Consider the following 57,671-nt stretch of genomic DNA (forward strand, 5'->3'; position numbering starts at 1 on the left):
CGCCGGGAAAGCCGCCTCGATCACGCGCAGCAGGGAGTCTCCGGAGCCGAGGACCGTCACCATCGGGTGCTTCGCCGGGACGGTGAAGAAGGCCCGTGCCTCGCCGGGTTCCGTACGCCGCTTCGGCCCGGAACGCTGTGCCTGCTTCGAGGTCTGTGCTGTGGGTGTCTGAGTCATGGGCCGGCTCTGTGGCCTGCGCCTACCTCCTGATGCAGGGTTCTCGCCGCTCGACAACCTCTGGGACACCAGCGTACGACGCGGGACCGTCAACGGCCGAGGGCATTTCCGGGGCCGGGTGCCCGCGGGCTCCGGCCCCGGGCGGCCCGGGGTGCGGCGCCGCAGGTCAGGCGGGGCTGCGGAAGCCGATCGTGGGGACGGCCCGCCGCAGCGGCAGCGGCCGGGCCGGGGCGGGCAGCAGATCGTCGAGGAACGTGTAGCGGCGCAGTGCCGCCGGATCCTGGCCGGGGGACTCCCGGACGTACCGCCACCAGGCGGCGATCTCCCACCAGCCGGGCGCGGAGAGCGAACCGCCGAACTCCTGCACGGAGAGCGCGGCCGTGAGCCCGGCGAACGCCAGCCGGTCGGCGAGGGGCCAGCCGGCCAGGGTGCCGGTGACGAATCCGGCGACGAACACGTCGCCCGCGCCCGTGGGGTCGAGCGCTTCGACGGCGATCGCGGGGACCTCGGCGCATTCGCCGGTGGCCCCGTCGACCGCGTATGCCCCCTCGGCACCGAGGGTGACGACCGCGGTCGGTACGTAGGCGGTGAGCGCGTGGGCGGCCCGGCGCGGGCAGTCGGTGCGGGTGTAGCGCATCGCCTCCTCCGCGTTGGGCAGGAAGGCCTCGCAGTGCGCCAGGCCGGTCAGCCGGGCCGGGTCCCAGCGGCCGGTCTCGTCCCAGCCGACGTCGGCGAAGATCCGGGTGCCGCCGGCGGCGGCCGCGGCGATCCAGGGGGCCGGTTCGGGGTCCAGGGAGGCCACCGCGGCCCTGGCGGGCGGGCAGTCGGACCGTACGTCCGGCGGGGGTGCCTCGTGGCCGTGGGAGACCATGGTGCGCTCGCCCTCGTAGGCCATGGAGACGGTCACCGGGGAGTGCCAGTTGGGTACGGTCCGCGACGGGCCGAGGTCGATGCCTTCGCCCTGTTCGAGGGCGTCCCAGCAGTAGTCGCCGTAGTGGTCGTCGCCGAAGGCCGCGGCCAGGGAGGTCCGCAGGCCGAGCCGGGCCAGGGCGGTGGCCATGTTCGCGACGCCGCCGGGGCTGGAGCCCATGCCCCGGGCCCAGGACTCGGTACCGCGCACCGGCGCGGAGTCGAGGCCGGTGAGGATGATGTCGAGGAAGACCGTGCCGGTCAGATAGACGTCGCACGGCGGGTCCCCGTCGGCCCGCAGCGCGGCGAGCGGATCGAGCAGGCCCGGGTGCCGCGCGGGCCGTCCGCCGTCGCCCTGCGCGGGCGGGTGCGGGTGCGGGTGGTCGGTGTGCTGCTGCGCGCCGTATCGGGTGGTCACCGTGCCGCTCCTGTGCGTGGTGCAGATCCGGCCAGTGTGCCAAATCCCTGCCGGGTCCGGTGTGATCACGGTATGCCGGTCCGGCCGCGGACGGTACGTGCCCGACCGCGCACGGCCCCGGCGGCGCTACGGCCGCGGTGAGGCCGGGCGGGACGGGGCCGGGGCGGCCGGGCGGGGGCGGTACGGCCCCGGGGCGGGCGGCCCCGGAGCCGGGGCCGTCAGCCCGTCTCCGCGCCCCCCGGCGGGAACTCGTACGCCTCCACCGCCGCGATCAGCTCCGCCCGGCGCTCCTCGTCGTCCTCCAGGAACGACGCCTCGAAGGAGTTGCGGGCCAGTTCGCGGAGTTGTTCCTGCTCCAGGCCCAGGGCCTCGCGGACGGCGTGGAAGGTGTCGCCGACGTATCCGCCGAAGTACGCCGGGTCGTCGGAGTTCAGCGTGCAGAGCAGCCCGGCGGCCATCATCCGCGGCAGCGGGTGCTCCTCCAGCGTGTCGACGGCCCGCAGCCGGACGTTCGACAGGGGGCAGAGCGTGAGCGGCATCCGCTCCCGGACCAGGCGGTCCACCAGCTCGCCGTCCTCCAGGCAGCGCAGCCCGTGGTCGATCCGCTCGACGCCCAGCACGTCCAGTGCCTCCCGGATGTACGAGGCCGGCCCCTCCTCGCCCGCGTGCGCGACGCGCCGCAGCCCCAGCTCCGCCGCGGCCGCGTAGACCTCCCTGAACTTGGCGGGCGGATGCCCCACCTCCGCCGAGTCGAGTCCGACACCGGTGATCCGGTCCAGATACGGGCGGGCGGCGAGCAGCGTCTGCATCGCGGACTCGGCCGACTGGTCGCGCAGGAAGCACATGATCAGCCTGGTGGAGATGCCGTACCGCCCGGGCGCCGCGTCCAGCGCCCGGCCCAGTCCTTCGACGACCGTGCCCAGCGGCACACCGCGGGCGGTGTGCGCCTGCGGGTCGAAGAAGATCTCGGCGTGGCGTACTCCCTGGGCGGCGGCGCGGGCCAGATAGGCGTCGGCGAGTTCGAAGAAGTCGTCCTCGGTGCGGAGTACCGCCATCAGGCCGTAGTAGAGGTCCAGGAAGGACTGGAGGTCCTCGAAGAGATAGGCGCGGCGCAGCTCTTCGGTGGAGCGGTAGGGCAGTGTGACGCCGTTGCGGTCGGCGAGGGCGAAGGCGAGTTCGGGTTCGAGGGTGCCTTCGATGTGGAGGTGGAGTTCGGCCTTGGGGAGCGGGGGCTGGTGCGGCACGGGGGGTCTTTTCTGAACCGGAGTGAGTGGTACGGGTGGTGCGGGTGGTACGGGTGCGGTGCTCAGGGGGCGGCGCGCCTGGGCACGGGGATCCTCATCAGGTCCTTGGCGACGGTCAGTTCGCCCTGGTATCCGGCGGCCCGCGCCTGCCGTTCGAACTCGGAGGCGTCGGCGTACCGCTGGGAGAAGTGGGTGAGGACCAGGTGCCGTACGCCGGCGTCCCGGGCCACCCGGGCGGCCTGGCCCGCGGTGAGATGGCCGTGGTCGACGGCGAGCCGTTCGTCCTCGTCGAGGAAGGTGGACTCGATGACCAGGAGATCGCAGCCCTCGGCGAGGGCGTGGACGCCGTCGCAGAGCCGGGTGTCCATGATGAACGCGAACCGCTGTCCGCGGCGCTCCTCGCTGACCTCGTCGAGGGTGACTCCGCGGATGCTGCCCTCCCGCTGGAGGCGCCCGACGTCCGGGCCGCGGATACCGCGTTCGGCCAGCAGTCCGGGCAGCATCCGGCGGCCGTCGGGTTCGGTCAGCCGGTAGCCGAAGGACTCGACGGGGTGCGAGAGCGCCGCCGCCTCCAGGGTGTACGCGGGGGTGCGGGCCAGCACTCCGCCGGTGGTGACGGGCCCCTCGGTGAGGGAGACCGTCTCGCGGTAGGCGGTGGCGTACCGCAGCCGTTCGAAGAAGCGCTGCCCGCTCGCCGGATAGTGCGCGGTGATCTCGTGCGGGACGCGGTCGAGGTTGATCCGCTGGATCACCCCGGCGAGGCCCAGGGAGTGGTCGCCGTGGAAGTGGGTGATGCAGATCCGGTTGATGTCGTGGGCGGCGACCCCGGCGCGCAGCATCTGGCGCTGGGTGCCCTCGCCGGGGTCGAACAGCAGGCCCTCGGAGTCCCAGCGGAGCAGATACCCGTTGTGGTTGCGGTGACGGGTGGGCACCTGGCTCGCCGTGCCGAGGACGACGAGTTCGCGTAGGGACACGTTCGTGCTGCCTGTTCTGTCGCTGCCGGTCGGGTGGGGACCGGGACCTATCCGGGGGGCCAGTTGAGGCCGCGCCCGGCGAGCAGGTGGGCATGGGCGTGGAAGACGGTCTGTCCGGCGCCGGCGCCGGTGTTGAAGACGATCCGGTAGGCGTCGGCCTGTTCGTCGGCGGCGACCCGTCCGGCCTCGGCGAGCACCGCGGCGGCGAGGCCCGGCTCGGCGGCGGCGAGGGAGGCGGCGTCCGGGTAGTGGGCCTTGGGGATCACCAGGACATGCGTCGGCGCCTGCGGGTTGATGTCGCGGAACGCGACGACGTCCGCGGTCTCCCGGACGACGGTCGCGGGCACCTCCCCCGCCACGATCTTGCAGAACAAGCAGTCCGCCTGCGGTTCTCCCGCCATGCCCGGCTCCTCCTCGACTCGTGGACTCCTGAACCCGCCGGCTCCCGGACCGTACCGGTCACCGGCGTCTGCATCGTATCGACCGGGTGCGGGCCGCGGGCCGCCGGGCGGTGCGGGGGCGGGCGTACGGAGCGGGTGTCCGAGGCGGGTGCAACGGAGCGGGCCGGGTGCGGGGCTCAGCCGTCGCGGGTCACGGTGCGGGTGGCGGTGACGGTGACCGTCGTGGTCACCTCGACGGTCCTGGTGACGGTCGGCCGGGGGCGTTCGCCGGGGGTCCTGGTGGCCGGGGCCCGGGACCGGCCCTGGTCGCAGTCGCCGAGGTATCGGGCCTCGAAGACGAGCTTTCCGTCGACCCGGGCGTCGAGGTCGCCGCGGACGCAGGTGCCCGAGGTCTCGTCGGTGACCTTCCCCTTGAGGGCGATGGCCTGTCCGCTGCGGGTCAGGCCCTCGCAGGCGACGGTCGCCGTGCCGGGGGCGGTGGTGCCGGGGGCCCTGGACTCCGTACGGCCGCGTTCGCCCGCCACCGTGGCCGTACAGCTGAAGCTGCGGACGTCGAAGCCGATCCGCTCCAGCGTGGCGCGCGCGGTGTATTTCGTGGTCATGGCCACGGACGACGAGGAGAGCGAGCGGTCGTCGCGGGGTTCGCAGGCCGTGGTGCCCGCCGCGACCGCGGCCACCGCGAGGGCGGCGCCGAGGGCCCGCAGCCGTACCGCCGCCCTGCCACGGCCCGCGCCCGGGCGGAAGCCGCGCGGGGCCCGCCCACCCCGGAGACCCTTCATGGAGCCGTTCATGGAGGAAGGGTGGCACCGCGCGGCCGGGAGGAAAAGACCGGTTGCGGCCGACCTCACCCGTACGGGTCGGCGGCGCGCCGGACCCGCCGGGCGTCGGACGGTTCCGGCGCGGGTCCGCGGGCGACCGCCGGAACCCGCGCGAGGCCGGGAACCCGCCGGGCGTCAGGACGCGTGGAGAGGCGCCGCGGCATGCGGGACCGGGCGCGCGGACCCGCCGGGCGTCAGGACCAGCGGCCGGTGCGGGTCAGCAGCAGCGCGGTCGCCGCCGTACCCGCGGTGGAGGTGCGGAGCACACTGCGGCCGAGCCGGTACGGGCGGGCCCCCGCCGCCTCGAACAGGGCGATCTCCTCCGGCGACACCCCGCCCTCGGGGCCGACGACGACGACCAGGGAACCGGCGGCCGGCAGTTCGGCCGTGGCCAGCGGCTCGGCGCCCTCCTCGTGGAGGACTGCCGCGAAATCGGCCGCCGCCAGCAGCCGGGCGACCTCGCGGGTGCTCGCGGCCTCGGCGACCTCGGGGAACCGCAGCCGGCGCGACTGCTTGCCCGCCTCGCGCGCCGTGGCCCGCCATTTCGCCAGGGACTTGGCGCCCCGCTCGCCGCGCCACTGGGTGATGCAGCGCGCGGCGGACCAGGGCACGATCGCGTCGGCCCCGGTCTCCGTCATGGTCTCCACGGCGAGTTCGCCCCGGTCGCCCTTGGGCAGCGCCTGGACGACGGTGATACGGGGCGAGGGCTCGGGCTCCTCGGGGAACGAGAGCGGCTCAACGACCAGGTGGTCCTTGCCCTCGGTGCGCAACACCCGGCCCGCGGCGCCGCGGCCCCGGCCGTCGGTGAGCACGACCTCCTCACCGGGCTGGAGCCGTTTCACGGAGACGGCGTGCCGTCCCTCCGGGCCGTCGAGGACGAAGGGGGAGCCGGGGGCGGCGCCGTCGAGGGAGTCGACGACGAACACGGGAGCGGTCATCAGGAGTCCTCCCGGACGTTCGCCGCGCCCGCGGCGGCCGCGGGGCCGCCGTCCGTGCCCGGGCCGCCGCCGTCCACGGTGTCGTGCCGTGCCGGGGCGGGCCCCTGGGCGGAGTGTCCCGCCGTGCCGTGCCGTTCGCCGTGCCGTTCGCCGTGCCCGTCGCCGGTGCGGTCCTCCGCGGGCCGCCCGTCCGCGGAGTGCCGCCCGGCCGTCCGGCGTTCGGCGGTGTGCTGCTCGGTGACCAGCGCGGCGACCAGCTCCGCGGCGGGCAGTTCGCGGGCCATCCGGTGGCCCTGTCCGGCCCAGAGCGCCATGCCCTGCGGATCGCCCGCCTGGGCGGCCGCCTTGCGCAGCCCGCTCGTCAGATGGTGCACCTCGGGGTAGGCGGCGGGGGCGTACGGGCCGTGCTCCCGGAGGAAGCGGTTGACCAGGCCCCGGGCGGGCCGCCCGGTGAAGGCCCGGGTCAGCTCCGTACGGACGAAGAGGGGGTTGGCCATCGCCTGCTTGTGCAGCGGGTTCGCCCCCGACTCGGGACAGACCAGGAAGGCGGTACCGAGCTGGGCCGCGGTCGCCCCGGCCGCCAGCACGGCCGCGATCTGACTGCCGCGCATCAGCCCGCCGGTGGCGATGACCGGCAGGTCCACCACATTCCGGACGAGCGCGATCAGGGTCAGCAGCCCGATGCCGGTGCCGTCCGCCGCCGGGTCGTCGCGGTGGGTCCCCTGGTGGCCGCCCGCTTCGATGCCCTGGACGCAGACCGCGTCGGCGCCCGCCCACTGCGCCGCCTGGGCCTCCTCGGGCGTGGTGACGGTGACCACCGTGTAGGTGCCCGCCCGGGTGAAGGAGGCAAGCACGGCGGGGGCGGGGCAGCCGAAGGTGAAGGACACCACGGGGACCGGATCGTCCCGCAGGATGGCCAGCTTGGCCTCGTAACCGTCGTCCCGGCCGGATTCGGGGTCCCCGAGCGGGGTCTCGTACCAGCTGGACTCGCCCGCGAGCTGCTGGCGGTAGACCTCGACGGCGCTCGGGTCGGAGACCCGCGGCTGCGGCATGAAGAGGTTCACGCCGAACGGCCGCGAGGTGAGCCCCCGGATCTGCTTGATCTCCTGGTACATCCCGTCGGTGGTCTTGTACCCGGCGGCGAGAAAGCCGAGGCCGCCCGCTTCGGAGACGGCCGCGGCGAGTCGGGGATTCGACGCCCCTCCGGCCATCGGCGCCGCGATCACGGGATGCCGGAACAGATCGGACAGGGTGGGAGACCCGGAGGGCGCGGAGGACATGCAGGCATCGTGCCACCTGCGTACGTCCGTGACGAAACGGGCCCCGCGCACCGGCCGGGCCGTGGCGCCGCACCGTCCCCCGGGGTCGCGTGGACCCCGCGAGCCCCATGGGCCCCGGGTTTGTCCGGGCCCCGCGCACCGTCCCCGGCCGGGCGGCTTTCACGGGTCACGGGTTCCCCGGCACCCGCCCGCGGGACGGGCGGCCGCTCGTTACGGGAGCGACGCGGCCCGGGCGGCCCGGCGGTACGGACGGGGGCGGCCGCTTTTTACGGCAGCGACGCGGCCCGGGCGGCCCGGCGGTACACGCGGGTCCCGGCCCCGCGGCGGGCGGGGCCGGGCGAACGGCCCCGGTCCCGGCCCCGGGCGGACCAGGGCGGGGCCGGAGGCCGCCAGGCCGTACGGCCTAACGGCCGTTGAACGCGTCCTTCAGACGGGAGAACAGCCCCTGCTGGCCCGGCTGGAACTGGCCCGTGGGCCGCTCCTCGCCGCGCAGCTTGGACAGCTCCCGCAGCAGCCGCTCCTGCTCGGGGTCGAGCTTCGTCGGGGTCGTCACCTCGACATGGACGATCAGATCGCCGCGGCCGCCGCCGCGCAGATGCGTCACTCCGCGGCCGTGCAGCGGGATCGACTGCCCGGACTGCGTACCGGGCCGGATGTCGACCTCCTCCAGACCGTCGAGCGTCTCCAGCGGCACCTTGGTGCCCAGCGCGCCCGCCGTCATGGGGATGGTGACCGTGCAGTGCAGATCGTCGCCGCGGCGCTGGAACACCGCGTGCGGCAGCTCGTGGATCTCGACGTACAGATCACCGGCGGGTCCGCCGCCGGGGCCGACCTCGCCCTCGCCGGCCAGCTGGATCCGGGTGCCGTTGTCGACGCCCGCGGGGATCTTGACCGTGAGGGTACGGCGGGAGCGGACCCGGCCGTCGCCCGCGCACTCGGGGCACGGGGTCGGGACGACGGTGCCGAAGCCCTGGCACTGGGGGCAGGGCCGCGAGGTCATGACCTGGCCCAGGAAGGACCGGGTGACCTGGGAGACCTCGCCCCGGCCGCGGCACATGTCGCAGGTCTGGGCCGAGGTGCCGGGCGCGGCGCCCTCCCCGGAGCAGGTGGTGCAGACGACCGCGGTGTCGACCTGGATTTCCTTGGTCGTCCCGAAGGCCGCCTCGTTGAGCTCGATCTCCAGGCGGATCATCGCGTCCTGGCCGCGGCGGGTGCGCGAACGCGGGCCGCGCTGGGACGCCGTACCGAAGAAGGCGTCCATGATGTCCGAGAAGTTCCCGAAGCCACCGGCGCCGAAGCCGCCCGCGCCGCCGCCGCCCGACTGGGAGAGCGGATCGCCGCCGAGGTCGTAGACCTGCTTCTTCTGCGGGTCCGACAGCACCTCGTAAGCGGCGTTGATCTCCTTGAACCGCTCCTGGGTCTTCGGGTCCGGGTTCACATCCGGGTGGAGTTCCCGGGCGAGCCTGCGGAACGCCTTCTTGATCTCGTCCTGGGATGCGTCGCGGCGCACGCCGAGTACGGCGTAGTAGTCCGTGGCCACTTACGACTCCGCCAGGATCTGTCCGACGTAACGTGCCACTGCGCGTACCGCTCCCATCGTTCCGGGGTAGTCCATGCGGGTCGGTCCGACCACGCCGAGTTTCGCAACTGCCTCGTCGCCCGAACCGTAGCCGACGGTCACGACGGACGTTGCGTTGAGGCCCTCGTGGGCGTTCTCGTGACCGATGCGCACGGTCACGCCCATGCCTCCGCCGGACTCCTTGGCCTCGCCGAGCAGCTTGAGGAGCACCACATGCTCCTCCAGCGCTTCCAGCACCGGCCTGATCATCAGGGGGAAGTCGTGTCCGAAGCGGGTGAGATTGGCGGTACCGCCGATCATCAGCCGCTCCTCCGTCTCCTCGACGAGGGTTTCGAGGAGGGTGGAGAGCACGGTGGAGACCGTGCCGCGGTCCTCCGGGTCGAAGGAGTCGGGAAGGTCCTGCACCAGCTGCGGCACATCGGTGAACCGGCGGCCGACGACCCGGCTGTTGAGCCGGGCCCGCAGATCGGCGAGGGACGCCTCGCCGAACGGGGCGGGGCAGTCGATCATCCGCTGCTCGACCCGGCCGGTGTCGGTGATCAGGACCAGCATCAGCCGGGCCGGGGCGAGCGCGAGCAGCTCGACATGGCGCACCGTGGACCGGGTCAGCGAGGGGTACTGCACGATCGCGACCTGGCGGGTGAGCTGCGCCAGCAGCCGCACCGTGCGCCCGACGACGTCGTCGAGGTCGACCGCGCCGTCGAGGAAGCTCTGGATGGCCCGCCGCTCGGCCGCGGAGAGCGGCTTCACTCCGGCGAGCCGGTCGACGAAGAGGCGGTACCCCTTGTCGGTGGGGATCCGGCCGGCGCTGGTGTGGGGCTGGGCGATGAAGCCCTCCTCCTCCAGTACGGCCATGTCGTTGCGGACGGTCGCCGGCGAGACACCGAGCTGATGGCGCTCGGTGAGCGCCTTGGAGCCGACGGGCTCCTCGGTGCCGACGTAGTCCTGGACGATGGCGCGCAGCACCTCGAGTCTGCGTTCGCTGAGCATCCCGCGCACCTCCAACTGTCTCGTCCGACCGCTCTCGTCCGGCCGCTCGGTCCGCCCCACGGTTCGGGAGGCGGGCGGGCGGTGTCCCCGGATCGTTCCCCGGTGACCCTTCTGGCACTCCGCACGGCCGAGTGCCAAATCTTCCCCGTGCCAGTGTACGGCCGCCCGGTACGGGCGGAGCAAGACGACCGGCAGGCCACCGAACGCTACCGTGCGGCCGCCCCCCTGCCTCCCCCTGTCCCGGTCCCGACATCCACCGGCCCCGCCCCGTCCGGCCCTGTCCGGCCCCGTCCGACCCCGCCCGGCGGCCGGGCGCCGGGCCCATGCCGTCCTCCTGTGCCCCTCTGCCGTGCTCCTCTCCGGTGCGAGGGCCGTGGCGATAGCGTCCCGGTATGGACATCGCTTGGGAAGACCACGGCTGGGAACGGCTGGCCGAGGGGGTGGGGCGCCGCAGGCTGCCCGGCTGGGACGCGACCTGCGGGCTGGTCGCCGGCCGGGACGGCGCGCTGCTGTACGACACGGGTTCGACGCTCACGGAGGGCGCGGAGCTGCGGGCCCAGGCGGAGACGCTGCTCGGCGGCGGTCGCCGGGTGACGCATATCGCGCTGAGCCATCCGCACTTCGACCATGTGATGGGGACGGCGGAGTTCCCGGGGGCCGAGGTGTTCGGGGCGGCCGGGACGGACACGCTGCTGCCGGGCGAGCGGGAGGAACTGCGGGCGGACGCGGTGCGCTTCGGGGTACCGGAGGAGGAGGCCGGCCGGTCGGCGCGGGCGCTGGTGGCGCCGGGGCGGACGGTCGGCGGGGAGCTGGCGCTGGACCTGGGCGGCCGCCGGGTGCTGCTGGTGAACGCCGGGCCGGGGCACACCGGGCACGATCTGGCGGCCGTGGTGCCGGGCGGGCCGGGTGAACCGGCGGTGGTGTTCTGCGGGGATCTGGTGGAGGAGTCGGGCGAGCCGCAGGCGGGGCCGGACGCGGTCGGCGCCCGCTGGCCGGAGGCGCTGGACCGGCTGCTGGCGCTGGGCGGTGAGACGGCCGTGTACGTCCCGGGGCACGGGGCGGTGGTGGACGCGGCGTTCGTACGGGCGCAGCGCGCTGTGCTGGCGGAGCGCTTCGGGGTGTCGTAGCGTCGGGCGAATGCGCAGCTACAGCCCTGATCTGACCCCGCCGTGGAAGAAGCGGACGCCGGTGCCGGAGGTGGCGGCCGACCCTTCGGACCCGGATCTGGTGGTCGAGGAGGTCGCCACGGGTTTCTGCGGGGCGGTGGTGGGCTGCGAGGCGGGGACGGTGACCCTGGAGGACCGCTTCGGCAAGCACCGGGTGTTCCCGCTGGCTCCGCGGGGCTTCCTGCTGGACGGGCGGGTGGTGACGCTGGTGCGGCCGGGGGCCGGGGCTCCGGCCCGGCCTGCCCGTACGGCGTCCGGTTCGGTGGCGGTGCCGGGGGCGCGGGCGCGGGTGGCCCGGGCGGGCCGGATCTATGTGGAGGGCCGCCACGACGCCGAGCTGGTGGAGCGGGTCTGGGGCGACGATCTGCGGATCGAGGGCGTGGTCGTGGAGTATCTGGCGGGTATCGACGATCTGCCCGCGATCGTCGGGGAGTTCGCGCCGGGCCCGGACGCGCGGCTGGGAGTGCTGGTCGACCATCTGGTGGCGGGGTCCAAGGAGTCCCGGATCGCGGCTGCGGTGACCGATCCGCATGTTCTGGTGGTGGGCCATCCGTATATCGATGTCTGGGGCGCGGTGAAGCCGTCGTCGCTGGGTATCGCGGGCTGGCCGCAGGTGCCCCGCGGCCAGGACTGGAAGACGGGGGTCTGCCGCGCCCTGGGCTGGCCCGCCGACACGGGCGCCGCCTGGCGGCACATCCTCTCCCGCGTCCACTCCTACAAGGACCTGGAGCCGGAACTGCTGGGCCGGGTCGAAGAGCTGATCGACTTCGTGACCGCGCCACCGGAGTAGCCCGGGGCGGGCCCGGTCGCACCCGCCCGGGGCCCTGAGGGCGGGCGGACTCCGTAGCGGGCCTCGGGGCGAGGAACCGGACCGGGCCGGACCGGAGCCACCCGGCCACCCGGCCGACGGCAGCGGCATCGGCATCGGCATCGGCATCGGCATCAGGCGGAGGAAGCACGGCGCGCCCGCCCGGCAGGCAACGGCCCCCTCCTCGCGGACCGGGGGCAGGCCGGCCGCACGGGCACCTCGAAGGGCTGTGGGCGGCAGCCCCCACAGCGGGCCTCGGGGCGCGGGAGGCCCGGGTGGTCCGGCGGAACCCCGGGGCGAGGTGCGCGAGGTGCCCGGACAGCCCGTCGGGCCCCGTGGCAGACGGCCGGGCAGCCCGGCCCGGGGGTACTCCGGGGTGAGGCGGCCGGACGGACCGGCCGGGGACCGCGGCAGGCGGTCAGTCGACCAGGTCGCGGACGACGCCGTCGGCCAGCAGGCGGCCCCGCAGGGTCAGCACGGCCCGGCCCCGGCCGTAGGCGCCGGGCTCCAGCAGGCCGTCGGCGAGGGACCGCTCCGCGGCGCGCAGACCGGCCGGGCGGAGCAGTGACAGGGGTATGCCGTCGCGCAGGCGCAGCTCCAGCAGGATGCGCTCGACCCGGCGGTCCTCCGGGGTGAGCAGCTCCCGCCCGGCGCCCGGGGAGCGGCCCGCCGCGAGGGCGGAGGCATAGGCCGCGGGGTGCTTCACATTCCACCAGCGGACCCCGCCGACATGGCTGTGGGCTCCGGGGCCTGCGCCCCACCAGTCGGCACCGCGCCAGTACAGCTCGTTGTGGAGGCAGCGGGCGGCTTCGGTGGTGGCCCAGTTGGACACCTCGTACCAGTGGAAACCGGCCTCGGCGAGGAGTTCGTCGGCGATCAGATAGCGGTCGGCGTGGACGTCGTCGTCCGTCATCGGCACCTCCCCCCGCCGGATCCGGCGGGCCAGCTGGGTGCCCTCCTCGACGATCAGCGCATACGCCGACACATGGTCGGGTCCGGCGCCGACGGCCGCCGCCAGGGAGGCCCGCCAGTCGTCGTCGGACTCGCCGGGGGTGCCGTAGATCAGGTCCAGGTTCACATGGTCGAACCCGGCGGCCCGGGCCTCGGCGACACAGGCTTCGGGGCGGCCCGGGGTGTGGCTGCGGTCCAGCACCTTCAGGACGTGCTGCCGGGCGCTCTGCATCCCGAAGGAGATCCGGTTGAAGCCGCCTTCCCGGAGCTCCGCGAGATACTCCGGGCCGACCGACTCCGGGTTGGCCTCGGTGGTGATCTCGGCATCGTCCGCCAGGCCGAACTCGCTCCGTACGGTGTCCAGCATGGCCACCAGGTCGGCGGCGGCCAGCAGGGTGGGGGTCCCGCCGCCGACGAAGACGGTGCGCACCGGCCGGGGGTCGTCGCCCAGGACCTTGCGGGCCAGCCGTATCTCCTCGGCGACCGTCGCCGCATAGTGGTCGCGGGAGGCCAGGACCCCGCCGGAGCCGCGCAGCTCGGTCGCCGTGTAGGTGTTGAAGTCGCAGTATCCGCAGCGGGTCGCGCAGTACGGGACATGCAGGTAGAAGGCGAGGGGCCGCTCGGCGGCACCGGCGAGGGCGGAGGCGGGGAGCGACCCGTCGTCGGGCACGGGCACGCCGTCGGGCAGTACGGAAGGCATACGCCCATTCTCCGGCACTCCCGGGAAACCCGTCGCCGCCTGTGGATAACTCACCGCCGGGAACGGAAACCGCAGGCCGGGAGGGGTCCGGGCGGCCCCAGGGGGGTGGCCCGGACCCGCTCGGTCACGCCTCGCGCTGGCCCGCGTACATCTCCTCGACCAGGTGCCGGAACTCCCGCTCGACGGCCGGGCGCTTCAGCTTCATGCTCGGGGTGAGATCGCCGTGCTCGACATCGAGGTCGCGCGGCAGCAGCCGGAACTTCTTCACCGTCTGCCAGCGCTGGAGCCCCTCGTTGAGCCGCTCCACATATCCGGCGATCAGCTCCCGGGTGGCGGGCGCGCTCACCACTTCCTGGTAGCCGCGGCCCTCCAGGCCGTTCTCCGCGGCCCAGCCGAGGAGGGCGGGCTCGTCGAGGGCGATCAGCGCGGTGCAGTAGTTCCGGTCCGCGCCGATGACCACGACATTGGAGACGAACGGGCAGATCGCCTTCAGCTGGATCTCGACCTCCGTGGGGGCGATGTACTTGCCGCCCGAGGTTTTGATCAGGTCCTTCTTCCGGTCCGTGATGGTGAGATAGCCGTCCGCGGACAGTTCGCCCATATCGCCGGTGCGGAGCCAGCCGTCCTCCTCCAGTACCTCGGCGGTCTGCTCGGGCTGCCCGTGGTAGCCCTCCATGACCGCGGGGCCGCGGAGCAGGATCTCCCCGTCGTCCGCGATCCGCACCTCCAGGCCGGGCAGCGGCTTGCCGACCGTGCCGGTGCGGTAGGAGCCGTACCGGTTGACGAAGTTCACCGCGCTGGACTCGGTGAGGCCGTAGCCCTCCAGGATGTGGATCCCGGCCCCGGCGAAGAAGTAGCCGATCTCCGGGGAGAGCGCGGCGGAGCCGGAGACGGCGACCCGGAGGCGGCCGCCGAAGGCCTCGCGGAGCTTGGCATAGACCAGCCGGTCGGCGATCCGGTGCTGGGAGCGGAGTTTGAGGGGTGCGGTCGCCGAGCCGGTGCGGCGGAAGTTGTCCTGGGTGACCCGGGCGTACTCGCGGGCGACATCGGCGGCCCAGCGGAAGATCCGGTACTTGGCGGGGCCGCCGGCCCGCGCCTTGGCGGCGACGCCGTTGTAGACCTTCTCGAAGATCCGCGGTACCGCGGCCATATAGGTGGGACGGACGGTCGGCAGATTCTCCACGATCTTGTCGTGGCGGCCGTCGACGGCCGTGATGTGGCCGACTTCGATCTGGCCGGAGATCAGGGCCTTGCCGAAGACGTGCGCCAGCGGCAGCCAGAGGTACTGGACGTCGTCCTTGTTGATCTGGCCGGTCCCGGCGATCGCCTTCGCCATATAGGACCAGTTGTCGTGCGGCAGCCGGACGCCCTTGGGGCGGCCCGTGGTGCCGGAGGTGTAGATGAGGGTGGCGAGCTGGGTGGGGGTGATCGCGTCGATCCGCTCCCGGACCGCGCCGGGCTCGGCTTCGAGCAGGGCCCGGCCGCGCTCCTCCAGCTCGGCGAGGCCGAGGACGAATCCGTCGTCGTCCGGCGCGCCCTCCGCCGCGGTCCCGGCTCCGCGGTCCGCCGCGACGGTCCCGGCCGGGTCGACGACCACGACATGGCGGAGTTCGGGCAGCTCGTCCCGGCGCTCCAGGACCTTCGCCAGCTGGGCCGCGTCCTCGGCTATCAGGATCCGGCTGCCGGAGTCGGTGAGGATGAACGCCGACTCCTCCGCGTTGGTGGAGGGGTAGATGGTGGTGGTGGCGCCGCCCGCGCACATCACGCCGAGGTCGGCGAGGATCCACTCGATACGGGTCGCGGACATCAGGGCGACCCGGTCCTCCGGGCGGATACCGAGACCGATCAGCCCGGCGGCCACCGCGTACACGCGCTCCGCGGTCCCGGCCCAGGTGAGCGACGCCCAGGCGGTCGCCGGGGCTTCCCCGTCCGCCGCCCCGTCCGGTCCGCCACCGGTCCCGGGCCCGTCCGCGGCCGCCGGTGCGAGGACCGGGTAGCGGAACGCCTCGCCGTCCGGGGTCGCGGCCACCCGCTCGGTGAAGAGCACCGCCACCGAGGTGGGGCGGTTGTCGATCGTGGTCTGTGTGTCGCTCAAGACGTCCTCCGGGCCTGCGGCGGCCGTACGGACCGCGGACGATCGGTACTGGCGCCACTGAGCAGGCACTTTTCAACTGCCGGGTACCCCCCGGACGGGCGCGATCAGCGTAGATCGCGTACCGCCGGTACGTAAGGGGCTTCCGTCCTCCGCTTCGATGCGTGCGGGTACGGACACGGACAGCGCCCGGCCGGTTCGCCGGCCGGGCGCCCACGCGGTTGCCCGCGCCTACTTCTTGGCCTTGCCCCCACCGCTGTCGTCGCTGGAGAGCACCGCGATGAAGGCTTCCTGCGGCACCTCGACGTTGCCGACCATCTTCATCCGCTTCTTGCCTTCCTTCTGCTTCTCCAGCAGCTTCCGCTTCCGGGAGATGTCACCGCCGTAGCACTTGGCGAGGACGTCCTTGCGGATGGCGCGGATCGTCTCGCGGGCGATGACCCGGGAGCCGATGGCCGCCTGGACGGGCACCTCGAACGCCTGCCGGGGGATCAGCTCCTTCAGCTTGGCGACGAGCCGCACGCCGTAGGCGTACGCCTGGTCCCGGTGCGTGATCGCGGAGAAGGCGTCGACCTTGTCGCCGTGGAGCAGGATGTCCACCTTGACCAGGTGCGCGGACTGCTCGCCGGTGGGCTCGTAGTCCAGCGAGGCATAGCCCCGGGTCTTGGACTTGAGCTGGTCGAAGAAGTCGAAGACGATCTCGGCGAGGGGCAGGGTGTAGCGGATCTCCACCCGGTCCTCGGAGAGGTAGTCCATCCCGAGCAGCGTGCCGCGGCGGGTCTGGCACAGCTCCATGATCGAGCCGATGAACTCGGTCGGCGCGAGGACGGTGGCGCGGACCACCGGCTCGTAGACCTCGCTGATCTTGCCCTCGGGGAACTCGCTGGGGTTGGTCACCGTGTGCTCGGCGCCGTCCTCCATGAGGACCCGGTAGACCACGTTCGGCGCGGTGGCGATCAGGTCGAGGCCGAACTCGCGCTCCAGCCGCTCACGGATCACGTCGAGGTGGAGCAGCCCGAGGAAGCCGACGCGGAAACCGAAGCCCAGGGCCGCGGAGGTCTCCGGCTCGTACACCAGGGCGGCGTCGTTGAGCTGGAGCTTGTCGAGCGCTTCACGCAGGTCGGGGTAGTCCGAGCCGTCCAGCGGATAGAGGCCGGAGAACACCATCGGCTTGGGGTCCTTGTAGCCGCCGAGGGCCTCCGTGGCGCCCTTGACCTGCTGGGTGATGGTGTCGCCGACCTTGGACTGGCGGACGTCCTTCACACCGGTGATCAGATAGCCCACCTCGCCGACGCTCAGACCGTCGGCCGGGAGCATCTCGGGCGAATTGGTGCCGATCTCCAGCAGCTCGTGGGTGGCGCCGGTGGACATCATCCGGATCCGCTCGCGCTTGCCGAGCGTGCCGTCGACGACCCGGACATAGGTGACGACGCCCCGGTAGGAGTCGTAGACCGAGTCGAAGATCATCGCGCGGGCGGGGGCGTCGGCGACGCCCACCGGGGCCGGGACCTCGCGCACCACACGGTCCAGCAGCGCCTCGACGCCGAGGCCGGTCTTCGCGGAGACCTTCAGCACATCGTCCGGGTCGCAGCCGACCAGGTTCGCCAGCTCCTCGGCGAACTTCTCCGGCTGGGCCGCCGGAAGGTCGATCTTGTTGAGGACGGGGACGATCGCCAGATTGTTCTCCATCGCGAGATAGAGGTTGGCGAGGGTCTGCGCCTCGATGCCCTGGGCCGCGTCGACCAGCAGGATCGTGCCCTCACAGGCCGCCAGGGAGCGGGAGACCTCATAGGTGAAGTCGACGTGCCCCGGGGTGTCGATCATGTTCAGGATGTGGGTCCTGCCCTGGCCGGGCCCCTCGGTGGGGGACCAGGGCAGCCGGACGGCCTGAGACTTGATCGTGATGCCGCGCTCGCGCTCGATGTCCATACGGTCGAGGTACTGGGCGCGCATCTGCCGCTGGTCGACCACCCCGGTGAGCTGGAGCATCCGGTCGGCAAGGGTCGACTTGCCGTGGTCGATATGGGCGATGATGCAGAAATTGCGGATCAGCGCCGGGTCGGTACGGCTCGGCTCTGGCACATTGGGAGGAGTCGCGGGCACGCAGGGTCCTGGTTCTTGGGACGCGCCGGCGGCGCCGGGCGTCGCGTCTGAAGGCGGTGGCGGGTCTGTACGTAGCCCCTATCGTCCCACGCGTGAAGGACTGCGGCCGGTTTGGGCCGCCGGGAGCCCGGCTGGTACCGTGGCTGGCTGTGTGTCTCGTGCGCCTCCCTCGCGGAGGATCCGCGCGGCGGGCACACCCATCACAGATCATCGAACCTGAGAAGGCTCTTTCGTGGCGAACATCAAGTCCCAGATCAAGCGGAACAAGACGAACGAGAAGGCGCGCCTGCGCAACAAGGCCGTCAAGTCGTCCCTGAAGACCGCGATCCGCAAGGCCCGCGAGGCCGTCGCCGCCGGCGACGTCGAGAAGGCCAACGTGGCGACCCGCGAGGCCGCCCGCAAGCTCGACAAGGCCGTCTCGAAGGGCGTCATCCACAAGAACGCCGCCGCCAACAAGAAGTCGGCGCTTGCGACGAAGGTCAACGCCCTCCAGGGCTGAGTACCACCCGGCACCGCATCCGGTGAGCCCCGTCACAGCGACGAGGCGGTCCACCGGACGAGGTGACCGCCGGGAGCCATGAGCGGGCCCTCTCTCATCCGCTCTCTTCCCGGCAGCTTCGGACTCGCACTTGGTCCTGCGTTCGCCACGCGGGTGCGAGTCCACCGGCAGAACTTCCCGAAGGCCCCGGCCCACCCGGCCGGGGCCTTCGGCGTACCCGGAGACCGGCCGGGCGGGGACATGCCTTACCGCCCGGGGCGCGGCCGCGACGGGCGGGGACCGACGCACCGGGGCGCGCGTCAGTGCGAGGAGCGGCCCGAACGGGCGGCGCGGGCGATGGCGACGACGGCCTTCTCCAGGGCGTACTCCGGATCGTCTCCGCCGCCCTTCACGCCCGCGTCGGCCTCCGCGACGGCCCGCAGGGCCACGGCCACCCCGTCCGGGGTCCAGCCGCGCATCTGCTGCCGCACCCGGTCGATCTTCCAGGGCGGCATGCCCAGCTCACGGGCGAGATCGGCGGGCCTGCCGCCGCGCGCGGAGGAGAGCTTGCCGATCGCCCGGACACCCTGGGCCAGCGCACTGGTGATCATCACGGGGGCGACCCCGGTGGAGAGCGACCAGCGCAGCGCCTCCAGGGCCTCCGCCGCCCGGCCCTCGACCGCGCGGTCGGCGACGGTGAAGCTCGATGCCTCGGCCCGGCCGGTGTAGTAGCGCCCGACGACCGCCTCGTCGATGGTGCCCTCGATATCCGCGGTGAGCTGCGACACCGCGCTCGCCAGCTCCCGCAGGTCGCTGCCGATGGAGTCCACCAGCGCCTGGCAGGCCTCGGGGGTGGCGGCTCTGCCGAGCGCCCGGAACTCCGAGCGGACGAAGGTCAGCCGCTCGGCGGGCTTGGTGGTCTTGGGACAGGCCACCTCCCGGGCCCCCGCCTTGCGGGCGGCGTCCAGGAGCCCCTTGCCCTTCACCCCGCCGGGGTGGACCAGGACGAGGGTGATCTCCTCGACCGGTGCGGCGAGATACCCCTTGATGTCCTTGACGGTGTCGGCGGACAGATCCTGGGCATTTCGCACGATCACCACCTTGCGCTCGGCGAAGAGCGAGGGACTCGTCAGCTCGGCCAGCGTGCCGGGCTGGAGCTGGTCGGCGGTGAGGTCGCGGACATCGGTATCGGCGTCGGCGGCCCGGGCGGCCGCCACGACCTGCCGGACCGCACGGTCCAGCAGAAGGTCCTCCTGGCCCACGGCGAGCGTGACGGGGGCGAGCGGGTCGTCTGTCGGGTTCTTCCTGGTGGCCATCGTGGACCAGCATCCCACGCCCCACCGACACCCGGCCCCGGGCCGTGGTCCGGTGCCGGTGCGGGTACCGGACAATGGCCTGGTGAGTGAGGGACGACATGTGCTGGTACTGCCGGACCGCGATACCGCCGAGGAGGTCGCGGAGGAGCTGGCCGACCGCTTCGGGGTGACCGAGGAGCCCCAGTTGGTGCGGGACGCCCTCGCGGGCGAGGACGACGCGGAGGACGCCCAGTGGCTGGTCGTCGTGGAGGATCCCGCGGACCGGCTCGACCCGGGCGCTCTCGACGCGTTCGCCGCCGAGTACGAGGGCTGGCTGGAGCCGCCCCGCTGACGCCCGCCCCGGGCCGCCCGCCCAACCCCGATGCACCCGGACCCGCCGGGCGGCGCTCAGGCCCCGCCCGGACCGCCGGCGGCTCCGGTGTCGTCCGCACCGCCCCGGGGGTCGGCGGGGAGCCGGTCCAGGGTGATCCCGAAGTGGTCGCGGTAGGCGGCCAGCACGGCCGCGTCGTCCGGGAGCAGCTCCTCGTGGCGCTCGCCGCCGCGGGTGGTGACCAGCTTGCGCCCGCTGAGGGTGGTCCGGCCGTCGTCGGTGAGCCGGGAGCAGACCAGGGAGCGGGTGAAGTGGGACTCGGGCGAGGTGCTGTGCCACCAGGCACCGGCCCGGAAGTCCGCCAGGACGCGCGGCCGGGTCTCCAGCCGGTACTGGGGTTTGCCGTCCCGCAGGAGGTCCAGGTCCCCGTGGGCGTCCCGGCCGGCCGGGACGATCCGGAAGGTCCCCGCGGGGTCCCGCTGCTCCTCCCGCAGGTCGAAGGCGAGCGGATGACGGGCATGCTCCCCGAAGCCGACGTCCGCCAGCCAGCGCCCGGCGCCGTGATCCGTCTCGACGAGAAGGGCGAGGTGGTCGTACGGGATACCGAGGGTGCCGTCCTCGCCGAAGACCCGGGCCTGAAGCAGCTGAACCCGGAAACCGAGACGGCGCAGCAACGCGGCGAAGGCACCGTTGAGCTCGTAGCAGATACCGCCCCGGCCGGCCGATACGACCTTGTCCACCAACCGCTTCTCGTCCAGCACGATGCCCTCGCCGAGATGTACGGCGAGGTTCTCGAAGGGAACGCTCCGCAGATGGCGCACCTGTAGTTCCCGCAGGGCCGCGGCGTCCGCGCGATCCGGTACGGCGGCGCCGATACGGCGGAGGTAGGCATCCATGCGCCCAGTGTGACCCGCTCCCCCGCTCCGGAGCACGGTCCCGGCCCCGGCCTGGTTCCAAAGACCGAGCCCCGCGGGCCGTACGACGTGGGCCCGGCGACCGGGGCCGTTCTCCGCCCACCGGCCCGGGCACGCCCGGGCGCTGTCTCCCCGGCCGCCGCCGGGCGCCCACCGGCGGAATCCCACGGCCCGTGGCCCGGGCCCGCCACCCCGCGGCGGTGTTCCCGGCGGCCGGGCCGAGTGCCGCGTACTGCGTCGCCTCCGACTGCGGGGGCGGGAGCAGAACCGGGTGCGGGCGCGGGCGCGGGGGCGGGCGGGGGGTGCGCGGGCGAACGGGGCACGGCGCGTCCGCTCGTCGCCGGACGGGCCGCGGGCCGCATCCGGTGCCCGGCCGGTGAGGAGCGGGAGGATGCCGCCCGGCACCCGTGGGAGCCCGCCCGGTAGGACGCGCGCCCCGGCCGGGATTCCGGCCCGCGACGAGCTCGGGAGGGGTCCCGCGACGGCCCCGGGAGGGGGCGTGCGGCCCCTCCCCGGAGCCGGGGACCACCGCCCGGTTCCCGGGCGGCGCGGTCCGGCCCGGCGGCGCCCGCCGCGGATCGCGGCACGCAGTCCGCGGCCCGTGCCGGACACCGCGACATCGCCGTCCTCGTCGGTGCGCAGCACCACCGCGCCCAGCTCCCGGTACGCGGCCACCGTCCGCGGCGCGGGGTGTCCGTACCCGTTGTCCCGGCCCGCCGAGATCAGGGCGAACGCTGGACGCACCGACCTCAGCAGACCCGGGTCCTGGTGCGCGGACCCGTGGTGGGCCACCTTGACCACATCGACCTCCCCCAGCACGGGCCGGGACCTCAGCAGCGCCCGCTGCGCGGGGGGCTCCAGATCCCCGAGCAGCAGCAGCACGGGGCCGCCGGCGATCCGGACCAGCAGGGTCACACTGGCGTCGTTGGCCTCGGCGGGGGCGGGCCACGGCCCGGGGCCGGGGTCCGGCCACAGGACCCGCCACTCCAGCGGTCCGGCCCGGCGCCGCTCGCCGAGGCGGGCCCGGTCCAAGGGGATACCGGCCGCGGCCGCGGCGCGGCGGACGAAGGCCGCCTGGGTGGGCGGCCGGTCGAGGACGGTGGTCTGTACGGCGCCGACCGCCCGGCCGCGCAGCACCCCGGGCAGCCCCCGGACATGGTCGGCGTGGAAGTGGGTGAGCACCACCAGCGGCACCCGGTTGATCCCCAGCTCCCGGAGACAGCGGTCGACGGCCTCCGGATCGGGGCCCGTGTCCACGACCACGGCGGCGCCCGGCCCGGCCGCCAGCACCATCGCGTCCCCCTGGCCGACATCGCATATCACCAGGTCCCAGCCGGGCGGCGGCCAGCCGGACAGCACCCGGGCCAGCGGCGCGGGCCGGACGACGGCGCAGAGCAGCACCACGGCGACGGCGGCCGCCGCCCACGGACGGTGCGAGAGCCCGCGGATCAGGAGTACGGCCAGGGCTCCCGCGGCGGCCAGCAGCAGCCCGCCCTGCCAGCCTCCCGGCCAGTCGGTCTGCGCCCCGGGCAGTGCGGCTCCGCCCCGGGCGACCGCCGCGATCCACCGGGCGAACCAGCCCGCCGCCGTGGCCGGGGCGACGGCGGCCGGTATCGACACCGTCGCCGTGGCCAGCGCGGCGAATCCGAGGACCGTGGCGGGGGCGGTCGCCAGCTCGACGGCCAGATTGCAGGGGACGGAGACCAGGCTGACTTTCGCCGTGAAGATCGCGACCACCGGCGCGGACACCGCCTGCGCAGCCGCCGATACGGCGAGCACTTCGGCGAGCCTCGGCGGCACTCCGCGGCGGCGCAGTGCGGCGCTCCAGCCGGGGGCGATCAGCAGCAGGGCGCCGGTGGCCAGGACGGAGAGCACGAAGCCGTAGTTCCGGGCGAGCAGCGGGTCGTACAGCACCAGCAGCAGCACGGCCGCGGCGAGGGCGGGGACGAGCGACCGCCGCCGCCCGGTGCCGATCGCGAGCAGGGTGAGGGCGCCGCAGGCCGCCGCCCTCAGCACGCTGGGCTCGGGCCGGCACACCACGACGAAGGCCAGGGTGAGCCCACCTCCGGCGAGGGCCGTGCCGCGGAGGGTGATGCCCAGCCGGGGGGCGAGACCGCCGCGCTCGACCCGCCCGGCCCGGCCCGGCGGCCCGATGAGCAGCACCAGCACGATGGTGAGGTTGCTGCCCGAGACGGCCAGTACATGGGTCAGATCGGTGACTTCGAACGCCTTGCGCAGCTCCGGGGTGAGCCGGGACGTATCGCCCACGGTGATCCCCGGCACCAGGGCCCGGGCATCCGGCGGCAGGCCGTCGGTCGCCTCGCGCAGCCCGGCCCGGAGCCGCCCGGCGGTCCGCTGCACCGCCGTCGGCGGGCCGGTGACCTGCGGCGGGCGACCGGTGACCCGCAGTACGGCCGCGAAGGTGTCGCCCCGGCTGACGGCCGGTGAAAGCCGGCCGGTCAGGGCGAGGCGGGTCGACGGCAGCAGCCCCTGCCAGCGCGCGAGGTGCCGGGGGCCGGCCGCGGGGCGGACGATCAGCAGAACCGGTGTCCGCGTCGCGGTGGCCCTCCCTCCGGCACCGGCGACCCGGGTGATGTCGACACCGATCACCACCACCGTGCTCCCCCACCCCCCGCTCCGGCCCCGGGAGACCGTGACCCGGGGATCGGACACCACCGTGGCCTCGGCGGTCACCGTGGCGTACCGCTCGGCGAGACCGGGCACCGGTCCCCGGCGCAGCTCGGCGGTGTGCAGACCGGCGGCGGAGGCGCCCGCCGCCGCGCAGAGCAGAACCGCCGCGCATGCCACGGCGTTGAGCCCCCGCCGCCCACCGTGCCCCCCGCCCGGATTCCCGCCCGGGCCCGCGCCATCCGGGCCGCCGCCGGCCCGGTGACCCGACCGGGCCGGATCACCGTCAGGAGCAGCCCGCCGGAAGCCGCTCCGGGCGCGGCGCCACAGGGTCGGGGCGCCCCGGCCGGTCACCGCCGCCCTGCCCGCCGGCCTTCCCGGCTCCCGCCGCGGCCGGACCCGGTGGGCGCTCCGCCCGGCCGGGACCGCCCGGGCGCACCCGCCCCGGTTCCGTAACGGCGGAACAACCACCGGGGCCAGCAGCAGGGCCGCGCAGACCACGCAGACCGCCACCGCGGCGGCCGTCCACCGGGGCGGGGCACCGACGGCCAGGGCGGCGGCCGCCCAGGCCGCGGCGGCCGGGACCACCAGCCGCAGATCGGCAGGTCCCTCCTGACGGGGGTCGGCGGCTCCCAGCCGGTGTCCGGACGCGGCATGGACCGCCTGCCGCCGGGCCGCGGGCGGCCCGCTCATGGCCGCACCAGCGTCCGCAGCTCGGCGAACCGCCGCTCGCCGATGCCGTCGACCTCGCGCAGCTCGTCGACGGAGCGGAAACCACCGCTGCGGGTGCGGTACTCCACGATGTGCCGGGCCAGCACCGGCCCGACCCCGGGCAGGGTGTCCAGTTGCTCCACGGTGGCCGTGTTCAGCCCGACCGGCCCGCCGGGCGCGGCGGGGGCAGCAGGGGCGGCAGGCAGCCCGCCGGAAGCCGCTCCGGGCGCCGCCGCGGCCGCCTGCGGAAGCGCCCCGACCACCACGTGCTCGCCGTCGATCAGCACCCGGGCGCGGTTCAGCGCCGTCACATCGGTGCCCGCCTTCACTCCCCCGGCGGCGGTCAGCGCATCGGCGACCCGGGCGCCTTCGGGGAGCCTGAGCACCCCCGGACGGTGCACCTTCCCGCTGACGTCGACCACCACCCGGCGCCCGGCGGGGGACGGCACACCTCCGGCGACCGGTGCCCGGCTCGGGGCCGCGCCCTGCGCCAGGGTTTCGGGCGGGCGCACACTCTGCGGCCGGCCGGTCCAGAAGTGCAGGGCGGCAAGGACTGCGGCGACGACCAGGACGACGGAGAGCGCGGCCAGCGTGCGGGGTTCGAGGCCGCACCGGAGCTGCACCCAGAGCGGGAGCCGCTCCCGCACGGCGAGCCCCGCCAGCCGGAGCGCGCCATCGGCGCGGGCGGCCCCGCGCGCACCGCTCCTCGCGGCCTCCGCGGTGTCCGCGGTGTCCGGTCGCGCGGACACCCCGCCCACGGCCCCCTCGTCCGCCAACACGGCCCGGCCCGGCCGCCGCACGGGCGCCTCCGTCCGGCCCCCGGCACCGGCACCGGCACCGGGTCCACGTTCAGGTCCAGCTCCAGGTCCGGCACCGTGACCCAGGCCGGTTCCGGGCCGGGAACCGGCCGCGGGCCCGGCAAGGGCATCACGCCCGGGCCCGGTTCCGGCACCCGGTCCGGTACCGGAGTCACCACCCGGACCGCCACCGGCACCGAAATCCGGATCGGCACCGGGAACAGGACCGAGGCCAGGACCGGGGCCGGAACCGGAGTCAGGACCAGGACCAGGGACGGCATCAGGACCGGGAGGGGAACCCGCGCCCGGCGCGGGCGGCGCCCCCCGCGCCCCCACTCCCACCGGTCGTAGCCGACGGCCACCCCTGCCGGGCCCGGGGCCCGCTCCCCCGCCCTGCCTCGGCACGGCCCCGGGCCGCCGGGCGGCCCGGGCCCGGCGGTCGGACGCCGGAGCACGGCCCGGCCCACTTGTCGCGGAGCGTGATCGAAGAACCATGCACTCGACGGTAGGCACACTTCACGGATCCCGCTCAAGCCGGGTAAATCCCGTGGACAACCCTCCCGTTGTGGAAAACTCCCTCACTCCGGGGAGTGAACCGCCACCCCGGCCCGGCCGTTCAGCGGACCGAGACCACGGCCCCCAGCAGACCCGGCCCCGTATGTGCTCCGATCACCGCGCCGACCTCGCTCACATGCAACTGCCCGAGCCCCGGTACCCGCTCCCGCAACTTCTCGGCCAGCGCCGACGCCCGTTCCGGGGCGGCGAGATGGTGGACGGCGATATCCACACCGCCCGCTCCGGCGCAGGCGACCGTCAGCTCCTCCAGCCGGGCGATCGCCTTGGACGCCGTCCGCACCTTCTCCAGCATCTCGATCCGCCCGCCGTCGAGTTGCAGCAGCGGCTTCACCGCGAGCGCCGAACCGAGCAGCGCCTGGGCCGCCCCGATCCGCCCGCCGCGCCGCAGGTAGTCGAGGGTGTCGACATAGAAATAGGCGGATGTGCCCGCCGCGCGCTTCTCGGCCGCCGCCACCGTCTCGTCGAGCGTCCCCCCGGCTTCCGCGGTCTCGGCCGCGGCCAGGGCACAGAATCCGAGCGCCATCGCGATCATCCCGGTGTCCACCACGCGCACCGGTACCGGGGCATCGCGGGCGGCCAGCACGGCGGCGTCGTAGGTGCCGGAGAGTTCGGCGGAGAGATGGAGGGAGACGATGCCCGCCGCCCCGGCTTCCGCCGCGGCCCGATAGGTCGCGGCGAACACTTCGGGGCTGGGCCGGGACGTGGTGACCGAACGCCGCTTCTGAAGGGCCTGTGCCAGCGACCTGGCGGAGATCTCCGTCCCCTCCTCCAGCGCCTGGTCGCCCAGGACCACTGTCAGCGGCACGGTGACGATGTGGTGCCGCTCCACCGCCGACCGTGGCAGATAGGCCGTTGAATCGGTGATGATCGCGACATGGCGGGACATGAGCGGGAGGTTACCGGTCGCCGCCGGACAAGGGCAGCCCGGCCCCGGTTCCCCGTCGCGGTCCGCTGTGGCCGGCCCCCGGCACATCGTCTCCGGGCCCCGGCTCACGGCCCCCGCGGCTCAGTTGGTGGTCTCCGGACGGGCGCTCTTCTGCCAGGGGTACTGCTCCAGCCGCGGATCGCGCGCCGTGATCGCCCGCGGGCCCTGCTCGTCCGCCGCCGCGGCGGCCCCGGTGGCTTCCGCCTCGCTCGCGGACCGCTCGCCCGACCGCTCAGCGGACTGCTCACCGGCCCGCTCGGCCCGCTCATAGGGGTGGGACGCGGTCCGCTCGTACGGATGGGACGCGCCGGGCACCCCGGGCGCCGTGGCAGCGGTCGGCGACGCGCCCGCGGACGACGCCGACGCATCCGGCTCCGCGCCGTCCGTCCAGTGCCGCAGGGCGCCCGCCTCCATGTCGATCTGGGCACTCAGCGTGTCCAGGTCGTCGGCCGCGAACCGCTGGGCCCGGTCCCGCGCGGCCCAGCGCAGCGACTCGGCCGAGTGGACGATCTTCTCCACCCGCTCCCGCAGGTCCGGCAGCTTGGCCGAGACGGTCGCCCGGTCCGGCTCCCGCTCCAGCCTGCGCAGCTCCTCGTCGAGTTCGTGGCCGTGGGCGCTGAGCCGGTCGAAGAGGGCGAGGGACTCCGTCAGCGAGGCGTCCTCGGCGACACCGGCCCGCAGGGCGTCCTGGGTGGCCCGCATCGACGTCCGCAGCCCCAGCCGGAGCTGCGCCAGCTCACCGGGAACCCCGACCTGGCCGAGGCTCTTGGCCCGCAGCGTGGTGTCCTCGACGGTCCGGCGGGCCTGGGTGACCGTACGCTCGACCCCGCGCTTGGCGGCGCGCACCGCCTTCACGCCTGCGTACGCCCCCACAGCGACGAGGGCAACGAAAAGCAGCGCCAGAATCAGAATCGCGGCTTCCATGAGCAGCCCTTCGCCTTCGGCCTCGGAGGTGGTGCGCGGGAGCGGGCACCGTCTCCCCGGTGCCACGGTCCCACGCTCGGTATCGGTGATGGTGCCGCGCGCCACGGTCGGTGCGCGGGTGATGTCTCCACGGTAAACGGAGCAGGCAGGCCGAGGGTTCCAGCGGAACCCTCGACCTGCCCTTAAGGGAAGACCCCGAGCAGCGCGGGAACACCCCCGGGAACCGTCACACGGTCCCCGGGAGCATCACTCCGCCCGGGAAACCATCCCGAGAGCCACTGAGCGTCCCCGAACCTGCCTGAACATCCCGGACCATCCCGGACTATGCCGGACTATGGCGAACCATCCGGAACATCCTGAAACCTCCGGACGCGTCCGGAAGTCTCAGGAGCCTCACGCGGGAACGATGTTGACCAGCTTCGGCGCCCGGACGATCACCTTGCGGATGCCCGCGCCGTCCAGCGCGGCCACCACCGCCGGGTCGGCCAGGGCCAGCGCCTCCAGCTCCTCGTCGGAGATCGACGGCGGCACCTCCAGCCGTGCCTTCACCTTGCCCTTGAGCTGGACGACACAGGTCACGGCCTCGTCCACCAGATACGCCGGGTCGGCCACCGGGAACGCGCGGTGCACCACGGAGTCCTGGTGCCCCAGCTTGCGCCACAGCTCCTCCGCGACATGCGGCGCCAGCGGCGCGACCAGCAGGACCAGCGCCTCCGCGATATCGCGCGTCAGCGGCCGGCCGGCCTTCGTCAGCGCGTTGTTCAGCTCGGTGATCTTGGCGATGGCGGTGTTGAAGCGCAGCCCCGCCAGGTCCTGCCCGGCCCCGTCGACGGCCTTGTGCAGCGCACGCAGCACGGACTCGTCGGTCTCCGGCCCGTCGACGACCGTGGTCTCGCCCGTCGACTCGTCGACGATATTGCGCCACAGCCGCTGCAGCAGCCGGTACTGGCCGACCACGGCCCGGGTGTCCCAGGGCCGGGAGACGTCCAGCGGCCCCATCGCCATCTCGTACAGGCGCAGGGTGTCGGCACCGTACTCGGCGCAGATCTCGTCCGGGGTGACGGCGTTCTTCAGGGACTTGCCCATCTTGCCCAGTTCGCGCTTGACCGGCTCGCCCTGGTACCAGAAGCCGCCGTCGCGCTCCTCGACCTCGGTCGCGGGGACCGGGAAGCCGCGGCCGTCGCGGTAGACGTACGCCTGGATCATGCCCTGGTTGAACAGCCGGTGGAACGGCTCCGCGGAGGAGACATGGCCCAGGTCGTACAGCACCTTGGACCAGAAGCGCGCGTACAGCAGGTGCAGTACGGCGTGCTCCGCGCCGCCCACGTACAGGTCGACGCCGCCGTGCGGCACGCCCTCGCGCGGGCCCATCCAGTACTGCTCGACGGCCGGGTCGACCAGCCGCTCCTCGTTGCGCGGGTCCAGATAGCGCAGCTCGTACCAGCAGGAACCGGCCCAGTTGGGCATGGTGTTGGTCTCGCGGCGGTACCGGCGCGGCCCGTCGCCCAGGTCGAGGGTGACATGCACCCACTCCTCGTTGCGCGACAGCGGGGTCTCGGGCTCGGTGTCGGCGTCGTCCGGGTCGAAGGTGCGCGGCGAGTAGTCGTCGATCTCCGGCAGCTCCAGCGGCAGCATCGACTCCGGCAGCGCGTGTGCGACGCCGTCCTCGTCGTACACGATCGGGAACGGCTCGCCCCAGTAGCGCTGCCGGCTGAACAGCCAGTCGCGCAGCCGGAAGTTGATCGTCCCCTCGCCGATGCCCTCCTCGGCCAGCCAGGCGATCATCCGGGACTTGGCCTCGACGACGTCCAGTCCGTCCAGGGAGATCCGGTCGTTGGCGGAGTTGATGGCGGGGCCCTGGCCGGTGTACGCCTCGCCCTCCCAGCCCTCCGGCGGACGTACGGTCCGGATGATCGGCAGCTCGAAGGCCTCGGCGAACTCCCAGTCGCGCTCGTCCTGGCCGGGGACCGCCATGATGGCGCCGGTGCCGTATCCCATCAGGACGTAGTCGGCGACGAAGACCGGGACCCGGGTGCCGGTGACCGGGTTCACGGCATACGCACCCGTAAAGACGCCGGTCTTGTCCTTGTGCTCGGTCTGCCGCTCGACGTCGCTCTTGCTCTGCGCCTGCTTGCGGTAGGCGGTCACGGCCTCGGCGGGCGTCGCGGCGCCGCCGGTCCAGGCCTCCTTGACCCCCTGGGGCCACTCGGCGGGCAGGATGGAGTCGATCAGTCCGTGCTCGGGCGCCAGGACCATGTAGGTGGCGCCGAACAGGGTGTCGGGGCGGGTGGTGAAGACGGTGATCCGCTCGCCGTCGTGGCCTTCGACGGGGAAGTCCAGCCGGGCACCCTCGGACCGGCCGATCCAGTTCCGCTGCTGCAGCTTGATGGCCTCGGGCCAGTCCAGCCCGTCCAGGTCGTTCAGCAGCCGGTCCGCGTAGGCGGTGATCCGCATGTTCCACTGGCGCAGCTTGGCCTTGAAGACCGGGAAGTTGCCGCGCTCGGACCGGCCGTCGGCGGTGACCTCCTCGTTGGCCAGCACGGTGCCCAGACCGGGGCACCAGTTGACCGGGGACTCCGAGGCGTACGCCAGCCGGAAGCCGCTCAGGACGTCGGCCCGCTCGGCGGGGCTCAGCTCCGCCCAGGCGCGGTCCGTGCCGGGGACCGCGCGTCCGGCCTCGAACTCGCCGATCAGCTCGGCGATCGGACGGGCCCGGTCCGCCTTCTCGTCGTACCAGGAGTTGAAGATCTGCAGGAAGATCCACTGGGTCCAGCGGTAGTACGCGGGGTCGATCGTGGCGACCGACCGGCGCTGGTCGTGGCCCAGGCCCAGCCGGCGCAGCTGCCGCTTCATGTTGTCCATGGCCGCCTCGGTCGACACCCGCGGGTGGGTGCCGGTGGCGACGGCGTGCTGCTCGGCGGGCAGGCCGAACGCGTCGAAGCCCAGGGTGTGCAGGACGTTGTGGCCGGTCATCCGCTGGTGGCGGGCGTAGACGTCGGTGGCGATGTACCCGAGGGGGTGGCCGACGTGCAGGCCCGCGCCGGAGGGGTACGGGAACATGTCCATGATGAACTTCTTGGGCCGGGCGACGATCTCGGGGTCGCCCGCCAGCTCGCCCACCGGGTTCGGGGCCTCGTAGGTGCCCTCGGCCTCCCAGACGTCCTGCCAGCGCGCCTCGATCTCCGCGGCCAGGGCGGCGGTGTACCGGTGCGGCGCGGCCGTGTCGCCGCCGGCCGAACCGGCGGGAACTGCGGGATTCGTCTCGCTCATGGTCTTCAAAGCTCCATCGGTGTCTCTGCCCAGCGTTCGGAAAGGGCGCCCGGCCGGGGCCCGGGGCCCGTGAAACAAAAGGACCCCTCGCACAGGAGGGGACCGCCGCGCCGATTCCGACCGGAATTCTCATCCGTCGGGACTGATCAGCGCGGCCCGCTAAGCAGAAGGCGTACGGCACGCATGGCGTCAGGGTACCGCAGGGGGCCTCGGCGCCGCGCGCGGGATCCGAGGTGGTGGGCGGTACGGGACCGGGGCGGCGGGCGGTACAGGACCGAGGTGGTAGGCGGTACGGGACCGGGGTGGGCGGACCGGGCCGCGGCGGCCGGGAAGAAGCAGCGGGAAGCCGGGGAGCGGGAACGGCGGGGGAAGGAGAGAACCTCCGAAGCGGCCGCCCCGGAGTCGAGACAAGCGGAAGCGGGCGCCGTATCTAACGGCATGAAGATCGTACGGCCGTCCGCGGCCCGCCCCGGTGCGAGGGCGTCGTCGCTTCCCCGGGGTGCGTCCCGGCGGAACGGCACGGCCCCTGCCCGCGGTTCCGTTCTCGAAACCCCGAAACCCCGAAAGTGCCGCACCTCCCGGTACGGGGCCACCTAGCATGCGTCAACGGGACCGCCTCCTCACCCTCGGAGTTGCCCCATGAAGCCACACCGCAAGAGCCGTTCGTCCCCGGGGCCGGGCTCCGGCCCCGGACCGGAAGCGGGCCCCGCGGTCAGGGGAGGGCTGCTCGCCGGGGCGTTCGCGCTCCTTCCCGTGATCGTCGTCGCCGGTGGCGACGGCCTCCGCGAGGCGCTCGACTTCACCACCGGAGTCCTGGCGCTTCTCGCACTCACCGCCGCGGTGGCCTGGGGGCTGCTCGCCACCGACCGGCTGCTGCTCTCCCCCCGCCACCGTCTCGTCGCCCAGGCCGTGCACCGGGCGACCGCGGCGGCCGCGCTGGGTTTCCTGGTGCTCCACGCGAGCGTGAAAACGGCCCTCGGCCATGTGGGCGCGGTCGGCGCGCTGATCCCCTTCGGCCTCGGATTCACCGGTACGGAGGGGCTCATCGGCTTCGGTTCGCTCGCCGGACTGCTGATGGTGGTGGTGGCCGCCACGGGGGCGCTGCGCAGCGTCCTCGCGGGCCGCCCCGGGGTCGCCGGACGCTGGCGGGCCCTGCACATGCTGGCCTACCCCGCCTGGTGCGCGGCGCTGATCCACGGGCTGTTCGCCGGGCGCCCGGCCGCGGGCTGGGTCGTCGCGCTGTACTGCCTGGCGCTGGTGGCGGTCGGGGGCGCCGTATCGCTGCGGCTGCTGCCGCGGCCCGTCCGGCGGCGGCTGGCGGCCCGGGTGGCGCTGCTCACGGCGGACGGTACGGCCCCGGCGGACCCGGGCGGCGGAAGGCCGGCCGGGGACGTACCGAACGGCGGAAGGTTGGCCGGAGACGTACCGGACGGCGGGTTCCGGAACACGGCGGCGGGTACGGCGGAGGTCGGGCCGCCCGCCGGTTCCCGGCATCTCCCGGAGCCGGAGAGCGGCTCCGGGTACCTCCCGGGCGGCGCCCTCACCGGCGCCGGCCCCCCGCCGCCGATGCTGCCGCCGCCGTTCCCCCCGCTGTACGAAGCCCCGCTGTACGAGCCCCCGCCGCGCCCGGCCCACGCCCCGGCACCGCCACGCCCGCAGCCGGTGCCTCCGGCCCCCGTCCCGGAGCCGGTGCCCCGGTACGCGGCGCAGGACACCTCCCATGCCTTCGCGGCGCCGGTGACGGGCACCGAGCCGGTCCCCGGCGCCGGGTTCCGGGCCGCCTACGACGCGGTCTCCCGCCCGCGCGGCCGGGACGGCGCCGGATACGGGACCGGACCCGCCGACGGGCCCGGAACCGCGGCGGAGACGGGGACGGGAAGAGGGGCGGTGTCCGGTACCCGGGACCACCACACCCCCCGTACCGTGCCCGGCCTCTTCCCGCCCCGCCCCGGTGAGCCGTGGAGCACCCCCGCAGGAGACCGGACGTGAACATTCCGCTCCCCGACGTCCCCGAGGTACGCGTCGTCGGCATGCCCCAGCTGACCCAGGGCTTCGATCTCGTCGACCGGCTCGACCTGCCGATGCATCTGAAGGTGCACGGCCCGCTGGCCCCCGTCACCGGCGAACTGCTGGCCCGGCTCGCCGAGGAGACCGGTCTGCGCGGCCGCGGCGGCGCGGGCTTCCCCTTCGGGCGGAAGCTCCGGTCCGTCGCCGCGGCCGCGATCCGCCGGGGCGTACGGCCCGTCGTCGTGGTCAACGGCAGCGAGGGGGAACCCGCCTGCCGCAAGGACACCGTTCTCCTCAACCGGGCACCGCATCTCGTCCTGGACGGCGCGCTGCTGGCCGCCGAAGCGCTCGGCGCCCGGACCCTGGTGGTGGCCGTCACCCGTAACTCCACCGAGATCTCGGTACGGGCCGCCCTGGCCGAACGCGGCCTCACCGACCGCCGGGGGCCGTCGCTGCGCGCCCGGATCGTCCGCACCCCCGAGCGCATGGTCTCGGGCGAGGCGTCCGCCGTGATCCGGGCGGTCAACGGCGGCCCCGCCCTGCCCCCGGGCCGGCGGGCCCGGGCGGCCGATACCGGAGTCGGCGGCGCACCGACCCTGCTGTCCAACGCCGAAACGTTTGCGCAGCTCGCGGTGGCCGCCCGGCTCGGGGCCGGCCGCTTCCGCCGCTCCGGTACGGACGACGAACCGGGCACGGTCCTGCTGACGCTCTCCGGCGCGGTGGCCCGCCCCATGGTGGTCGAGGTGCCGACGGGGGTGCCGCTGCGCTACGTCCTCGGGCTGGCGGGCGCCCCGCCGCTGCCGCAGGGAGTGCTCACCGGCGGCTACCACGGGAACTGGATCGACGGGACGGCCGCCGGGGAGGCGGTGGTGTCGCGCGCGTCATTGGCCGCCGTCGGCGGCTCCCTCGGCGCGGGCGCGATCCTGCCCCTCGGCCCCGGGACCTGCCCCCTCGGCGAGGCGCTGCGGGTCGCGAACTGGCTGGCCGCCGAGACCGCGGGGCAGTGCGGCCCGTGCAGACTCGGGCTGCCCGCGGCGGCCGGCGGGCTGGCCGATGTGATCGGCGGCGGCGGACCGGCGGCGCTGGAGGCGCTGCGCGAGGTCACCCGGGCCGTGCAGGGCCGCGGCGCCTGCAAGCACCCCGACGGTTCGGCGCGGTTCTTCGGCTCCGTGCTCTCCGCCTTCACGGACGATCTGGCCGCGCATGTCCTGCACGGCGGCTGCGGCCGGGAGACGGCGGGTGTGCTGCCGCTCCCCCTCCCCGGCTACCGGGAGGCCGGGGAGTCGGTACCGAGCGGGGAGAAGGTGCTGATCGACTGGACGCTCTGCCAGGGGCACGGGCTCTGTGCGGACATCGTCCCCGAGCTGATCCGGATCAGCCCGGACGGCTATCCCTCGGTCGCCGACGCCGTCGTCCCGGTCCATCTGCGCGGACGGGCCCAGCGCGCGGTACGCCGCTGTCCCGCTCTCGCGATGCGCATCGAGCGGACCCCGCTGCCCGCACCGGGTACGGACCGGCCCGCCCTGCCGTCCGGCGGCGGCCGCCGGGCCCTGGACAGCGGCCGGAGCTGAGCCGGGGCCGGCTCCGGCCCGGAGCGGCCGGTGCCGATCGCCGGTCCGATCGGAGCCGCCGACTACCGGCTGGTGCCGGTCCGGGCGGCCCGGGCCCCGGCCCGGTGTCGGCCGGGGATCCGCCCGGTCCGGCACCCGGGCCCCGGTCCGGCACCGGGCGCCCGGCACCGCCGCCGGGAAACCGCCGGAGAGCCACCCGATGTGAAACCGCCGGAGAGCCGCCCGCCGGGACACTGCCGGACAGCACGGGAAAAGCCGCCGGAGAAACAGAAATCCCGCCGGACCTTGCGGTCCTGGCGGGATCATCCGATGTGGAGTGGAGCTAAGGAGAATTGAACTCCTGACCTCCTGCATGCCATGCAGGCGCTCTACCAACTGAGCTATAGCCCCTTGCGAGATGTCGTCCGGTCCGGTTTCTTTCTCCGTGCCGCGGCGACGTGGACAACATTAACGCCCTCCCGCCCGCATCACCAAATCCATAACCGCCCCCGTCCGGAGACCGGCGGGGGCGGTGGCACGAAGGGCGGGAGGCGGGGAGCTTCCTACGCCGTGGCGAAGGAGTAGAAGCGTTTCAGGGTGCAGTGCTCGTCGAGCAGCCGTCCGTAGATCGGCTCGCCCTCCAGCTCGCGGTACGTCTCGATCGGATCGCCTTTTATGATCAGCGCTCTCGCACACTCCTCGCACCAGTACTGGTACTCGGGGTTGATCGGGTCCATGTCGCGGACGATGGGCGTACCACGGCCGCACCAGTCGCATTTACGCCTGTGTGCACCCATCAGTCAGTTCCGGTTGTGGCGGCAGGACGTGCACACGTAAGAGACTCCACCATTGCCGCCGGGGACCCGGGCCGCATGCGCCGAACCGCAGGACGGGCGACTGAGGATCACGCGTATGTCCGGTGCCGCGAGCGGGGGCAAGGCGTCCTGGCTCGTGCTGGCGGACATCGTGCGCTCCTTCCCGTACTGGCCGGTGTCCCGTCCGGCCGTCCGATTCTGCCACGACAGCCCGATCCGGGTCAGGAGCGTTTGCGTACGAGACCTGCCAGGGCGCCGGCCGCGGCGGCGGTGGCCAGTGCCACGGCGGTCCACCACCACGCCTCGGCGGAGCCCGCCGCGCCTGCCGCACCGGCCGGGTCGACCGCGGCCCGACGGCCGAGGAAGAGCGATCCGAAGGCCGCGACCCCGACGACCTGACCGAGCTGGGTCACCGTCACGAGCAGCCCGCTGGCGTCCGCCGCGTCCGCGGCGCGGACCGTCGCCAGCGCACCGGCGAGCGCCGGGCCGTACGCGGCGGCGAGACCGGCCCCGAGGAAGGCCAGGGCGGCGTGGAGCGGGAGTCCTGCGCCGTCGCCGTCCCGGAGCAGCAGGCCGGCGGCCACCAGGGCGGCGGCCGTGACCACGAATCCGGCCGGGACCAGGCCGGATTGCAGCCGCGCGGGCAGTCTGCGCCAGCCCAGCCCGACCACCCCGAAGGCCACCGCGGTGGGCAGCGCCGTCAGCCCGGCGCGCAGGGCGCCGTATCCCAGCCCGCTCTGGAGGTGCAGGGTGAGGGCGAAGACGCAGCCCGCGTTGACCGCCATGGCCAGGGCGATCCGGGCGGCGGCCGTGCCCAGGCCGGGGATCCGCAGCACCCGGGGGGCGATCAGCGGGGCGCCGCCGCGGCGGGCGAGCCGGGTCTCGTACCCCAGGAACAGCCCGAGGAGCAGGGCGGCGGCGGCCAGGCTCGACCAGGTCCAGACCGGCCAGCCGTACTCCTGGCCGAGGACCAGCGGCACAGTGAACAGTCCGACCACGGCCGCGAAGAGGAGCAGACCGGGGAGGTCGAGGCCGCGGGCCCGCCCGGCGGGCCGGTCCCGGGGCAGCACCCGGGCGCCCACCACCAGCAGGACCGCCCCGATCGGCACATTGACCAGGAACACCGGCCGCCAGCCCAGGCCGAAGAGGTCTGCGGAGACCAGCAGACCGCCCGCCACCAGACCGGCGACCGCCCCGACGGCCAGCACCGCCGAGTAGGCGCCGAGCGCCCGCACCCTGGCCTCGCCCGCGAAGTTGCGCTGGATCAGGCTCAGCACCTGCGGAATCAGCAGGGCCGCGCCCGCGCCCTGGACCAGCCGGAAGGCGATCAGCTGTCCGGTCCCCGCGGCCAGACCGCAGGCCAGGGACGCGGCGGTGAAGAGCGCGAGTCCGGCGAGCCAGGCCCGGCGGTGGCCGACGAGTTCGCCCAGCCGGGCCCCGGTGATCAGCAGGACCGCGTACGCCACGGTGTATCCGGCGACGACGAGCTGCAACCGGGCCCCGGAGGCACCGAATTCGGTACGGATCGTGGGGGCGGCCACATGGACCACGAAGATATCGAGGAGCGCCATGAACTGGGCCGCGAGCACCAGTGCCAGCAGCGCTCCGGGGCGGCCGGTGCCGCTGCCGGTGGCCCTGTCGGTAGCCGGGGGTTTACCGGAGAGCGGCGGGGCGGAAAGCCGGGAGGAGGTCGTCGACATGCTTCCGAGGCTGGACCCGGCGGGATACGGGGAGTGAGAGCCCGCCGATCCTGGTACCGGCACCACCTGGCAGCGGGCGCCGCGGACACCGACGATGGGGGCGTGACGGCGATGACGACCAGAGGTACGGCGGACACCGCGCCCGAAGCCGCGGCGGGCGGTCCCGGGAAGCACGGCGACGGGAGCGGCGGAGGCCGGGGCTGCCGCCGCAGACCGGAGCTGGCGGCGTTCCTCCGCAGCCGCCGGGCCCGGGTGACGCCCGCCGATGTGGGGATGCCCCCGGGCCTGCGGCGGCGCACTCCCGGGCTGCGCCGGGAGGAGGTGGCCCAGCTCTCCGGAGTCGGGGTGACCTGGTACACCTGGCTGGAGCAGGGGCGGCCGATCAACGCCTCGCCGCAGGTGCTGAACGCGGTCGCGCGGACGCTCCGGCTGGACGCGTCGGAGCGGGAGCACCTCTACCATCTGGCGAAGGTGCCGTACGAGCAGCCGCCCGGCGCGGGCGGCGGCGGGGAGACCGACGGGGTGGGCCCGGAGGTCCGGTCCATCCTCGACGCCCTGGTCCCGCGGCCGGCCGTGGTCTACAACTCCCGGTACGACCTGCTGGCCGCCAACGACAGCTACGACCGGCTCTTCATGACCGGGCTGTTCCGGGGACCGGGGCGGAAGAACGTGCTGTGGACGCTGTTCGAGGCGGCGGGCACGGCCGACTGCCCGGTGCGTCATCCGGAGGTGGAGCTGCCGCTGATGGTGGCGCAGTTCCGGGCGGCGTACGGGCGCCATGTGGGCGATCCCGCCTGGGAGTCGTTCGTCCGTGAGCTGTCCCGGGCCAGCGGACACTTCGCCGAGCTGTGGCGGAGCGGGAACGTGGTCCACCCGGGGCCCCGGGTGAAGGTGTTCCGGCATCCGGCCGTGGGCGAGATGCGGATGTCGTCGGTGTCGATGGAGATCAACGGACTGCCGGAGTGCCGGATGGTCGTCTACTCCGCGGGGGACGAGGAGAGCGCCCGCCGTCTCGGTGACCTCCACCGGCTCTGAGCCCGGGAAAGAACCCCCCGGGCCCGGCGGACCCGAAACCCGGCGCCCCGAGACGTGAAGATCCGGAGCCGCCGAAACCCGGCGCCCGGGAGACACAGGGAAGCGGAGAAGCGGAGAAGCAGAAAACCCCGCCCTCGGGAAGAGGACGGGGTTCCGGGCTGTGGAGCTAAGGAGAATTGAACTCCTGACCTCCTGCATGCCATGCAGGCGCTCTACCAACTGAGCTATAGCCCCTGGTGTTCTTCGCGCTCGGCGCTTCGAACAAGAAGAACTTTAGCCTGCGACCTGCCGGAAAGGGAAATCCGGGGGCGGAGCCGGGGACGGCTCAGGTGTCGTCGCCGAGGACGGGCTCCGGGAGGGTGCCCGCGTTGTGCTCCAGCAGCCGCCAGCCGCGCGCGCCCTCACCGAGGACGGACCAGCAGCAGTTGGAGAGGCCGCCGAGGCTCTCCCAGTGGCCGGACTCCAGACCGAGGAGCCGGCCGATGGTGGTCCGGATGGTGCCGCCGTGGCTGACGACGACCAGCGTGCCGTCCGCCGGGATCTTCTCGGCATGGTGGAGGACGACCGGGGCGGCACGGTCGGCCACCTCGGTCTCCAGCTCGCCGCCGCCCCGGCGCACGGGTTCGCCGCGCTTCCAGGCCGCGTACTGCTCGCTGTAGCGCTCGATGATCTCCTGGTGGGTCAGCCCCTGCCAGACACCGGCGTACGTCTCCCGCAGGCCCTCGTCGTAGGTGACGTCGAGCCCGGTGACCTCGGCCAGCTCACCGGCGGTGGCGGCGGCCCGCTTCAGATCGGAGGCGATGATCGCGTCCGGCTTCAGGGAGGCCAGCAGCCGGGCGGCCCGGCGGGCCTGGGAGATTCCGGTCTCGGTGAGCGCGATGTCCGTGGTGCCCTGGAAGCGGCGCTCCAGATTCCAGGAGGTCTGGCCGTGCCGCCACAGGACGAGACGGCGGCCGGTGCGCTTGTAGGCGTCCTCGTTCAGTTCAGCTCACCGTCCGCACCGCCGGTCAGCTCCGCGTGCTCCTTGCCCTTGCCGCGGGTCTTCACCGCGTCCTCGGGGAGGGGCAGCTCGGGGCAGTCCTTCCAGAGCCGCTCCAGGGCGTAGAAGACACGCTCCTCGCTGTGCTGGACGTGGACCACGATGTCGACGTAGTCCAGCAGGATCCAGCGGGCGTCGCGGTCGCCCTCGCGGCGGACCGGCTTGGCGCCCAGGTCCTTGAGCAGCCGCTCCTCGATCTCGTCGACGATCGACTTGACCTGGCGGTCGTTGGGAGCGGAGGCGATCAGGAAGGCGTCGGTGATGGACAGCACATCGCTGACGTCGTAGGCGATGATGTCGTGCGCGAGCCTGTCGGCGGCCGCCTGGGCGGCGGCGTTGACGAGCTCGACGGAGCGCTCGGTAGCGGTCACTGGCTGGCTTTCGTCGGCGGTCGTGTACCAGACAAGGGTCTCACGGACCGCCGCCGTCCCCTCCCGGGTTTCCGGGCACCCCCGGGAAGCACCCGGCCCCGCCGCTCCCGAGGGGGGTGCGACGGGGCCGTGCCGGGCCGGTTCCGCAGGCTCGGCTCAGCCGGTCCTGTAGTCACCGCCGAGGACGACGGCGACATCGGCGTTGGCTGCCGGGGTGCCCTTCTTCACGGCGGACGCGGGGAGCCCGAGGGTCTTGGCGATCTCGGTGGCCTCTTCCTTGCGGGCGTCGTCACCGTAGGTCACCGTCGAGGTGTTCGCCGTGTCCGCCTTGCCGCCGTCGACGACGTTGTAGCCGCCGTTGCCCAGGGCGACGCGGGCGCTCTCGGCGGCCGCCGGTTTGCCGGTGGCGTTCTTGATGCCGACCCGGACCGCCTCGTCCTTCGCGCCGCCGCCGACGGAGCCGCCGAGGACGTCCTTGACGATCTGGGTGATGGCCTGCTCGGTGGGGCGTCCGTCGGGCTGGATGGGGAGCAGGGCCGTGGCGTAGTCGCCGCCCTTGGCGTGGTCGGCGAGCTTGGCGAGGGAGGCGCCGAGGTCCTTCTCGGAGAGCGAGGGGTCGAGGATCTGGCCCAGGGTCTCGACGGTGACGGTCGCGGATTCGGCGTCGCTCGGGAACTTCTTCAGTACGCCCTGCATCACCTGGCCGAACCGGTGGAGTTGCTTGGACTCCGGCTCACCGGCGGCGAGATGGGTGGCGTAGGCGACGGCGGACCGGCCGTTGAGGGTCTGGTTCTCGCCCTTCTTCACCAGGGGGGCGGCGCCCTTGCCCGCGCCGGGCACCTCGGCGTCGGTGGTGAGGTCGATATTGCCGACGAGGTCGACGAGGCTCTCCAGGAAGGGGGTGTCGAGCCGCCAGGTGCCGCTGATACGGGCGCCGAGGAGGGTGCCGACGGCCTCCCGGGTACCGGCGGTGCCGTCGTCGTCGACGGATTTGCCGAGGGTGGTGGCGGTGCCGCTGTCACCGGCGACGGAGAGGGCGTTGGGGAGCAGGACGGTGGTGCCCCGGCCGGTGGTGACGTTGTCCACGAGGAGGGCCGTCGAGGTGCCCTTCTTCTTGGTGTTGTGCAGATGGACCACGATGACGTCGCGCTTCTGGGCCCCGGCGGAGACGCTCTTCTTCTCCCCGTCCGACAGGGTCGCCGAGACGATCCAGCCGATGCCCGCCAGCACCACCAGTGCCAGGGCGACGCCCAGGGCGACCACCCTGTTGCGGCCCCGCCGCTTGGCCTCCTCGCGCCGCTCGGAGCGGCTCTCGGTGAACTTCAGCCAGTCGATGACGTCTTCGGACTCCTCGTCGGGCTCCGCGATGAACGCGAACTGCTCGGTGCGGTAGTCACGGCCGCCGGGCGGTTCCGCCTCGGTACGGCGCTGCCCGGGGAGGGCGGTGGCCGGTCCGGCGCCGTCGGGCGACCCGTCCGGGGCGGGTCCGGATTCGGCCGCGGGGGCCGGGTGCTGCGCGGGGACGGTCCACTGCCCGGTGGTGTCGACGGCCGTCGGCAGGCCGCCGGTGTCGTAGCCGTACTCCTCCCCGCCGTAGCCCTCCTGGTCGCGGGAGCCGTGGCCGGGGGCATGAGCGGGGGCCCGGCCGTAGGGCTGCTGTCCGCCGGTCCCGTCCGGCCCGTACGGGGAGTACGGCTCCGGGTCCGGCCCGGCCCCGGGGGGCGGTTCGTAGCCGCCGTACTCCTGATGGGCCCCGGTCCCGGGGGACTGCGGGGGATACGGGTCGTAGGACTCCTGGCGGTCGTAGGAGTCCTGGCGGTACGGCTGCCCGTACTCCTGCCGGTACTCCTGTCCGTACTCCTGCCCCGAGTGTCCGTATCCCTGCTCCGGCTGCCCGTACGACTGCTCGTACGGTTCGCGGGGCTCGTAGGGCTCGTACGGTGCCGACTCGGCGGGCTGCTGGGCCTCGTGAGACTGCTGGGGCTGCTGGTAGACCGGCTGCCCGTACGCGTCGTAGCCGATGATCTGCGGCTGCGGCGGATAAGCCTCGTACGGATTCTGCTGGTCGTTCACCGGTGTCCCCTCTCCGGGCTCACTGACCGCGGTACAACTGGCGCTTGTCGATGTAGCGCACGACACCGTCGGGTACGAGATACCAGACCGGGTCCCCCTTGGCGACCCTCGCCCGGCAGTCGGTGGAGGAGATCGCCAGGGCCGGCACCTCGACCAGGGAGACCCTGCCTTCCGGCAGTCCGTCGTCCGTCAGATCGTGGCCGGGGCGGGTGACCCCGATGAAATGCGCGAGCGAGAACAGCTCCGTCGCGTCGCGCCAGCCCAGGATCTGGGAGAGCGCGTCGGCGCCGGTGATGAAGAAGAGGTCGGTGTCCTCGTTGAGGTTCCGCAGATCCCGGAGTGTATCGATGGTGTACGTCGGCCCGGGGCGGTCGACGTCGATCCGGCTCACCGAGAACTGGGGGTTGGAGGCCGTCGCGATCACCGTCATGAGGTAGCGGTCCTCGGCCGGTGAGACGGCCTTGTGGGTCTTCTGCCACGGCTGCCCCGTGGGCACGAAGACGACCTCGTCGAGGTGGAACAGGGCGGCCACCTCACTGGCGGCCACCAGGTGACCGTGGTGAACCGGGTCGAACGTCCCGCCCATGACGCCGAGTCGCCGCCTGGCGGGACCGCCGCCCGGCACTCCGGGCGCGGTGCCCGCCTGTACTTCGTGCTGTCCCATGCGTGCAGAGCCTACTGGCACGTGCGTACGAGACGCCCGGCGAGACTCAGCGGTCGCGGTTGAAGCTGATGGTGATGAAGAGCAGGAGCAGCAGCCCGACCAGGGCGAGGCCGCCGACGAGCAGGGGGCTGAGGCTTTCGTGGCCACCGCCTTCGGCCAGGGGGACCAGGGCGGCGGCGGAGGTACCGGTGAGGCTCATCTTCGGCGAGACCTATCGATCGGGAACGGGGCTGAGGGTCTTCGGGCACACATCGTATGCGGGCGGCTCGGGCACGCTCACGGCGACTCGGTCGTTGTGATGGTCGCGGTGCCCGTCCTGCGGGTCGGCGGACCGCGGCGGAGCCCGTGCACAGTATCCGGAAAGTACCCGGCCGGTACGGGGACACGGGCCCGGGCCGGGAGTTGTCCACAGGCCCGGCCGCCTCCGAGCGCCGGCGCCTACGCTGGGGCCGCGGGGGCGAGCCGCACACCGGCGCGGCCGCAGTGCCGTGCCGCACCGCACCATCGGGCTGAAAAGCACTATCGGGCTACACAGGGGGCCGGAATGACCGAAAGCAGTCACGACAACGTGCCGAGCAGGCAGCGCAGGCGGTTCCCCGGGATCTCGTCCCGGGCCTACGAACACCCGGCGGACCGTTCGGCGCTGGTCGCCCTGCGGAAGCTCAGCGGTTTCGACACCGTCTTCAAGGCGCTCAGCGGACTGCTGCCGGAGCGCAGTCTGCGGCTTCTCTTCCTCTCCGACTCCGTCCGGGTGAGCGACGAGCAGTTCGCCCATCTGCACGCCATGCTGCGGGACGCGTGTTACATCCTGGACCTGGAGAAGGTCCCCGCGATGTATGTGACGCAGGACCCCCGCCCCAACGCGATGTGCATCGGCCTCGACGAGCCGATCATCGTGGTGACGACGGGTCTGGTGGAGCTGCTCGACGAGGAGGAGATGCGGGCCGTGGTGGGCCACGAGGTGGGCCACGCGCTCTCCGGCCACTCCGTCTACCGCACGATCCTGCTGTTCCTGACGAACCTGGCGCTGAAGGTCGCCTGGATACCGCTGGGCAATGTGGCGATCATGGCGATCGTGACCGCGCTGCGGGAGTGGTTCCGCAAGTCGGAGCTGTCCGCGGACCGGGCGGGGCTGTTGGTGGGACAGGACCTCCAGGCCTCCATGCGGGGTCTGATGAAGATCGCCGGCGGCAACCATCTCCACGAGATGAACGTGGACGCCTTCCTCCGCCAGGCCGAGGAGTACGAGGCGGGCGGCGATCTCCGGGACTCCGTTCTCAAGATCATGAACGTGCTGCCGCGTACGCATCCGTTCACCACCGTTCGGGCGGCCGAGCTGAAGAAGTGGGCCGAGAGCCGCGACTACCAGCGGATCATGGACGGCCACTACCCGCGGCGCGACGAGGACAAGGACACCTCGGTGACCGACTCCATCCGCGACTCCGCCTCGCACTACGCGGACACCGTGCGCACCAGCAAGGACCCGCTGATGAAGCTGGTCGGCGATATCGCGGGCGGCGCGGGAGACCTGGGCGGCAAGCTCCGCGACAAGTTCGGCGGCCGGGCGAACGGCAGCGGCGCGGGAGCCGGCTCCGGTTCCGGTTCCGGCTCCGGCGGGGAGGGCGGCGGCTCCGGAGCCTGATCCTCCGGGGACCGTCCGGGGCGGCGGCCCGGCCCGGTTCGGTGCCGGTGGCTGCCCCGGGCCGGTCAGCCGGACGGGGGCGGCCGGGGCCCCCGGGGGGCCGTCTCCGGGGTCGGCTGGGCCGCCGGGGAGAGGGAGCCGCAGAGCCCTGCCGCGGGTGCCGTGGCCGTGGCGTACGGATCGGTCCCGGCCGGGGCCGGGGGCGCGGCCCGCTCCCCCGCCAGCAGCGGCCGCAGGGCGCCCGCGGGCTCCGCCGAGCAGGACTGCGGACCCGCCTGGAGATGGCTGGTGACGAGTTCGGTGCGGTGGCGCAGGATGTCCTCGTGGTCGAAGCGGAGCCGCAGCTCCCGGCGGGCCACGAAGAGGGACGCCGGGTCCCGGCGGCCCGGATCGGCCACCGCGGGAGCGGAGGGCGCCCGGGAGGCGCCCGGCGGGGCCGCCGGGCGGAGGGCGTAGGTGAAGGTGTGGCTGGAGGTGATCTCCAGACTGCCGGTCCCGGACTCCGCGTACTCCAGGCTCCCCCGGACCCGTACGGCCGGATCGGCGAGAACGGCCTTCGCCGGGTCGAAACGGATCAGCCAGCCGCTCGCCGACGGCCGGGCGCCGATCCGGAAACCGACATCCCGGTCGAAGGCGTCGAGCTGGCCGGGGTCGAGCAGGACCCGGACCGGACGGACCGTACCGCCCGAGAGCACGGACGGGTTCAGCGACGACATCACCAGATACTCCTTGGCCACCCAGAGCGCGGTCCGCACCTCGCTCTCGGAGAAGCCGGAGGTGCGCCGGATCGCGGGAAGCGCGATGCCGGAGGCGGCGATCCGGTGCCGGGCGGCCTGGCTGCGGTGGTAGAGAGCGGCGGGCTCCCCGCCGGGGACCGCCCCGGAGGGCGCCAGCGGGACCACGGTCATCCGGAGCGGTTCGGCCCGGGCACCGGTGACGGGGGCGCCCGGGGAGCGGCGCAGCCCGATATGGATCGCCGTGGCGACGGAGACCGCCAGCAGCAGCGCCAGCGCCATCACCACCCATGCGCCGCGGGCGCCCCGGCGGGCGCCGGACCCGGGCGACGGCAGGGTGCGGACCGCCCGCGCGTCCGGGCCCGTCCGCTCCCGGGCCGAATACTCCTGGAGCCGGGCAGCGCGGACGAACGACTCGTCGAAGACGACGGCTCCGTACTCGTCCTCTCCGCCGCCGGGGAGCCCCTCGGGAACCCCCTCGGGCGGGTCTCCACGCCCAGCCATACTCAGAGGGTTGGTCCGCCGGGCCTCCGGTAAACGCGTCCGGACACCCCAAAGTCCGGCGGAGTACCCCGGATGCACCCGTACGGCGCCGTACGCCCGGGCGGCGCGATGTGCCCGGGCGGCGCCGCAACAGGGCCCGGAGGCGTGCCCCTCCGGCGCCGGGCTGCCGCACCGCAGGGCGGAGCACGGCCGGTGCCCGTGTGGGCCGGTGAGAGGGGAAGGAGCCTGTAACGACGTTATAGCGCTGCCCAGGCCCGGGACGCTGCCCGGCCCCGCCGGGGGCTCAGGTGGGGTTCGGGGTGGGGGCGCGGAGGGTGCCGGGGGGAGCGAGGGTGGCCGGGGCCGTCGGGGCCCGGTCGACGCCCGTCGTCGCGGGCGGCGGGATCTGGTCCTGGCGGCTGCTCACCGCACCCCGGTAGACCGCGCTGAAGGCGAGGGCGACCATGCCGACACCCATCAGCAGGGCCAGCGCCCAGGCCACCGGGCGGTGCCAGCGGGCGGCGCCCCGGTACGGGCGCAGCGCGCCGCCGTGCGAGCCGTACGGGTCGGACCAGTCGGCGGCGGGCCCGTGGCGGCCGTCGGGGCTTGCGCCGCCGTCGTAGCCGCCGTACGCGCCGCCGTAGCGGTCTTCGTCGGGGGTGCCCGGCCCCCGTCCCGCGGCGCGGGCCGCCTCGGCCTCCGCACGGGCCTCGGCGGCGGCCAGCAGGCGTTCCACCGCGGTGGGTTCGTGGAAGGCGGCGGCATTGACGAAGTCCTCGTCGAACACCACGGGGGCGAGGTCCTCGTCCGCGCCTCCGCGGTCGTCGTCGGGCTCCCAGCCGTCCGGGAACGGCCTGCCCCCCACGTCGTCCGGCACGTCATTCAGAGTAGACCCGGGAGGGCCGTTTGGGCAGACGGAGGAAGCACTCTCCGTGGCCCGCCCGCCGGGGGGACGGGCCACGGTGGCCGGGCGGGCCGTCGTGGACGGGTGGGCCCCGGTGGCCGGGCGGGCGGCTACCGGATGTGGCCGTCGCCGGTGAGGATGTACTTGGTGGAGGTCAGCTCGGGCAGCCCCATCGGGCCGCGGGCGTGCAGCTTCTGGGTGGAGATGCCGATCTCCGCGCCGAAGCCGAACTGGCCGCCGTCGGTGAACCGCGTCGAGGCGTTGACGGCGACCGTCGTCGAGTCCACCAGTTGGGTGAAGCGGCGGGCCGCGGCCTGCGAGGTGGTGACGATGGCCTCGGTGTGCCCGGAGGACCAGCGCCGGATGTGCGCCACCGCGTCGTCGAGCGAGTCCACCACGGCCGCGGCGATGTCGTACGAGAGGTACTCGGTCTCCCAGTCCTCGTCGGTGGCCGCGACGACCGTCGCCTTGCTGTCCTCGCCGTAGGCCGCGACGGCCCCGTCGGCGTGGACGGTGACCCCGGCGTCGGCGAGTGCCTCCAGGGCGCGCGGCAGGAACGCGGGCGCGATGTCCCGGTGGACCAGGAGGGTCTCCGCCGCGTTGCAGACGCTGGGGCGCTGGGCCTTGGAGTTGATCAGCACGGCGACCGCCGTGTCGAGGTCGGCCTCGGCGTCGACGTACACATGGCAGTTGCCCGTGCCGGTCTCGATGACGGGGACGACGGACTGTTCCACGACGGTGCGGATCAGCCCGGCGCCGCCGCGCGGGATGAGGACGTCGACCAGCCCGCGGGCGCGCATCAGCTCCTGGACCGATTCCCGGGACTCGCCGGGCACCAGCTGGACCGCGTCGGCGGGGAGCCCGGCGGCCTCGACGGCGTCCCGGATCACCTGGACGAGGGCCGTGTTGGACGCGTAGGCGGAGGAGGATCCGCGCAGCAGTACGGCGTTGCCGGACTTGAGGCAGAGGGCGGCGGCGTCGGCGGTGACGTTCGGCCGGGCCTCGTAGACGATGCCGACGACACCGAGCGGCACCCGCACCTGCCGCAGGTCGAGCCCGTTGGGGAGGGTGGAGCCGCGGACGACCTCGCCCACCGGGTCGGGCAGCGCGACCACGTCGCGGACATCGGCCGCGATGGCCCGGACGCGTTCCGGGGTGAGGGTCAGCCGGTCCACGATCGACTCGCCGGTCCCGCTTTCCCGGGCCCGTGCGACGTCCTCGGCATTGGCCCGGACGATCTCGTCCGTACGGGCCTCCAGGGCGTCCGCGACGGCCAGCAGCGCGGCGTCCTTGGCCGCGCGCGGCAGGGGTGCGAGCTGTTCGGCGGCGCTCCGGGCGAGCCGGGCGGCCCGGCCGACGGGGGTCAGGGTTTCGGGCGATGCGGGCGACGTCGTCATACCCGCAGGGTAGTGGGCCCGCGCAGGTACCCGGCCGGCATCCCGTACTCCGAGACGCCGTACGGCGGGCCGTACCGGGTCGGAAGGCCGGCCGGGCAGCGGGCCGTACCGGGTCAGAAGGGGTGGACGCCGACCCGCGCCGCCGGGGGCGGGCCGTAGCCCTCCGCCAGGCGCTGGTGGTAGGTCTGGCGGTCGATGACCTCCAGGCCGACGATCGTCCACGGCGGCAGTTTCGCCGTCGACCGGTGCTCGCCCCAGAGCCGCAGCGCCACCGCGGCCGCGTCGTGCAGATCGCGGGCCTCCTCCCAGTACCGGATCTCGGCATGGTCGTTGGCATAGCGGCTGGTCAGCAGGAAGGGATGGTCGTGGGCGAGCTGTTCCAGGCCGCGGCGGACCTCCGCCAGCGGGGCCTCGGCGCCCGAGACGCTCAGGGTGATGTGCCACAGCTTCGACGAGAAGGACTGGATCTGGTCCTCGCCGGGAGCCGGGGCGCGGTCGCCGACGCTCGTGAGGGTCCGTTCGGACCGTACGCCGCGGGCGGGCGCCGCGACGGGCCGCTCGGTGCCCGTCGCCCCGTGCACGCAGCGGACACCGTTGTTGCCTCGGGGTGTGTCCCCCGGGCGCGCGATGGTCACAGGCGGCCTCCCGATTGCGTGTGTCGTGGTGCTGCGCCCCCCGCAGTGCCCCCGCAACAAAGTTGACCAGCCCCGGACCGGACGTGGGGCGGTTTTGGTAAAGGTCCCTGTTGGTTGACGGTGGTTTCAGCCGTTTCAGGGGTGCAACACCACGAGATCGTCCCTGTGTACGACCTCCCTCTCGTATTCCGGACCGAGTTCCCGGGCGAGTTCCCGGGTGGAGCGGCCCAGCAGCGGGGGGAGTTCGCGGGCGTCGTAGTTGACCAGGCCACGGGCGACGGCCCGGCCCGCGGTGTCGCGCAGCTCGACCGGATCGCCCGCGGTGAACTCGCCCTCGACGGCCGCGATTCCGGCCGGGAGCAGTGACTTGCGGTCCTGGACGACCGCCCGGACCGCGCCGTCGTCCAGGACCAGGGCGCCCTGGGGGGTGGAGGCATGGGCGAGCCAGAGCAGCCGCCCGGCGGAGCGGCGGCCGGTGCGGTGGAAGAAGGTGCCGGTGGTCCGGCCCGCCAGGGCGTCCGCGGCGCTCACGGTGGACGTGAGGACCACCGGGACCCCGGCCTCGGTGGCGATCCTGGCGGCCTCGACCTTGGTGACCATGCCGCCGGTGCCGACCCCGGCCCGGCCCGCGCTGCCGATCTGGACGTGCTCGATATCGGCCGGTCCGCGCACCTCGTCGATCCTGGAGGTGCCGGGGCGCGCCGGGTCGCCGTCGTACAGGCCGTCGACGTCCGAGAGGAGGACCAGCAGGTCCGCCCGGACCAGATGGGCGACGAGCGCCGCGAGCCGGTCGTTGTCGCCGAACCGGATCTCGTCGGTGGCGACGGTGTCGTTCTCGTTGATCACGGGGACCGCGCCCATGGCGAGCAACTGGTCCAGGGTCCGGTAGGCGTTGCGGTAGTGGGCCCGGCGGCTGGTGTCGTCGGCGGTGAGCAGGACCTGGCCGACCCGTACGCCGTGCCGGGCGAAGGAAGCGGTGTAGCGGGCGACGAGCAGCCCCTGGCCGACGCTGGCCGCGGCCTGCTGCCGGGCGAGGTCCTTGGGCCGGCGGGCCAGGCCGAGCGGGGCCAGGCCGGCGGCGATGGCGCCCGACGAGACCAGCACGATCTCCTTCTCGCCCCCGCTGCGGACCTTGGCGAGTACGTCGACCAGGGCGTCGACCCGGTCGGCGTCGAGCCCTCCCGCCGCGCTGGTCAAGGAGGACGAACCGACCTTGACGACGATCCTGCGGGCCTGCGTCACCTGCTGCCTAGCCTCTGTCACGGACCGAATCTATGCCAGGCCGCGGCTCCGGCGCCGCGACTTCTCACCGGCTGGACAGCCAACGGGCCCGGCCGGTGGCCGAAAACACCGGCATCGGCGCGGGCGGGAGACATACGGCGGCGGGGGCGGTCCGGCCCGTGCCGTACCGCCCCCGCCGCGGCGTTCCCGCCGTGCTCCCCGGTCAGCCCGCGACCGGCGCCTCGGAGCCGTTGGTCTCCTCCGCGGCCTCGTCGGCCGGGGCCGGGGACGGCAGCAGCGGCGGTACGGTGCCCTGCGCGTGCTCGCCGGTCCGCTGCGCCACGCCCCGGTTGCGGGCCTCGGCGACGGCCTGGAGGGTGCGGACGGCCGAGTTGAACCGTTCCATCGAGGTGGGGTGGTCCGGGCCGAGGAGGTACTGCTTCAGCTCGCGCCGGGCGCCCGCCAGTCCGTCCGCCCCGGGCGAGGCGACGGCCGCCAGCAGCTCGTCCAGTTCGACGGCGCTGTTGCTGAGGACGGTCGCGGCCCGGGCGGCGGTGTTCTGCCGCTGGAACTCCTCGGCGCCCAGACCGGCCGAGTCCGTGACGGCGTAGGGCTTTCCGCTGGCCATGTAGTCGGAGACGACGCTGGAGATGTCGGAGACCATCGCGTCGGACTGGTTGAAGCAGTCGTAGAGCCGGGGCTCGTTGCCGGTCACGACCCGGTGCTCCCACCAGCCGACCGAGGCCCAGTACGCCTCGTTCCACTCGGCCCGCAGCTGTGCGGTACGCGCCAGGCGGACCGGGTCGGAGACGGAGTCCCGGGACCGCTCGGCCTCGTCGCCGCCCGCACGGCCGGGCTTCAGCAGTACGGCCAGCTCGGCCTCGACGGCGGTCATCCGGGCGGCGGCCTTGTCCCGCGCGGCCTTGCCCGCGGCGCTCTCGGCGGCCCAGCGGGGGTCGGTGCGGCGTTCGGCGGCGGCGGTCTTCAGCAGGGCCGTGATCCGCTCGTGGACGGCCTTCGCCTTCTTGTTGCGGATGCCGGTGAAGGGGTGCGGCTTGTAGACGACGCGGACCGGTCGGTCGGCGGCGAGCAGCCTGCGGACGATGTTCTCGCCGGCCAGCAGCAGGGAGGTGTTGCCGGGGTTGTCGTCCCAGCCCTCCCAGGTGGGGGCGTAGAGCACGGTCGGGACCGGGTTGTTGGTCCGGCCGGTCCAGGTGGTGATGGGGGCCAGCTGCGGGCGGCCGACCTCGACGATGTCCTCGTCGCGGACGCCGACATCGGCCAGGGCGTAGCGCTCGCGCCCGGCCCGGCCGGCGGTCCACACCTCGTCGTAGACCTTGCTGAAGGGATTGACGGAGGCGAGCTTGTCGCTGTCGCCGTGGCCGATGAACACGTGCTTCATGGCGGGCTGGCGCAGGATGTGGATGTTCTTGCCGACGTTGGCGGAGTAGAGGGCGACCCGGACCGTGGAGAGGTCGAGGTTCATGGTGTGGGTGCCGCCGGGGACGCAGAGGACCGGTACCGCGGTCTCGCTGAGCTTCGGCATCAGCTCCCGCTCGCGCATGACGATCAGCGGGCGGCCGTCGATCTGCTCCAGGGTCTCCAGCCACATATTGACCTGGTAGGCCGAGGAGTTGCCGCCGGAGAAGTAGAGGACGACGGTCGGGCGGTACTCGCGCAGCCACTGGTTGACGGCCTTGAGGACCTTGGGGGCCGGGGGGACCCGGCGGCTGCGGAGGTAGGGCACCAGGACCGCGGTGTAGAGCAGTCCGAGGGCGACGGTGGCCGCGATGCCCGCGTAGCCGATCGCGTCCCGGCCGGTGGCGGCGGCGACCAGCACTCCGGCGACGGCGGGCAGGTCGAGGTGGAGCATCTTCTCGCCGGCCCGGCGGAGCAGCGCCCGCGGCGGGGCGTCGGGGATGCGTACGGCGTGCAGGTCGACGTTGCGGGTGACGACCGGGAGGGTGCGGCGGAGCCGGATCAGCGTGGTGAGGGCGCCGTGCGGGGCCTGGAGGCCGTAGCTGACCAGGAAGCCGGCGACCGCGGTGTAGAAGAGCGGCGTCTCGGCGAGCCCTTCCCGGGCCAGGAGCAGGACCAGCAGCAGCTGGCGGAGGAGGAAGCGGATGGAGAGTCCGACCCGGACCTTGCTCAGCCGGTTCAGCAGATAGCTGCCCTTCCGGTGCAGATACCAGTCGGCGAGGTAGGTGACGGCCGCGGCGGCCGCGAAGAACGGGACGCTCGGCAGCAGCGCGGCGAGCAGGACGCATGGATAGCCGAGTCCGAGGAGTGCCGCGGCGGCCAGCTCGGAGCGGCTGCCGACGCGTACCAGACGGATGGCGGTCGAAATCACGGGGAACCTGCTCCAAACGGTGCCGGGCGGTGGTGCTTCGTCAGCACGGGCGACGGGAAGGGGCGGGGGGCGCGGGAGGCGCCCGGGAGGCCGGGCCGGGTGCCCGGCGGGCGGCCGGGGGCCGCGGCGGTCCCGGTCACACGTCGCCCTGCCGGTCGAGGAGCGCCGCGAGGGCCTGCTCGAAGCCGGAGGCCTCGGTCGCGTCCCGGGTGGGGTCCTGCTGGCGTACGTCGACGACATGGCCGGTCAGCTCGGAGAGCAGGACGTCCAGCGAGGTGCGGGCGACGGCCTCGGAGGAGAGCAGGCTGCCCGCGGGCTCGGTGCCGAAGGCCTTGGTGCGCATCGGGGTGGCGGTGCGCTCGGGGTTGACGCAGTTGACCCGGATCCCGTCGCCCGCCCACTCGTCCGCCAGGGCCTGGGTCAGATTGACCATGGCCGCCTTGGTGGAGGAGTAGAGGCTGTACTCGGCGCGGCCGCGGGTGTAGCTGGAGGAGGTGTAGAGCAGCAGCTGCCCCTTGCTCTCGGCCAGGTACTTGTAGGCGGCGCGGGCGATCTGGACCGGGGCCAGATAGTTGACGTGCAGCGCTTCGAGGATGGTGTTGTTGTCGGTCTCGGCGAGCTTGCCGATCCGCAGCACCCCGGCGGTGTTGATGACGTAGTCGATGCGGCCGGTCTCGGCGTAGGCGCGGGAGAGCGCGTCGTCGACGTGCTCCGGGTTCTCGACGTGGGTGCCGGTGGTGGAGCGGCCGAGGGCGTACACCCGGGCCCCGTAGCGCTCGGCGAGTGCGGCGATATCGGCGCCGATGCCGTACGAGCCGCCGAAGACGACGAGGGTGCGGCCGGCCAGCAGTTCGCGGTAGGCGGCCTCGTCGGCCTGGGCGGGGGCGGCGGTGGAGGCGAGCTGGAAGAGCTTGTCGGCGAGGAAGACGTCGACCGGCTGGGTCACCTTCATGTTGTACTCGTCGCCCGCGACGACATGGATCGGCACGTCGGGCAGGTACTTGAGGACCACGGTGCAGTCGTCGGTGGCCTGGAAGTTGGGGTCGCCCGCGGCGATCTCGTAGGCCCGGCGGATCGTGGAGAGCTTGAAGGCCTGCGGGGTCTGGCCGCGGCGCAGCCGGGAGCGGTCGGGGACATCGGTGATGAACTCGCCGTCGTCGCCGTGGGTGCGGGTGACGATGATGGTGTCGGCGGAGGGAATGGCCACGTCGACGGCCTGGTAGCGGTCGAGGGCCGTCACACAGTCCTGGATCACTCGCTGTGACAGGAGCGGACGGACGGCGTCGTGGAAGAGGACGTTGAGGTCCTCGCCGGGGGCCAGCCCCTCGCCGAGCGCGGCGATGGCCCGCTCGGTGGTCTCGTTGCGGGTCGAGCCGCCCTCGATGACCTGCTTCACCTTGGTCAGGCCCGCTCTGGTGACGATCTTCTCGACCTCGGGGACGAAGCCCGGCGCCATGAGAACGATCACGTCATCGATGGCATCGGCCTGTTCGAAGATCGTCAGGGTGTGCTCGATGACGGCCTTGCCCGCGATCTTCAGCAACTGCTTCGGGATCGACAGACCCACCCGTTGCCCGGTGCCCCCCGCGAGCACGACGGCCGTGGTTCGGGGCTTGGCTACATGTGGTGCGGACACAGACGGACCTAACCTTGATTCGGGTGGGGGACGGAGCGATGGTCGCACTCTGCGTGACCGTCTCGCAAGGCGGGCATATCCCTCCGCACACCGCCGGGACACGGGTCGTTCACCCTGTGGCCAGGCGCGTTGGGGGTGCCGTAAAGACCCTGTGAAGTGACGGAGTGCACAGAGTGGGGGGATATGTCGGCGACGGTCATCGGTCCCTCACATGGAGGACGAGCCGGTTCACGTCGTCGAAGGCCGGTTTCAGCACCACCAGCCGCTGGTCACGGCCCCGGATCCGGCGCAGTACCCGGCGGGCCAGCAGCAGGGACCGCTGTTTGTGGAGCAGGACGTCCGGATAGGTCCGCACATCACTCTTCCGGAGCACATCGTCAAGGAGACGACCCACCGCCACCGGGTCCTGTGCGGGGCTGTAGCGCAGCCACAGGTGCCATACGCCCTCCTCCGGTCCGTCCGGTCCGTCCTGCTCCCATCGGTCCGCGACGGCTTCGCAGTCGAGGGTGACCGAGAAGCCGCGGGTGCCCTCGCGGGTGCCGTGGAAGACGATCTCGCCGGTGGGGTCGCCGTCGCGGCGCAGGATCAGGGTCGGTTCGCCCGCGGGTTCGACCGGGCCGTGGATCCGGCCGGTGAGGGTGAGCCGGTACTCGTCGGCGGTGAGGTCGCCGGCCTCGACATGCAGCCTGCGGACCCAGGAGCGCAGCGTCAGCACCCGGCCGTCGGGGTCGCGGAACGGTACGAGGTGGTGGACGGGGGCGTCCCTGGCGAACCGGCCGGCGGCGCGCAGCAGTCCGCGCTGGTCGACCGTGCCGGCGGCCAGCGGGGTCCGCTTGCCGGTGCGGGGGTCCTCCGTGTGGCAGGTCCACTGCCCGTCGGCGAAGACGGTGCCCGCGGGGATGACGGCGGTGCCGTCCGGCGCGAAGGGGAAGACGTGTTCGGCGCGGTCGGGGGCGGTGCCGGTACGGGGGCGGCGGGCGCCGCCCCGGGCGCCTTTGCGGCCGCCCGCCCGGCCCTTGCCCCGCGCGGCGGGCGCGGCGGCGGTGGCGGGGCTCTCGTCGTCACTGCCGCTGCCGGTACGGGTGCAGACCAGCCGCAGCCCGGGGTACTGCATGGCGGCGGCCTGGGGCTCCGTGATCCGTACGGTCAGGGATCCGTCGTCCCCGGTGACGCAGTCCGCGAGCGGCGCGAAGGGGCGGGTACGGGGTGCGGGGCCGTCCGGGCGGGTGCGGTGGAGGGGGCCCGCGCCCAGGGCGGCCAGCAACTCCTCGTACTGCTTGGCGATGGCGGCCGGGTCGAAGCGGGCGGCGGACGTCCGGGCCGCCGCGCCGAGCCGGCGGCGCAGCGGCTCGTCCTCGATCAGCCGGAGCAGGGCGCCGGCGACCGCGCCGCTGTCGCCGACGGGGACCAGCAGTCCGTCCTCGCCGTCGGTGACGATCGTGCGGGGGCCGTGGTCGCAGTCGGTGCTGACGACCGGCAGCCCGCAGCGCATCGCCTCGGCGATGGTGAGGCCGAAGGACTCGTGGCGGGAGGTGGAGACCGCGACGGACCCCTTGACCCACTCGGCTTCCATCGGTGCCACGGACCCCATCAGCTCCACGCTGTTGTGCAGGCCGAGGCGGTGCACGAGCCGGCGGACGCGCTCCCGGTCGGGGCCCCAGCCGTAGATCCGCAGCCGCCAGTCGGGGTGGGCGGCGGCGACCCGGGCGAAGGCGTGCAGCAGGGTGTCGTACTGCTTGGCGCGGGAGGTTCGCCCGGCCGCCACGATCAGCTTCTCCGACAGGCCGGCGGGCGCGAGGCCGGGTTCGGGGACCCCGTTGGGCACGGCGAGCACCCGGGTGTCGGCCTGGGGCAGCCGGCCGCGCCAGGCCGCCGCGTCCGCCTCGGAGACCGTGACCAGGGCGTCGAGTACGTCCAGCCGGGGCAGCAGCTCCGCCACCAGCTCCGGCGGGTGGTAGCCGAGGCTCATGTGCTCCTGGCCGACGAGCACCGCGTTCTGGGGGGCGGACCGGGCCAGGCAGGGCACCAGCGCGGGGCGGGTGGCGATGACGACATCGGCGTCCGACGCCTCGTAGTGGGCGGCTATCCGTTCGTCGGTGAGGGCGCTGTACTCGCGGTAGCGGCTCTCGTGGCGGGGCATCAGCGCGGACGGTTCGAGATGGGCACCCTCGTCGGGCCCGGCCTCCGGGGCGCCGGGGCGGGTGTCGACCAGCCCGGTCAGGGTGATCCGGGGGTCGGCGGGGAAGAGCGGGACGTCGCGGTGCCGGAAGACCGACACGATCTCCACCTCATGCCGGTCCACGAGCGCGTTCGCCAGGTTCAGCGTGCTGCGGATGGTGCCGCCGATGCCGTAGGCCGTGTGGATGAGGAAGGAAATCTTCATCAAGGCTCCGTTCACTGTTCCGGGACGGGGTGGCAGTGGCTCACGACCGGCCCGGAATTACGACGTCCGCCGTCGGTGGGTTCCGTCGGCCGAAGACGTCCGACGGAGGGTGGGAGGTTGCGAGACGGGGCCCATTCTTCCGAACCCGGAGGGGTGCCCGCGAACCCCCGTGCACAGCGGCGCCCCCTCACCGGCGGACCGGCGAGGGGGCGCCCCGTTGCACTCCCCGGAAAAGGCGTCGTCGCCTACTGGAAGGGGTCGAAGTCGTCGTACGCCCGCTCCGAGTCGTCCCGCTCGGCCTCGCGGTCGCGGCGGCGCTGGGCGGCGGGGCGCGGAGCCTCCAGACGGTGGTCCTCACCGCGGCGGCCGAGCATCTCGGCACCGGCCATGACGGTGGGCTCCCAGTCGAAGACGACCGCGTTCTCCTCGGGGCCGATGGCGACGCCGTCGCCCGCGCGGGCGCCCGCCTTCATCAGCGACTCCTCCACGCCGAGCCGGCTGAGCCGGTCGGCGAGATAGCCGACGGCCTCGTCGTTGTTGAAGTCGGTCTGGCGCACCCAGCGCTCCGGCTTCTCGCCGCGCACCCGGTAGAGCCCGTCCTCCTCGCGGACGACGGTGAAACCGGCGTCGTCGACGGCCTTGGGCCGGATGACGATCCGGGTCGCCTCCTCCGTCGGCTTTGCGGCACGCGCCTCGGCGACGATGCCCGCGAGGGCGTACGACAGCTCCTTGAGGCCCGTGCGGGCGACGGCGGAGACCTCGAAGACGCGGTAGCCGCGGCCCTCCAGATCGCCGCGGACCATCTCGGCCAGGTCCAGCCCGTCCGGAATGTCGATCTTGTTGAGGACGACCACGCGGGGGCGCTCGTCCAGCCCGCCGTACTGCTTCAGCTCCTCCTCGATCACATCGAGGTCGGAGAGCGGGTCCCGGTCCGACTCCAGGGTGGCGGTGTCGAGGACATGGACGAGGACGGAGCAGCGCTCCACATGGCGGAGGAACTCCAGGCCCAGGCCCCTGCCCTGGCTGGCGCCGGGGATCAGTCCGGGGACATCGGCGATGGTGTAGACCGTGGAGCCCGCGGTGACCACGCCCAGATTGGGCACCAGGGTGGTGAAGGGGTAGTCCGCGATCTTGGGCTTGGCGGCGGAGAGGACCGAGATCAGCGAGGACTTGCCGGCCGAGGGGTAGCCCACCAGGGCCACGTCGGCGACGGTCTTCAGCTCCATCACGACATCGCGGAACTCGCCGGGCTCGCCGAGGAGCGCGAAGCCGGGGGCCTTGCGGCGGGCGGAGGCCAGCGCCGCGTTGCCCAGGCCGCCGCGGCCGCCCTGGCCGGCCACGAAGCTGGTGCCGTGGCCGACGAGGTCGGCGAGGACATTGCCCTGGCCGTCCAGGACGACCGTGCCGTCCGGGACCGGCAGGATCAGGTCCTTGCCGTCCTTGCCGGAGCGGTTGCCGCCCTCGCCGGGCTGGCCGTTGGTGGCCTTCCGATGGGGGCTGTGGTGGTAGTCGAGGAGGGTGGTGACCGACTGGTCGACGACGAGGATCACATCGCCGCCGCGCCCGCCGTTGCCGCCGTCGGGCCCGCCGAGGGGCTTGAACTTCTCACGGTGGACGGAGGCACAGCCGTGGCCTCCGTTACCCGCGGCGACATGCAGCTCGACGCGGTCCACGAAGGTGGTCATGGGATGGTCCTCCAGAAAGTCACTGCGCAAGCGGCCGGGGTCGGGGTGACGGCGGCCGGGTCCCTGTGGCGGACGCGCCCCGCCTCGACGGGCGGTGCCTCCGCTCTCCTACTGCTAACACGCGAAGGGCGGACCCGCTTCCCCGTACGGGCCCGGAATAACCGGGACTCCGTCGGGGAGCAAGGTCCGCCCTCGCGAAAACGTCCTGCCGGGTGCCTGGATCAGGCGACCGGGACGATGTTCACGACCTTGCGGCCACGGTGACGGCCGAACTCGACCGCACCGGCCTGGAGCGCGAACAGGGTGTCGTCGCCACCACGGCCGACGCCGGCGCCGGGGTGGAAGTGGGTGCCGCGCTGGCGGACCAGGATCTCACCGGCGTTCACGACCTGACCGCCGAAGCGCTTCACGCCGAGCCGCTGAGCATTGGAGTCGCGACCGTTCCGGGTGGACGATGCGCCCTTCTTGTGTGCCATGTCTCCTCAGTCCCTTACTTCGCAGCCGTGGGGATGCCGGTGACCTTGATCGCCGTGTACTGCTGGCGGTGACCCTGGCGACGGCGGTAGCCGGTCTTGTTCTTGTAGCGAAGGATGTCGATCTTGGCGCCCTTGTGGTGGTCCACAATCTCGGCCTGGACCTTGATACCGGCCAGCACCCACGGGTCGCTGGTCACGGCGTCGCCGTCGACAACGAGCAGGGTAGAGAGCTCTACCGTGTCGCCAACCTTGGCGGTGGGAATCTTGTCAACCTCAACGATGTCACCGACAGCAACCTTGTGCTGACGGCCACCGCTGCGCACGATGGCGTACACGCGGATCTCTCTCTCGCTCGGAACGGAAGCCCCTGAAGCCAGCCGCTCACACGGCCCGGGAGCCGTGATGAGTCCGGATGGATGAGCGGCCTCTCCGCGCGGTGGTGTCCACCGCCGGGCGGAGGGAGGTGCTCAGGGA

The 57,671-nt window shown here is 73.6% G+C and carries 45 protein-coding genes, 2 tRNA genes and 1 pseudogene (1 of these 48 only partly in view); 8 read left to right on the forward strand and 40 right to left on the reverse strand.

What is annotated here, in order from left to right:
* From ACWDR0_RS04445 to hrcA, 10 genes are all read right to left on the reverse strand, one after another.
* Positions 1-177, reverse strand: partial view of a PhoH family protein gene (locus tag ACWDR0_RS04445; protein WP_456350111.1) — the start only. 945 nt of this gene lie to the left of the window's left edge; 177 of the gene's 1,122 nt are visible here — the first part of the coding sequence; the start codon lies at positions 175-177; its stop codon lies beyond the left edge, outside the window.
* Positions 178-343: 166 nt separating this feature from the next.
* Positions 344-1,408 (reverse strand): carbohydrate kinase family protein, encoded by a 1,065-nt coding sequence (locus ACWDR0_RS04450; protein WP_456350170.1) that lies wholly within the window; start codon positions 1,406-1,408, stop codon positions 344-346.
* A 314-nt stretch (positions 1,409-1,722) separates the two neighbouring features.
* A complete protein-coding gene (locus ACWDR0_RS04455) occupies positions 1,723-2,748 on the reverse strand; it encodes an adenosine deaminase (protein ID WP_456350112.1) in 1,026 nt (341 codons plus the stop codon).
* 62 nt (positions 2,749-2,810) lie between these two features.
* Positions 2,811-3,722, reverse strand: coding sequence for a ribonuclease Z (locus ACWDR0_RS04460; protein WP_456350113.1), 912 nt, complete (start codon positions 3,720-3,722; stop codon positions 2,811-2,813).
* Between the two features lie 47 nt (positions 3,723-3,769).
* The gene (locus tag ACWDR0_RS04465) at positions 3,770-4,123 is read right to left on the reverse strand and encodes a histidine triad nucleotide-binding protein (RefSeq protein WP_456350114.1); all 354 of its coding nucleotides are present in this window, start codon (positions 4,121-4,123) and stop codon (positions 3,770-3,772) included.
* Between the two features lie 176 nt (positions 4,124-4,299).
* The gene (locus ACWDR0_RS04470) at positions 4,300-4,914 is read right to left on the reverse strand and encodes a hypothetical protein (protein WP_456350115.1); all 615 of its coding nucleotides are present in this window, start codon (positions 4,912-4,914) and stop codon (positions 4,300-4,302) included.
* A gap of 221 nt (positions 4,915-5,135) precedes the next feature.
* Positions 5,136-5,879 (reverse strand): 16S rRNA (uracil(1498)-N(3))-methyltransferase, encoded by a 744-nt coding sequence (locus ACWDR0_RS04475; RefSeq protein WP_456350116.1) that lies wholly within the window; start codon positions 5,877-5,879, stop codon positions 5,136-5,138.
* Positions 5,879-7,159 carry a nitronate monooxygenase gene (locus ACWDR0_RS04480; RefSeq protein WP_456350117.1) on the reverse strand — a complete coding sequence of 427 codons (1,281 nt, stop codon included), beginning with the start codon at positions 7,157-7,159 and terminating at the stop codon, positions 5,879-5,881. The genes ACWDR0_RS04475 and ACWDR0_RS04480 overlap by 1 nt, the downstream gene beginning before the upstream one ends.
* 403 nt (positions 7,160-7,562) lie before the next feature.
* Positions 7,563-8,699: a molecular chaperone DnaJ gene (gene dnaJ, locus ACWDR0_RS04485; RefSeq protein ID WP_456350118.1), complete on the reverse strand. Its 1,137-nt coding sequence runs from the start codon at positions 8,697-8,699 to the stop codon at positions 7,563-7,565.
* Positions 8,700-9,728 (reverse strand): heat-inducible transcriptional repressor HrcA, encoded by a 1,029-nt coding sequence (gene hrcA / locus ACWDR0_RS04490; RefSeq protein ID WP_456350119.1) that lies wholly within the window; start codon positions 9,726-9,728, stop codon positions 8,700-8,702.
* A gap of 392 nt (positions 9,729-10,120) precedes the next feature.
* On the opposite strand from hrcA, the gene ACWDR0_RS04495 reads away from it, so the two are divergent.
* Together ACWDR0_RS04495 and ACWDR0_RS04500 are read left to right on the forward strand one after the other, a co-directional pair.
* Positions 10,121-10,855, forward strand: a complete 735-nt coding sequence (locus ACWDR0_RS04495) for an MBL fold metallo-hydrolase (RefSeq protein WP_456350120.1) — start codon at positions 10,121-10,123, stop codon at positions 10,853-10,855.
* A gap of 10 nt (positions 10,856-10,865) precedes the next feature.
* Entirely contained in the window at positions 10,866-11,684 is an 819-nt protein-coding gene (locus ACWDR0_RS04500; protein ID WP_456350121.1) for a DUF3097 domain-containing protein, read from the forward strand.
* 436 nt (positions 11,685-12,120) lie between these two features.
* Here ACWDR0_RS04500 and hemW read toward each other — a convergent pair whose 3' ends face one another.
* The 3 genes from hemW to lepA all read right to left on the reverse strand — a co-directional run bounded on the left by hemW (position 12,121) and on the right by lepA (position 17,548).
* Positions 12,121-13,353, reverse strand: a complete 1,233-nt coding sequence (gene hemW, locus ACWDR0_RS04505; protein WP_456350122.1) for a radical SAM family heme chaperone HemW — start codon at positions 13,351-13,353, stop codon at positions 12,121-12,123.
* A gap of 124 nt (positions 13,354-13,477) precedes the next feature.
* Positions 13,478-15,448 carry an AMP-dependent synthetase/ligase gene (locus ACWDR0_RS04510; RefSeq protein ID WP_456350123.1) on the reverse strand — a complete coding sequence of 657 codons (1,971 nt, stop codon included), beginning with the start codon at positions 15,446-15,448 and terminating at the stop codon, positions 13,478-13,480.
* Positions 15,449-15,676: 228 nt separating this feature from the next.
* Positions 15,677-17,548 (reverse strand): translation elongation factor 4, encoded by a 1,872-nt coding sequence (gene lepA / locus ACWDR0_RS04515; protein ID WP_456350124.1) that lies wholly within the window; start codon positions 17,546-17,548, stop codon positions 15,677-15,679.
* 232 nt (positions 17,549-17,780) lie between these two features.
* On the opposite strand from lepA, the gene rpsT reads away from it, so the two are divergent.
* Entirely contained in the window at positions 17,781-18,047 is a 267-nt protein-coding gene (gene rpsT, locus ACWDR0_RS04520) for a 30S ribosomal protein S20 (RefSeq protein ID WP_456350125.1), read from the forward strand.
* Positions 18,048-18,346: 299 nt separating this feature from the next.
* Here rpsT and holA read toward each other — a convergent pair whose 3' ends face one another.
* A complete protein-coding gene (holA, locus tag ACWDR0_RS04525) occupies positions 18,347-19,342 on the reverse strand; it encodes a DNA polymerase III subunit delta (protein WP_456350126.1) in 996 nt (331 codons plus the stop codon).
* An 82-nt stretch (positions 19,343-19,424) separates the two neighbouring features.
* Here holA and ACWDR0_RS04530 point away from each other — a divergent pair, with 82 nt between their 5' ends.
* Positions 19,425-19,673, forward strand: coding sequence for a hypothetical protein (locus ACWDR0_RS04530; protein WP_456350127.1), 249 nt, complete (start codon positions 19,425-19,427; stop codon positions 19,671-19,673).
* Between the two features lie 56 nt (positions 19,674-19,729).
* Here ACWDR0_RS04530 and ACWDR0_RS04535 read toward each other — a convergent pair whose 3' ends face one another.
* From ACWDR0_RS04535 to leuS, 6 genes and pseudogenes are all read right to left on the reverse strand, one after another.
* Positions 19,730-20,548: an arylamine N-acetyltransferase family protein gene (locus ACWDR0_RS04535; protein ID WP_456350171.1), complete on the reverse strand. Its 819-nt coding sequence runs from the start codon at positions 20,546-20,548 to the stop codon at positions 19,730-19,732.
* Positions 20,549-21,136: 588 nt separating this feature from the next.
* A pseudogene (locus ACWDR0_RS04540) lies at positions 21,137-23,887 on the reverse strand (ComEC/Rec2 family competence protein); the annotation flags it as partial.
* The gene (locus ACWDR0_RS04545) at positions 23,884-24,654 is read right to left on the reverse strand and encodes a helix-hairpin-helix domain-containing protein (protein WP_456350128.1); all 771 of its coding nucleotides are present in this window, start codon (positions 24,652-24,654) and stop codon (positions 23,884-23,886) included. The pseudogene ACWDR0_RS04540 and the gene ACWDR0_RS04545, both read right to left, overlap by 4 nt.
* A gap of 664 nt (positions 24,655-25,318) precedes the next feature.
* Positions 25,319-26,164 (reverse strand): DegV family protein, encoded by an 846-nt coding sequence (locus ACWDR0_RS04550; protein ID WP_456350129.1) that lies wholly within the window; start codon positions 26,162-26,164, stop codon positions 25,319-25,321.
* A gap of 120 nt (positions 26,165-26,284) precedes the next feature.
* A complete protein-coding gene (locus ACWDR0_RS04555) occupies positions 26,285-27,127 on the reverse strand; it encodes a hypothetical protein (protein WP_456350130.1) in 843 nt (280 codons plus the stop codon).
* Between the two features lie 393 nt (positions 27,128-27,520).
* Positions 27,521-30,397 (reverse strand): leucine--tRNA ligase, encoded by a 2,877-nt coding sequence (leuS, locus tag ACWDR0_RS04560; RefSeq protein ID WP_456350131.1) that lies wholly within the window; start codon positions 30,395-30,397, stop codon positions 27,521-27,523.
* A gap of 639 nt (positions 30,398-31,036) precedes the next feature.
* Here leuS and ACWDR0_RS04565 point away from each other — a divergent pair.
* Both ACWDR0_RS04565 and ACWDR0_RS04570 read left to right on the forward strand, forming a co-directional pair.
* The gene (locus ACWDR0_RS04565; protein WP_456350132.1) at positions 31,037-32,386 is read left to right on the forward strand and encodes a hypothetical protein; all 1,350 of its coding nucleotides are present in this window, start codon (positions 31,037-31,039) and stop codon (positions 32,384-32,386) included.
* A complete protein-coding gene (locus ACWDR0_RS04570; protein ID WP_456350133.1) occupies positions 32,383-33,975 on the forward strand; it encodes a ferredoxin in 1,593 nt (530 codons plus the stop codon). The genes ACWDR0_RS04565 and ACWDR0_RS04570 overlap by 4 nt, the downstream gene beginning before the upstream one ends.
* Before the next feature lie 317 nt (positions 33,976-34,292).
* On the opposite strand, the gene ACWDR0_RS04575 is transcribed toward ACWDR0_RS04570, so the two are convergent.
* From ACWDR0_RS04575 to ACWDR0_RS04585, 3 genes are all read right to left on the reverse strand, one after another.
* Positions 34,293-34,365: transfer RNA gene (locus ACWDR0_RS04575), tRNA-Ala, on the reverse strand.
* Positions 34,366-34,517: 152 nt separating this feature from the next.
* A complete protein-coding gene (locus ACWDR0_RS04580) occupies positions 34,518-34,751 on the reverse strand; it encodes a hypothetical protein (protein ID WP_456350134.1) in 234 nt (77 codons plus the stop codon).
* Between the two features lie 239 nt (positions 34,752-34,990).
* Positions 34,991-36,469 carry an MFS transporter gene (locus ACWDR0_RS04585; protein ID WP_456350135.1) on the reverse strand — a complete coding sequence of 493 codons (1,479 nt, stop codon included), beginning with the start codon at positions 36,467-36,469 and terminating at the stop codon, positions 34,991-34,993.
* A gap of 111 nt (positions 36,470-36,580) precedes the next feature.
* On the opposite strand from ACWDR0_RS04585, the gene ACWDR0_RS04590 reads away from it, so the two are divergent.
* Positions 36,581-37,504: a helix-turn-helix transcriptional regulator gene (locus ACWDR0_RS04590; protein ID WP_456350172.1), complete on the forward strand. Its 924-nt coding sequence runs from the start codon at positions 36,581-36,583 to the stop codon at positions 37,502-37,504.
* Positions 37,505-37,665: 161 nt separating this feature from the next.
* Here the strand turns inward: ACWDR0_RS04590 and ACWDR0_RS04595 are convergent.
* The 6 genes from ACWDR0_RS04595 to ACWDR0_RS04620 form a co-directional block, all read right to left on the reverse strand.
* Positions 37,666-37,738 (reverse strand) — tRNA-Ala (locus ACWDR0_RS04595).
* 91 nt (positions 37,739-37,829) lie between these two features.
* Positions 37,830-38,486: a histidine phosphatase family protein gene (locus ACWDR0_RS04600; protein ID WP_456350173.1), complete on the reverse strand. Its 657-nt coding sequence runs from the start codon at positions 38,484-38,486 to the stop codon at positions 37,830-37,832.
* Positions 38,483-38,914 carry a ribosome silencing factor gene (rsfS, locus tag ACWDR0_RS04605; protein WP_456350136.1) on the reverse strand — a complete coding sequence of 144 codons (432 nt, stop codon included), beginning with the start codon at positions 38,912-38,914 and terminating at the stop codon, positions 38,483-38,485. The genes ACWDR0_RS04600 and rsfS overlap by 4 nt, the downstream gene beginning before the upstream one ends.
* A gap of 156 nt (positions 38,915-39,070) precedes the next feature.
* The gene (locus tag ACWDR0_RS04610) at positions 39,071-40,987 is read right to left on the reverse strand and encodes a LytR C-terminal domain-containing protein (RefSeq protein WP_456350137.1); all 1,917 of its coding nucleotides are present in this window, start codon (positions 40,985-40,987) and stop codon (positions 39,071-39,073) included.
* A gap of 19 nt (positions 40,988-41,006) precedes the next feature.
* Complete coding sequence (gene nadD, locus ACWDR0_RS04615; RefSeq protein ID WP_456350138.1) at positions 41,007-41,651, reverse strand: nicotinate-nucleotide adenylyltransferase; 645 nt, start codon at positions 41,649-41,651, stop codon at positions 41,007-41,009.
* A gap of 46 nt (positions 41,652-41,697) precedes the next feature.
* On the reverse strand, positions 41,698-41,850 hold the full coding sequence (locus ACWDR0_RS04620; protein WP_456350139.1) for a hypothetical protein: 153 nt from the start codon (positions 41,848-41,850) through the stop codon (positions 41,698-41,700).
* Between the two features lie 345 nt (positions 41,851-42,195).
* Here ACWDR0_RS04620 and ACWDR0_RS04625 point away from each other — a divergent pair, with 345 nt between their 5' ends.
* Entirely contained in the window at positions 42,196-43,293 is a 1,098-nt protein-coding gene (locus ACWDR0_RS04625; protein WP_456350140.1) for a M48 family metallopeptidase, read from the forward strand.
* Between the two features lie 65 nt (positions 43,294-43,358).
* Here the strand turns inward: ACWDR0_RS04625 and ACWDR0_RS04630 are convergent, their stop codons facing one another.
* The 11 genes from ACWDR0_RS04630 to rplU form a co-directional block, all read right to left on the reverse strand.
* Positions 43,359-44,531 (reverse strand): SCO2583 family membrane protein, encoded by a 1,173-nt coding sequence (locus ACWDR0_RS04630; protein ID WP_456350141.1) that lies wholly within the window; start codon positions 44,529-44,531, stop codon positions 43,359-43,361.
* A gap of 283 nt (positions 44,532-44,814) precedes the next feature.
* Positions 44,815-45,387 (reverse strand): SCO2584 family spore wall biosynthesis protein, encoded by a 573-nt coding sequence (locus tag ACWDR0_RS04635; RefSeq protein ID WP_456350142.1) that lies wholly within the window; start codon positions 45,385-45,387, stop codon positions 44,815-44,817.
* 137 nt (positions 45,388-45,524) lie between these two features.
* Positions 45,525-46,811: a glutamate-5-semialdehyde dehydrogenase gene (locus tag ACWDR0_RS04640; RefSeq protein ID WP_456350143.1), complete on the reverse strand. Its 1,287-nt coding sequence runs from the start codon at positions 46,809-46,811 to the stop codon at positions 45,525-45,527.
* 113 nt (positions 46,812-46,924) lie between these two features.
* Positions 46,925-47,446: a hypothetical protein gene (locus tag ACWDR0_RS04645; protein ID WP_456350144.1), complete on the reverse strand. Its 522-nt coding sequence runs from the start codon at positions 47,444-47,446 to the stop codon at positions 46,925-46,927.
* Between the two features lie 135 nt (positions 47,447-47,581).
* Positions 47,582-48,709 carry a glutamate 5-kinase gene (gene proB, locus ACWDR0_RS04650; RefSeq protein ID WP_456350145.1) on the reverse strand — a complete coding sequence of 376 codons (1,128 nt, stop codon included), beginning with the start codon at positions 48,707-48,709 and terminating at the stop codon, positions 47,582-47,584.
* Positions 48,710-48,890: 181 nt separating this feature from the next.
* Positions 48,891-51,017, reverse strand: coding sequence for a hypothetical protein (locus ACWDR0_RS04655; protein ID WP_456350146.1), 2,127 nt, complete (start codon positions 51,015-51,017; stop codon positions 48,891-48,893).
* Between the two features lie 136 nt (positions 51,018-51,153).
* Entirely contained in the window at positions 51,154-52,653 is a 1,500-nt protein-coding gene (locus ACWDR0_RS04660; protein WP_456350147.1) for an SDR family NAD(P)-dependent oxidoreductase, read from the reverse strand.
* Positions 52,654-52,849: 196 nt separating this feature from the next.
* Positions 52,850-55,036 (reverse strand): glycosyltransferase family 4 protein, encoded by a 2,187-nt coding sequence (locus ACWDR0_RS04665; protein ID WP_456350148.1) that lies wholly within the window; start codon positions 55,034-55,036, stop codon positions 52,850-52,852.
* Between the two features lie 245 nt (positions 55,037-55,281).
* Positions 55,282-56,721, reverse strand: coding sequence for a GTPase ObgE (gene obgE / locus ACWDR0_RS04670; RefSeq protein ID WP_456350149.1), 1,440 nt, complete (start codon positions 56,719-56,721; stop codon positions 55,282-55,284).
* A gap of 221 nt (positions 56,722-56,942) precedes the next feature.
* Positions 56,943-57,197 carry a 50S ribosomal protein L27 gene (rpmA, locus tag ACWDR0_RS04675; RefSeq protein ID WP_006349338.1) on the reverse strand — a complete coding sequence of 85 codons (255 nt, stop codon included), beginning with the start codon at positions 57,195-57,197 and terminating at the stop codon, positions 56,943-56,945.
* A 14-nt stretch (positions 57,198-57,211) separates the two neighbouring features.
* Positions 57,212-57,532, reverse strand: a complete 321-nt coding sequence (gene rplU / locus ACWDR0_RS04680; RefSeq protein ID WP_456350150.1) for a 50S ribosomal protein L21 — start codon at positions 57,530-57,532, stop codon at positions 57,212-57,214.
* Positions 57,533-57,671 lie beyond the last annotated feature (139 nt).

The organism is Streptomyces sp. NPDC003691 (assembly GCF_053981115.1).

What these genes read in the sequence shown, in the direction of transcription:
- ACWDR0_RS04465 (WP_456350114.1), bottom strand. Translation starts at nt 4,123, where the DNA reads ATGGCGGGAGAACCGCAGGCGGACTGCTTGTTCTGCAAGATCGTGGCG.
- ACWDR0_RS04470 (WP_456350115.1), bottom strand. Translation starts at nt 4,914, where the DNA reads ATGAACGGCTCCATGAAGGGTCTCCGGGGTGGGCGGGCCCCGCGCGGC.
- ACWDR0_RS04475 (WP_456350116.1), bottom strand. Translation starts at nt 5,879, where the DNA reads ATGACCGCTCCCGTGTTCGTCGTCGACTCCCTCGACGGCGCCGCCCCC.
- ACWDR0_RS04480 (WP_456350117.1), bottom strand. Translation starts at nt 7,159, where the DNA reads ATGTCCTCCGCGCCCTCCGGGTCTCCCACCCTGTCCGATCTGTTCCGG.
- hrcA (WP_456350119.1), bottom strand. Translation starts at nt 9,728, where the DNA reads ATGCTCAGCGAACGCAGACTCGAGGTGCTGCGCGCCATCGTCCAGGAC.
- ACWDR0_RS04495 (WP_456350120.1), top strand. Translation starts at nt 10,121, where the DNA reads ATGGACATCGCTTGGGAAGACCACGGCTGGGAACGGCTGGCCGAGGGG.
- ACWDR0_RS04500 (WP_456350121.1), top strand. Translation starts at nt 10,866, where the DNA reads ATGCGCAGCTACAGCCCTGATCTGACCCCGCCGTGGAAGAAGCGGACG.
- hemW (WP_456350122.1), bottom strand. Translation starts at nt 13,353, where the DNA reads ATGCCTTCCGTACTGCCCGACGGCGTGCCCGTGCCCGACGACGGGTCG.
- holA (WP_456350126.1), bottom strand. Translation starts at nt 19,342, where the DNA reads ATGGCCACCAGGAAGAACCCGACAGACGACCCGCTCGCCCCCGTCACG.
- ACWDR0_RS04535 (WP_456350171.1), bottom strand. Translation starts at nt 20,548, where the DNA reads ATGGATGCCTACCTCCGCCGTATCGGCGCCGCCGTACCGGATCGCGCG.
- ACWDR0_RS04550 (WP_456350129.1), bottom strand. Translation starts at nt 26,164, where the DNA reads ATGTCCCGCCATGTCGCGATCATCACCGATTCAACGGCCTATCTGCCA.
- ACWDR0_RS04555 (WP_456350130.1), bottom strand. Translation starts at nt 27,127, where the DNA reads ATGGAAGCCGCGATTCTGATTCTGGCGCTGCTTTTCGTTGCCCTCGTC.
- leuS (WP_456350131.1), bottom strand. Translation starts at nt 30,397, where the DNA reads ATGAGCGAGACGAATCCCGCAGTTCCCGCCGGTTCGGCCGGCGGCGAC.
- ACWDR0_RS04565 (WP_456350132.1), top strand. Translation starts at nt 31,037, where the DNA reads ATGAAGCCACACCGCAAGAGCCGTTCGTCCCCGGGGCCGGGCTCCGGC.
- ACWDR0_RS04580 (WP_456350134.1), bottom strand. Translation starts at nt 34,751, where the DNA reads ATGGGTGCACACAGGCGTAAATGCGACTGGTGCGGCCGTGGTACGCCC.
- ACWDR0_RS04585 (WP_456350135.1), bottom strand. Translation starts at nt 36,469, where the DNA reads ATGTCGACGACCTCCTCCCGGCTTTCCGCCCCGCCGCTCTCCGGTAAA.
- ACWDR0_RS04590 (WP_456350172.1), top strand. Translation starts at nt 36,581, where the DNA reads ATGACGACCAGAGGTACGGCGGACACCGCGCCCGAAGCCGCGGCGGGC.
- nadD (WP_456350138.1), bottom strand. Translation starts at nt 41,651, where the DNA reads ATGGGACAGCACGAAGTACAGGCGGGCACCGCGCCCGGAGTGCCGGGC.
- ACWDR0_RS04620 (WP_456350139.1), bottom strand. Translation starts at nt 41,850, where the DNA reads ATGAGCCTCACCGGTACCTCCGCCGCCGCCCTGGTCCCCCTGGCCGAA.
- ACWDR0_RS04625 (WP_456350140.1), top strand. Translation starts at nt 42,196, where the DNA reads ATGACCGAAAGCAGTCACGACAACGTGCCGAGCAGGCAGCGCAGGCGG.
- ACWDR0_RS04630 (WP_456350141.1), bottom strand. Translation starts at nt 44,531, where the DNA reads ATGGCTGGGCGTGGAGACCCGCCCGAGGGGGTTCCCGAGGGGCTCCCC.
- ACWDR0_RS04640 (WP_456350143.1), bottom strand. Translation starts at nt 46,811, where the DNA reads ATGACGACGTCGCCCGCATCGCCCGAAACCCTGACCCCCGTCGGCCGG.
- ACWDR0_RS04665 (WP_456350148.1), bottom strand. Translation starts at nt 55,036, where the DNA reads ATGAAGATTTCCTTCCTCATCCACACGGCCTACGGCATCGGCGGCACC.
- obgE (WP_456350149.1), bottom strand. Translation starts at nt 56,721, where the DNA reads ATGACCACCTTCGTGGACCGCGTCGAGCTGCATGTCGCCGCGGGTAAC.
- rpmA (WP_006349338.1), bottom strand. Translation starts at nt 57,197, where the DNA reads ATGGCACACAAGAAGGGCGCATCGTCCACCCGGAACGGTCGCGACTCC.